Source organism: Bacillus sp. FSL W7-1034, assembly GCF_038593365.1.
GTDB lineage: Bacteria > Bacillota > Bacilli > Bacillales > Bacillaceae > Bacillus > Bacillus altitudinis.
Map to the genome: position 1 here is coordinate 1 of NZ_CP151989.1, position 57,671 is coordinate 57,671.

The following is a 57,671-nucleotide window of genomic DNA, read 5'->3' on the forward strand; positions in this document are numbered from 1 at the left end:
ATGGAAAATATTTTGGATCTGTGGAATAAAGCACTTCAAAAAATAGAGACAAAATTGAGCAAACCTAGTTTTGAAACATGGATGAAGTCCACTAAAGCCCATTCTCTTCAAGGAGATACGCTGACTATTACTGCACCTAATGAATTTGCGAGGGACTGGCTCGAGTCAAGATACCTTCACTTAATTGCAGATACCATCTATGAACTGACAGGCGAAGAGCTCAGCATCAAATTTATCATTCCTCAAAATCAGGACGAAGAGGAAGCCATGCCAAAATCTCCAATCAAAAAAATGTCGAAAGAAGAACCCGTTGAAATTCCACAAAATATGCTGAATCCAAAATATACATTTGATACTTTTGTTATTGGTTCAGGCAACCGTTTTGCTCATGCAGCTTCACTTGCAGTCGCAGAAGCACCAGCAAAAGCATATAACCCGCTTTTTATTTATGGGGGCGTTGGTTTAGGAAAGACTCACTTAATGCATGCGATCGGTCATTACGTCATCGACCATAATCCATCAGCCAAAGTGGTCTATCTATCATCTGAAAAATTTACAAATGAATTTATCAACTCAATCCGGGACAACAAAGCAGTCGATTTCCGTAATCGCTATCGGAATGTAGATGTGCTTTTGATAGATGATATTCAATTTTTAGCAGGAAAAGAACAAACACAAGAAGAGTTTTTCCATACATTCAACACACTTCACGAAGAAAGTAAGCAAATCGTCATTTCTAGTGACCGGCCGCCAAAGGAAATTCCGACACTTGAAGACAGATTACGCTCTCGATTCGAATGGGGCTTAATTACAGACATTACCCCGCCAGATCTAGAAACGCGTATTGCGATCTTACGTAAAAAAGCAAAAGCAGAAGGTTTAGACATTCCGAATGAAGTCATGCTTTATATTGCCAATCAAATCGACAGCAACATTCGGGAACTGGAAGGTGCTTTGATTCGTGTTGTTGCTTACTCTTCTTTAATCAATAAAGACATCAATGCTGATCTAGCAGCTGAAGCCCTAAAGGACATCATTCCTTCATCAAAACCTAAGGTGATTACAATTAAAGATATTCAAAGAATTGTAGGGCAGCAATTTAATATTCGATTAGAAGATTTCAAAGCGAAGAAACGTACGAAATCAGTTGCTTATCCAAGACAAATTGCGATGTATCTCTCTAGAGAAATGACCGATTCCTCTCTACCTAAAATCGGAGAAGAATTTGGTGGACGAGATCATACGACCGTCATTCATGCTCATGAGAAAATTTCAAAATTAATCGTTGAAGATGAACAGCTTCAGCAGCATGTCAAAGAGATCAAAGAACAACTAAAATAATCAAGCTGATAAGATAAGTACGGGAAAATGTGAATAACTAGAGCATAGTCATACACAGTCTGTCCACATGTGGATAGGCTGTCTTTCCTTTCTTTCTACTGACTTATCCACATATTCACAAGCCCTACTAGTACTTCTACGATTTTTATTAAATAAATATATATACATGTCATTAAGAAAAATTAGGAGGACCACTATGAAATTCACGATTCAAAAAGATCGTCTTGTTGAAAGTGTCCAAGATGTATTAAAGGCCGTATCCTCTAGAACAACGATTCCTATTTTGACAGGGATTAAAATTGTTGCATCTGATGAAGGGGTTTCTCTCACAGGGAGCGATTCTGATATCTCAATCGAATCTTTTATTCCTCAAAGAGATGGAGACTTAGAAGTCATTACAATTGATCGACCAGGAAGTATTGTGCTGCAAGCCCGCTTCTTTAGCGAAATCGTTAAGAAACTGCCTATGTCTACAGTCGAAATTGAGGTAGAACAAAATCATCTGACCATCATCCGCTCTGGTTCAGCAGAATTTAATTTAAACGGCTTAGATGCTGAAGAATATCCGCATCTGCCACAAATTGAAGAGCATCATGCTTTTCAAATTCCAACAGATTTGCTTAAAAACCTTATCCGTCAAACGGTTTTCGCAGTGTCCACCTCAGAAACACGACCTATCTTGACAGGTGTAAACTGGAAGGTTGAAAAAGGTGAATTAATATGCACAGCAACGGATAGCCATCGTCTTGCTTTAAGAAAAGCGAAGTTGGATATTAACGAGGAAAGCTCGTACAATGTGGTCATTCCAGGAAAGAGTTTAACAGAGCTAAGTAAAATTCTTGATGATGGACAAGATCTTGTGAGCATCGTCATTACGGAGACACAGGTTCTCTTTAAAGCACAGAACGTGCTATTCTTCTCAAGATTGCTGGATGGTAATTACCCAGATACAGCTCGCCTCATTCCGCAAGAAAGTAAAACGGATGTAGTGGTGAATACGAAAGAATTCCTTCAAGCGATTGATCGCGCGTCACTTTTAGCAAGAGAAGGGCGTAACAACGTTGTGAAACTTTCTGCTGATCCTGCGCAAAGCCTTGAAATCTCTTCTAACTCGCCTGAAATCGGTAAAGTAGTTGAAACGGTGCAAGCAGATGACATTAAAGGGGAGGATCTCAAAATCTCTTTCAGTCCGAAATATATGCTTGATGCTTTAAAAGTATTAGAGGGAACAGAGATTCATGTCAGTTTCACTGGCGCAATGAGACCATTCCTATTACGCACGCCAAATGATGATTCCATTTTGCAATTGATTCTTCCAGTTAGAACGTATTAATTTGGTCTAAAATGGCTGCTGTGTGAGCGCACAGCAGCTTTTTTCCTCGTTTCCTCAGCTTTCTTTCATCCCAGTTCGCTTTCCCCCTTTCCTTCTTGTCTTGTTTTTTAGTACAATTAGATATTAGTGATATTGAAAGAGGTCGATACAATGCCTAATCTGATAACGATTGAAACAGAAATGATTACATTAGGGCAGTTTTTGAAATTAGCCGAAGTCATTCAATCTGGTGGAATGGCCAAGTGGTTTTTAAGTGAACATGAGGTGTTCATCAATCAAGAGCCAGATAATAGACGGGGACGCAAATTATACCCAGGAGATGTTGTCGAGATAGAAGGTCACGGCACATTTCAAGTTGTGAATTAGAAACGGGTGACAATACATGTACATTCAAAGTCTGGCGTTAACTTCATACCGAAACTATGAACACACCGAGCTTCAATTCGACAATAAGGTGAATGTGATGATTGGTGAGAACGCCCAAGGTAAAACGAACCTGATGGAAGCGATTTATGTATTGTCGATGGCAAAGTCTCATCGTACGTCAAATGATAAAGAACTTATCCGATGGGACGAAGACTATGCTAAAATAGAAGGTAGAGTCATCAAAAAAAATGGTCCACTCCCCATGCAGCTCGTGATCTCAAAAAAAGGAAAAAAGGGCAAGGTCAATCACATTGAACAACAGAAACTCAGTCATTATGTTGGTGCCTTGAACACCATCATGTTTGCACCAGAGGATCTCAGCCTTGTGAAAGGTAGCCCGCAAATCCGCAGAAGATTCCTCGACATGGAGATTGGACAAGTGTCTGCTGTCTACTTGCATGATTTATCGCTCTATCAAAAAATCCTCACTCAGCGAAATCATTACTTGAAACAATTGCAAACAAGAAAGCAAACGGATCAAGCGATGCTGGAGATTTTAACAGAGCAGTTGATTGATGCGGCAGCGAAGGTTGTCAAAAGACGACTGACTTTTACGAAACAGCTCGAAAAATGGGCGCAGCCGCTGCATTTTGGGATTTCAAGAGAGCTGGAAACGCTCACGCTCCAATACCAGACGGCCATAGAGGTATCAGAAGCGTCAGACTTGTCGAAAATAAAAAATAGCTATGAAGAATCGTTTCAGAAACTAAGAGACAGAGAAATAGACCGAGGGGTGACGCTATGGGGGCCTCACAGAGATGATCTTCTTTTCTTTGTGAATGGTCGGGATGTTCAGACATATGGCTCTCAAGGGCAGCAAAGAACAACAGCTCTTTCACTAAAGCTGGCAGAAATTGATCTGATTCATGAAGAAATCGGTGAATATCCTATTCTTCTGCTCGATGATGTTTTATCTGAACTTGATGATTACAGACAGTCTCATTTGCTCCATACCATTCAGGGACGTGTACAGACCTTCGTCACCACAACAAGTGTTGAAGGCATCGATCACGCCACCTTGAAAGAAGCGGAAATTTTCAGAGTAGCCAGTGGAAAAGTAATTGACTGATAAATGAGGTGTGGGTCTTGTATATTCATTTAGGTGATGATTGTGTTGTTTCTACACGAGAGATTGTCGCAATTGTTGATTACAAAATGAGGTCATCTTCTGTTGTAGAGGAATTTCTTCAAAAACAAGAAGAACAAATCATTTCGTTGTCACAAGGGACACCCAAATCCATCGTCGTCACAACTAAATCCGTGTATTACTCTCCTCTTTCCTCAAGCACGCTCAAAAAACGTGCTTCATTTGTGATTGAAATTGAAGTCTAAAAGCTCAATTCATATAAATATATCGTTTAAGAAAAGTGTAGGTGAATGTACGTGGCAATGGAACAGCAACATAATAGTTATGATGAAAATCAGATACAGGTGCTCGAAGGACTAGAAGCGGTTAGAAAACGTCCAGGAATGTACATTGGGTCAACCAGTGCAAAAGGACTTCACCATCTTGTATGGGAAATTGTCGACAACAGTATTGATGAGGCTTTAGCTGGTTATTGTACAGACATTACAGTGCAAATTGAAAAAGATAATAGCATCACAGTGAAAGATAACGGCCGCGGAATTCCTGTTGGGATTCATGAGAAAATGGGACGTCCTGCTGTAGAAGTGATTATGACGGTTCTTCACGCTGGTGGTAAATTTGACGGCAGCGGTTATAAAGTATCTGGCGGTCTGCATGGTGTAGGGGCATCTGTTGTTAATGCGTTATCTACGACCTTAGACGTGACCGTATACCGTGATGGGAAAATTCATTATCAACAATTCAAACGCGGTGTTCCAGTTGGAGATTTAGAGATCATTGGTGAAACAGATGTAACAGGGACAACCACTCATTTTGTGCCAGATCCAGAAATTTTCACTGAAACCATTGAATTTGATTACGACACACTTGCTAACCGTGTACGTGAGTTAGCTTTCTTAACAAAAGGCGTCAACATCATCATTGAAGACTTACGTGAAGGCAAAGAGCGAAGAAACGAATACTGCTATGAAGGCGGTATTAAGAGCTATGTAGAACATTTGAATCGCTCGAAGGAAGTCGTTCATGAAGAACCTGTTTACATCGAGGGTGAAAAAGACGGAATCACCGTTGAAGTTGCACTGCAATACAACGATTCCTATACAAGCAACATCTATTCCTTCGCCAACAACATCAACACATATGAAGGCGGAACACATGAAGCAGGCTTTAAAACAGGTTTGACGCGTGTGATCAATGATTATGCTCGTAAAAATGGCGTATTCAAAGATGGTGACTCGAATTTGAGCGGTGAAGATGTACGAGAAGGCTTAACAGCCATTATCTCTATCAAACATCCAGACCCTCAATTCGAAGGACAAACGAAGACAAAGCTCGGTAACTCAGAAGCAAGAACCATTACCGACTCCCTCTTCTCCGAAGCACTTGAGAAATTCCTCTTAGAGAACCCTGATGCTGCAAAGAAAATTGTGGAGAAAGGTGTGATGGCAGCTCGTGCAAGAATGGCTGCCAAAAAGGCACGTGAGCTGACAAGACGTAAAAGTGCACTGGAAGTCTCTAGCTTGCCTGGGAAACTGGCAGACTGTTCTTCTAAAGATCCTTCCATCTCTGAGCTTTATATCGTAGAGGGAGATTCTGCGGGCGGATCTGCTAAGCAAGGTCGTGATCGACATTTCCAAGCGATCTTACCGTTAAGAGGGAAGATCCTAAACGTTGAAAAAGCACGACTAGATAAAATTTTATCTAACAACGAGGTTCGTTCAATGATTACAGCGCTAGGGACTGGAATCGGAGAAGACTTCACTTTAGAGAAAGCACGTTATCACAAAATTGTAATCATGACTGATGCTGATGTTGATGGAGCGCATATTCGGACGCTACTCCTAACATTCTTCTATCGCTACATGCGTGAAATCATTGAAAACGGTTATGTGTATATTGCACAGCCGCCTTTATATAAAGTGCAACAAGGAAAGCGTGTTGAATACGTGTATAACGATAAACAGCTTGATGAACTGTTAAAAACACTGCCTCAAACACCGAAACCTGGACTTCAGCGTTATAAAGGTCTTGGAGAGATGAATGCTACTCAGCTTTGGGAAACAACAATGGATCCTGATGCGAGAACACTTCTTCAAGTTACACTTGAGGATGCAATCGATGCTGATGAGACTTTTGAAATGCTAATGGGAGATAAAGTAGAGCCGAGACGTAACTTTATCGAAGAAAATGCACAATACGTAAAAAATCTTGATATTTAGATAGGTATCCCCCCTTGAGAGCAACCTTATTTCTTGTTTGGAATAAGGTTGTTTTTCAAGAAACAGGGGCGTGAAACGAATGTCCTGGTTTTCTGCGTTTCGTTGATTTTCTAGTAAATAAATGTGTATAAAGGCAAGATTATTGATATAATGGAGAATAGTCTTGTGAAGATAAATACATATTTTACTCCCACATAATTTATTTCATGTGATACGTAAAGGGAGGTTCTTATAGTGAGTGAACAACATACACCAAATGTACGCGAAGTGAATATTAGCCATGAAATGCGTACGTCCTTTTTAGATTATGCAATGAGTGTTATTGTTTCGCGTGCATTACCAGATGTGCGAGACGGATTGAAGCCCGTGCATCGAAGAATTTTGTATGCGATGAATGACCTAGGTATGACAAGTGATAAACCATTTAAGAAATCTGCACGTATCGTTGGGGAAGTTATCGGTAAGTACCACCCTCACGGTGATAGCGCTGTATATGAAGCGATGGTTCGGATGGCGCAAGATTTCAACTATCGTAATATGCTAGTTGAAGGGCACGGGAACTTTGGGTCTGTCGATGGAGACGGTGCAGCAGCCATGCGATATACCGAGGCACGTCTTTCTAAAATTTCGATGGAGATCCTGCGTGATATCACAAAGGACACCATTGATTATCAAGATAACTATGATGGCAGTGAAAGAGAGCCAGTCGTTATGCCTGCTAGGTTCCCGAACTTATTAGTGAACGGGGCAACTGGAATCGCTGTAGGGATGGCAACGAATATCCCGCCTCACCAACTAGGTGAAGTGATTGATGGGGTATTGGCAATTAGTCAAAATCCTGAAATGACGACACAGGAACTAATGGACATCATTCCAGGTCCAGACTTCCCAACTGCGGGACAAATCATTGGCCGAAGCGGTATTCGTAAAGCGTATGAAACAGGACGCGGCTCTATTACATTACGTGCAAAGTCAAATATCGAAGAAACATCTAGTGGTAAGCAGCGCATTATCATCAATGAGATTCCTTACCAGGTTAACAAAGCTCGTTTGATCGAAAAAATCGCTGATCTTGTCCGTGATAAAAAGATTGATGGCATTACAGATCTTCGTGATGAATCTGACCGTAATGGAATGAGAATTGTCATTGAACTACGAAGAGACGCAAACGTCCATGTTCTATTAAACAATCTTTATAAACAAACGACACTTCAAACGTCCTTCGGTATTAACTTGCTTGCACTTGTTGATGGACAGCCGAAAGTGTTGTCTCTCAAACAATGTCTTGAATATTACCTTGAGCATCAGAAAGTGATCATTCGTCGAAGAACGGCGTATGAATTGCGTAAAGCGGAAGCAAGAGCTCATATTTTAGAAGGCTTAAGAATTGCGCTTGATCACTTAGATGAGGTCATTGCCTTAATTAGAGGCTCTCAAACTGCTGAAATTGCAAGAAATGGTTTGATGGAAAACTATAGCTTGTCTGAAAAACAAGCACAGGCCATTCTCGATATGCGACTCCAGCGTTTGACTGGTTTAGAAAGAGAGAAAATAGAAGATGAATACAAAGGGCTTGTTGAATTGATTGCTGAATTGAAAGCCATTCTAGCAGACAATGAGAAAGTTCTAGAAATCATTAGAGAAGAATTAACAGAAATCAAAGAACGCTTCAATGATACGCGCCGCACAGAAATTGTGACAGCGGGTATAGAAACAATCGAAGACGAAGATTTGATTCCTGTTGAAAATATTGTGATCACACTGACTCATAATGGTTATATTAAGCGCCTGCCTGCATCAACATACCGCAGTCAAAAAAGAGGCGGTAAAGGTGTACAAGGAATGGGAACCAACGAAGATGATTTCGTTGAACAGCTGATCTCAACATCTACGCACGATACGATTCTCTTCTTCTCTAATAAAGGGAAGGTCTATCGAGCGAAGGGCTATGAGATCCCTGAATTCGGACGAACAGCGAAAGGGATTCCGATTATTAACCTTCTTGAAGTAGAAAAGGGAGAGTGGATAAACGCCATTATTCCAGTCAGCGAATTTGATGAAGATTCGTATCTCTTCTTTACAACAAGACACGGTGTATCGAAACGAACGTCATTGTCTCAATTTGCAAACATCCGTAACAACGGTTTGATTGCACTCAGCCTGCGTGATGAAGATGAATTGATGGCTGTTCGTTTAACCAATGGTGAAAAACAAATCATCATCGGAACGAAAAAAGGAATGCTCATTCGTTTCGACGAGACAGATGTTCGTGAAATGGGACGTACAGCAGCTGGAGTTAAAGGGATCACACTTTCTGAGGATGACATCGTCGTTGGAATGGAAATCCTTGAGCCAGATGCAAACGTATTGATCGTAACTGAAAAAGGTTATGGTAAATTAACGCCTGAAAAAGAATATCGTGTCCAAAGCCGTGGTGGTAAAGGTCTGAAAACTTGCAAGATCACTGACAACAACGGTCCGCTTGTTGCAGTGAAGGCGACTAACGCTGAAGCTGAAGAAGACTTGATGATTATCACAGGCAGTGGTGTCATCATCCGTATGGCCGTTTCAGATATCTCCACAACAGGCCGAGTCACTCAAGGTGTCCGCCTGATCCGTCTAGGTGATGATGAACATGTCGCTACAGTGGCATTAGTAGAACAATCACCAGGAGACGATGAAGAGAATAGTGAAGAAAACGTAGAAAATGTAGAGTCAGATCAAGAGCAATCTGAGTAAAGATAAAGCCGGTTTTTCACCGGCTTTATTTTTTTTTGAAAAAACATGATTTTTTTTGAAGTTTATAATGCTTTTTTCATAGATATGTGTTAATCTTTCAAAGGAGCAAAAAGAGGCTCTATTTTTTATCTCTTTCATAACAAAAACTTCTTAAAAAAATAAAATGTTTTTCAAGAAAAATGTTGACTCTTGATAGAGATATATGATATATTTAAGTGGTCGCTTTGAGAGAGTGACAAACAAGTTCTTTGAAAACTAAACAAGACAAAACGTACCTGTTAATTCGAGTTTTTATAAAAAAATCCTATGATACATCATAGGTAGTCAGTCAAACTGGCGAAAAGCAAAACTTCGGTTTTGTACTTTTTCGGAGAGTTTGATCCTGGCTCAGGACGAACGCTGGCGGCGTGCCTAATACATGCAAGTCGAGCGGACAGAAGGGAGCTTGCTCCCGGATGTTAGCGGCGGACGGGTGAGTAACACGTGGGTAACCTGCCTGTAAGACTGGGATAACTCCGGGAAACCGGAGCTAATACCGGATAGTTCCTTGAACCGCATGGTTCAAGGATGAAAGACGGTTTCGGCTGTCACTTACAGATGGACCCGCGGCGCATTAGCTAGTTGGTGAGGTAACGGCTCACCAAGGCGACGATGCGTAGCCGACCTGAGAGGGTGATCGGCCACACTGGGACTGAGACACGGCCCAGACTCCTACGGGAGGCAGCAGTAGGGAATCTTCCGCAATGGACGAAAGTCTGACGGAGCAACGCCGCGTGAGTGATGAAGGTTTTCGGATCGTAAAGCTCTGTTGTTAGGGAAGAACAAGTGCAAGAGTAACTGCTTGCACCTTGACGGTACCTAACCAGAAAGCCACGGCTAACTACGTGCCAGCAGCCGCGGTAATACGTAGGTGGCAAGCGTTGTCCGGAATTATTGGGCGTAAAGGGCTCGCAGGCGGTTTCTTAAGTCTGATGTGAAAGCCCCCGGCTCAACCGGGGAGGGTCATTGGAAACTGGGAAACTTGAGTGCAGAAGAGGAGAGTGGAATTCCACGTGTAGCGGTGAAATGCGTAGAGATGTGGAGGAACACCAGTGGCGAAGGCGACTCTCTGGTCTGTAACTGACGCTGAGGAGCGAAAGCGTGGGGAGCGAACAGGATTAGATACCCTGGTAGTCCACGCCGTAAACGATGAGTGCTAAGTGTTAGGGGGTTTCCGCCCCTTAGTGCTGCAGCTAACGCATTAAGCACTCCGCCTGGGGAGTACGGTCGCAAGACTGAAACTCAAAGGAATTGACGGGGGCCCGCACAAGCGGTGGAGCATGTGGTTTAATTCGAAGCAACGCGAAGAACCTTACCAGGTCTTGACATCCTCTGACAACCCTAGAGATAGGGCTTTCCCTTCGGGGACAGAGTGACAGGTGGTGCATGGTTGTCGTCAGCTCGTGTCGTGAGATGTTGGGTTAAGTCCCGCAACGAGCGCAACCCTTGATCTTAGTTGCCAGCATTTAGTTGGGCACTCTAAGGTGACTGCCGGTGACAAACCGGAGGAAGGTGGGGATGACGTCAAATCATCATGCCCCTTATGACCTGGGCTACACACGTGCTACAATGGACAGAACAAAGGGCTGCGAGACCGCAAGGTTTAGCCAATCCCACAAATCTGTTCTCAGTTCGGATCGCAGTCTGCAACTCGACTGCGTGAAGCTGGAATCGCTAGTAATCGCGGATCAGCATGCCGCGGTGAATACGTTCCCGGGCCTTGTACACACCGCCCGTCACACCACGAGAGTTTGCAACACCCGAAGTCGGTGAGGTAACCTTTATGGAGCCAGCCGCCGAAGGTGGGGCAGATGATTGGGGTGAAGTCGTAACAAGGTAGCCGTATCGGAAGGTGCGGCTGGATCACCTCCTTTCTAAGGATATATGGAGCAGCGTACGTTTTTCGTCTTGTTTAGTTTTGAAGGAACTTGCAAAAGATCCTACAACATCATATCTTCGATATGAAAGATGGGCCTGTAGCTCAGCTGGTTAGAGCGCACGCCTGATAAGCGTGAGGTCGGTGGTTCGAGTCCACTCAGGCCCACCATCTTCTATTAAATCGGGGCCTTAGCTCAGCTGGGAGAGCGCCTGCCTTGCACGCAGGAGGTCAGCGGTTCGATCCCGCTAGGCTCCACCAACGTGTTCTTTGAAAACTAGATAACAATAAGTAATACATTCACATTGAATGCAATGCAAAGTTCATCACACATAGTGATTCTTTCTAAAGTAAGAAATGGTTAAGTTAGAAAGGGCGCACGGTGGATGCCTTGGCACTAGGAGCCGATGAAGGACGGGACGAACACCGATATGCTTCGGGGAGCTGTAAGCAAGCTTTGATCCGGAGATTTCCGAATGGGGAAACCCACTGCTCGTAATGGAGTAGTATCCATACTTGAATACATAGAGTATGAGAAGGCATACCCGGGGAACTGAAACATCTAAGTACCCGGAGGAAGAGAAAGCAAATGCGATTCCCTGAGTAGCGGCGAGCGAAACGGGAACAGCCCAAACCAAGAGGCTTGCCTCTTGGGGTTGTAGGACACTCTATACGGAGTTACAAAGGAACGATATAAGCGAAGAGGTCTGGAAAGGCCCGCCAAAGAAGGTAACAGCCCTGTAACTGAAATGTTGTTCTCTCCAGAGTGGATCCTGAGTACGGCGGAACACGTGAAATTCCGTCGGAATCCGGGAGGACCATCTCCCAAGGCTAAATACTCCCTAGTGACCGATAGTGAACCAGTACCGTGAGGGAAAGGTGAAAAGCACCCCGGAAGGGGAGTGAAATAGATCCTGAAACCGTGTGCCTACAAGTAGTCAGAGCCCGTTAACGGGTGATGGCGTGCCTTTTGTAGAATGAACCGGCGAGTTACGATCCCGTGCAAGGTTAAGCAGAAGATGCGGAGCCGCAGCGAAAGCGAGTCTGAATAGGGCGCATGAGTACGTGGTCGTAGACCCGAAACCAGGTGATCTACCCATGTCCAGGGTGAAGTTCAGGTAACACTGAATGGAGGCCCGAACCCACGCACGTTGAAAAGTGCGGGGATGAGGTGTGGGTAGGGGTGAAATGCCAATCGAACCTGGAGATAGCTGGTTCTCTCCGAAATAGCTTTAGGGCTAGCCTCAAGGTAAGAGTCTCGGAGGTAGAGCACTGATTGGACTAGGGGCCCCTACCGGGTTACCGAATTCAGTCAAACTCCGAATGCCGATGACTTATCCTTGGGAGTCAGACTGCGAGTGATAAGATCCGTAGTCGAAAGGGAAACAGCCCAGACCGCCAGCTAAGGTCCCAAAGTATACGTTAAGTGGAAAAGGATGTGGAGTTGCTTAGACAACCAGGATGTTGGCTTAGAAGCAGCCACCATTTAAAGAGTGCGTAATAGCTCACTGGTCGAGTGACTCTGCGCCGAAAATGTACCGGGGCTAAACGTATCACCGAAGCTGCGGACTGTTCTTACGAACAGTGGTAGGAGAGCGTTCTAAGTGCAGTGAAGTCAGACCGGAAGGACTGGTGGAGCGCTTAGAAGTGAGAATGCCGGTATGAGTAGCGAAAGACGGGTGAGAATCCCGTCCACCGAATGCCTAAGGTTTCCTGAGGAAGGCTCGTCCGCTCAGGGTTAGTCGGGACCTAAGCCGAGGCCGAAAGGCGTAGGCGATGGACAACAGGTTGATATTCCTGTACCACCTCCTCACCATTTGAGCAATGGGGGGACGCAGGAGGATAGGGTAAGCGCGGTATTGGATATCCGCGTCCAAGCAGTTAGGCTGGGAAATAGGCAAATCCGTTTCCCGTGAAGGCTGAGCTGTGATGGCGAGCGAAATTTAGTAGCGAAGTTCCTGATTCCACACTGCCAAGAAAAGCCTCTAGCGAGGTGAGAGGTGCCCGTACCGCAAACCGACACAGGTAGGCGAGGAGAGAATCCTAAGGTGATCGAGAGAACTCTCGTTAAGGAACTCGGCAAAATGACCCCGTAACTTCGGGAGAAGGGGTGCTTCTTAGGGTGTTAAAGCCCCGAGAAGCCGCAGTGAATAGGCCCAGGCGACTGTTTAGCAAAAACACAGGTCTCTGCGAAGCCGTAAGGCGAAGTATAGGGGCTGACGCCTGCCCGGTGCTGGAAGGTTAAGAGGAGCGCTTAGCGTAAGCGAAGGTGCGAATTGAAGCCCCAGTAAACGGCGGCCGTAACTATAACGGTCCTAAGGTAGCGAAATTCCTTGTCGGGTAAGTTCCGACCCGCACGAAAGGCGCAACGATCTGGGCACTGTCTCAACGAGAGACTCGGTGAAATTATAGTACCTGTGAAGATGCAGGTTACCCGCGACAGGACGGAAAGACCCCGTGGAGCTTTACTGCAGCCTGATATTGAATGTTGGTACAGCTTGTACAGGATAGGTAGGAGCCTTGGAAACCGGAGCGCTAGCTTCGGTGGAGGCATCGGTGGGATACTACCCTGGCTGTATTGACCTTCTAACCCGCTGCCCTTATCGGGCAGGGAGACAGTGTCAGGTGGGCAGTTTGACTGGGGCGGTCGCCTCCTAAAATGTAACGGAGGCGCCCAAAGGTTCCCTCAGAATGGTTGGAAATCATTCGCAGAGTGTAAAGGCACAAGGGAGCTTGACTGCGAGACCTACAAGTCGAGCAGGGACGAAAGTCGGGCTTAGTGATCCGGTGGTTCCGCATGGAAGGGCCATCGCTCAACGGATAAAAGCTACCCCGGGGATAACAGGCTTATCTCCCCCAAGAGTCCACATCGACGGGGAGGTTTGGCACCTCGATGTCGGCTCATCGCATCCTGGGGCTGTAGTCGGTCCCAAGGGTTGGGCTGTTCGCCCATTAAAGCGGTACGCGAGCTGGGTTCAGAACGTCGTGAGACAGTTCGGTCCCTATCCGTCGCGGGCGCAGGAAATTTGAGAGGAGCTGTCCTTAGTACGAGAGGACCGGGATGGACGCACCGCTGGTGTACCAGTTGTTCTGCCAAGGGCATCGCTGGGTAGCTATGTGCGGACGGGATAAGTGCTGAAAGCATCTAAGCATGAAGCCCCCCTCAAGATGAGATTTCCCATTCCGCAAGGAAGTAAGATCCCTGAAAGATGATCAGGTTGATAGGTCTGAGGTGGAAGCGTGGTGACACGTGGAGCTGACAGATACTAATAGATCGAGGACTTAACCTATATTCTAATGTGAAAAATGAACATTGTTATCTAGTTTTGAGAGAACATTCTCTCCATCAGGTTTGGTGGCGATAGCGAAGAGGTCACACCCGTTCCCATACCGAACACGGAAGTTAAGCTCTTCAGCGCCGATGGTAGTTGGGGGTTTCCCCCTGTGAGAGTAGGACGCCGCCAAGCTTTTCAAAGGATCAGTTCCAATCGGAACTGGTCTTTTTTGTGTTTTCTTCTAGCAGCATCATGATATAAGCCGGAAACTTGTCCTCGGCAATCTCCATATAACGTTCAATCATGACATAATCATCACTAATGTATTGAGATAAAAGCTCGTACCACCATTCTGTTTCGTAGCGGGCAATCATACTGAGATTATACATTAACAAGTAATGGCTGATGATCTCAGGAATCCCTAAAAAGGCATCTCGCGTTGATGGAATGAACCATTGATTCATTTCTAAATCATAATGAAGATGAGTAGCAAGAGCAGGGTTTTCTTCTGAAAATACATCAAATGTTAGTTTTTTAGCTTCTCGTTGCTTAAGCTTCCAAGTTGTATGGAACTCAAAATATTCAATAAAACGTTCGGCAGACATGTTATAGAGCAAGGGAATATGATCTTGAATCAACATGCCATTTGCTTGTTCTATTTTCACTAAAGTAGAGGGTTGTTTTTGAAACTCCAGAATATGACCCATTTCAGGTATTTTTGAAAGGAGATTGATCATCGTAAATCGTTCATCTTCAAGACCATTTAAATGAAATAAGTGCTTTAATACATGCATACATAATCCGTTTCGCTGAATCTTGACTTCATCCTCACTAAAACGATAATGTTGCTTCTTTCTTTTTCTTGAGGTGACACCATGAGCTAAGACAGAGGTTTGAGAAGGATAGTCGGGATCCACTGTCAGCAAACATGCCTTTAACAGCTGTGCCATTCCATAAAACAATAAAATCGGTTTTAGTTCAAGCGGAGCTGATGCGGCTTGGTCATAAAATGTATGACCGTGCTTTAAAAAGTAAATAAATCGTTCACAGTTTTTATAGGCCTGCTGGTTTGCCTCCTGAATGTTCCGTTTCTCGTACTGTTGAAATAGAAACTTTTGGGAAGTTTCAAGTGAGTAAAAACGTTTTAAATCCTTCCATCCTGAACTTTTCATCTTCTTCCTCAACTCTCTTTATATTTTCTAAAAATTGCAACTGTTTGTTGCTTCCTTGACATGCTGTTTCCTAGTTGATAATCTACATATAATATTTTGCCGAAAAGAGGGGGATTTACTAATGTGGGAAAGTAAATTTTCAAAAGAAGGTTTGACGTTTGACGATGTGTTGCTTGTTCCAGCAAAGTCTGAGGTGCTTCCGCGTGATGTCAATTTATCAGTTGAGTTAACAAGCACTTTAAAGCTGAACATTCCAATTATTAGTGCAGGAATGGATACTGTGACGGAATCGCAAATGGCGATTGCAATGGCACGTCAAGGTGGTCTTGGAATCATCCATAAGAACATGTCTATTGAGCAGCAAGCTGAACAAGTGGACAAAGTAAAACGTTCAGAGCGTGGTGTTATTACAAATCCATTTTTCTTAACACCGGATCATCAAGTATTCGATGCAGAACATTTAATGGGTAAATATCGTATTTCTGGTGTACCGATTGTCAATAACGAACAAGATCAAAAGCTTGTTGGGATTATTACGAACCGTGACCTTCGTTTTATTTCGGATTATTCAATGAAGATTAGCGACGTGATGACAAAAGAGGAACTTGTGACAGCTTCTGTTGGAACAACATTAGAAGAAGCTGAAAAAATCCTTCAGCAATATAAAATTGAAAAATTACCTCTTTTAGATGACGAAGGAACATTAAAAGGTCTCATCACCATCAAAGATATTGAAAAAGTGATTGAATTCCCTAACTCCTCTAAAGATGCACATGGCCGTTTAATTGTTGGTGCCGCTGTAGGTGTCACTGGCGATACAATGACTCGTGTGAAAAAATTAGTAGAAGCCAATGTTGATGTGATCGTCATTGATACAGCACACGGTCATTCTCAAGGTGTTCTAGACACTGTATCGAAAATCCGTGAAACGTATCCTTCTCTTAACATCATTGCTGGTAACGTTGCAACAGCTGAAGCAACAAAAGCATTGTTTGAAGCTGGAGCAGATATTGTAAAAGTGGGTATTGGACCAGGATCGATTTGTACAACACGTGTTGTTGCAGGGGTCGGTGTACCACAAATCACAGCGATTTATGACTGTGCAACAGAAGCAAGAAAGCATGGTAAATCTATTATTGCAGATGGTGGAATTAAATATTCAGGTGATATCGTGAAAGCATTAGCTTCTGGTGGACATGCTGTTATGCTGGGAAGCCTTCTTGCTGGTACATCTGAAAGCCCAGGAGAAACAGAAATTTTCCAAGGCAGACGTTTCAAAGTATATCGTGGTATGGGTTCTGTTGCTGCAATGGAAAAAGGAAGTAAAGATCGTTACTTCCAAGAAGATAATAAAAAATTCGTTCCAGAAGGTATCGAAGGACGTACACCGTATAAAGGACCAGTTGTTGACACTGTTTACCAACTTGTTGGCGGTATTCGCTCTGGTATGGGCTACTGTGGAACACAGGACTTACGTACTCTTAGAGAAGAAGCACAATTCATTCGCATGACAGGTGCAGGTCTTCGTGAGAGCCATCCACATGATGTACAAATTACAAAAGAATCACCAAACTACACAATTTCTTGATAAATTGTGACAATCAAATTACATTTGACAGGGTCTATGACTCTGTCTATTTTTTTTGTCTTTATTGTGATAAAATTTATACTGTTGTGTCGAAATAAGCCCTTGTGGATTAAATATATATGAAAAACGTCGAAAAAAGATGAATACGGAGGTATGACGATTGAACAGCAAGATGTTGAAACAGCTTATGGTCTCTATCCTTGCATTGGCATTGATTGTTACTGCATTTACCCCAATGTCCAAAGCAAAAGCGGCTGAAGATCCATTCAATGTGAATGCGAAAGCAGCCATCCTTATTGAAGCTTCTACAGGTAAAATTCTTTATAGTAAAAACGCAGAACAAAGACTGCCTATTGCAAGTATGGCAAAGATGATGACAGAGTATCTATTACTAGAGGCGATTGCTGAAGGCAAAGTGAAATGGGATCAAACATATACGCCAGATGATTACGTGTACGAAATTTCTCAGGACCGCAGTTTATCCAATGTTCCATTGAGAAAAGATGGTTCGTATACTGTCAAAGAACTTTATCAAGCAACGGCTATTTATTCAGCAAATGCAGCAGCAATTGGTCTAGCAGAGGTAATCGCTGGATCAGAATCAAAGTTTGTTGAAAAAATGAATGCAAAAGCAAAAGAACTTGGCTTAACCAATTACAAATTCGTGAATGCAACTGGATTAGAAAATAAAGACTTACATGGCAAACAGCCAAAAGGTACGGGACCTGATGAAGAAAGCGAAGTTTCCGCAAAGGATATGGCTTTGCTTGCACAGCATCTCATCAAAGATCATCCAGAAATTCTTGAAACAGCAAGCATCGCGAAAACAAAGTTCAGAGAAGGCACAGATGACGAAATGGACATGCCAAACTGGAACTTTATGCTTAAAGGGCTTGTGAAAGAATATGAAGGCGTAGACGGTCTGAAAACGGGATCTACTGATTCAGCTGGTTCTAGCTTCACAGGTACAGCAAAACGTGGTGACATGCGTGTGATCGCAGTTGTCCTTAATGCTAAAGGAAATCTTCATACAGCTCGTTTTGATGTGGCGAAAAAATTGTTCGATTATGCCTTTAAAAACTTCACGATGAAAGAAATGTACAAAAAAGGCCAACAAATCAAGGGACATGAAAACATCGAAGTCGATAAAGGGAAAGATAAAGAAGTACCCGTCGTGACGAAAGAAGCTTTCTCTGTACCGGTTAAAAATGGTGACGAGAAGAGCTATAAAGCGAAAGTAAATATTGATAAAAAGAACCTAGAAGCTCCTATTAAAAAAGGAACGAAGGTTGGCATGCTAACGACTTCTTATTCTGGTGATGAGAAGGACTACGGCTATTTGAGTAAAGACCAATCAGGTGTTGAGCTTGTGACGAAAACAGGTGATGAAAAAGCAAACTGGTTCATCCTTGCAATGCGTGGTGTAGGTGGATTCTTCGCTGGCATTTGGGGCGGAATCGTCGACACAGTAAAAGGTTGGTTCTAATAAAAAAACTGCTCTCTATATATGAGAGCAGTTTTTTTATCATTAAAAGAAAAGAGATTGTTTGTGGTTTTGAGGTGAAGACAAGGCCTGCTGAAAAATACCACATAACTTTTCCATACCTTCCGTCAGTGCCTTTTCATTCACATAAGAAAAACTGAGACGTATATAATTCTGCTTCGGCTCCCCAGGATAGCAGACAGAGCCAGGCAGGAAGGTGATTTGTTGCTTCCGCGCCTCATGTAATAGGGCACGTGTATCGACCCAGGAAGGAAAGCTAAGCCACAAATTGAGCCCGCCCTGTGGGATTTGCCAGGTGACGTCCTTTGGCGCATGCTTTGTCAACACATCCATCATCAAATCGCGTCTCACCTTCAAGGCAGTTCTTAATTTTTTCGTATGATCGATCATTTTCTTGGAAGTGAGAAACGGTAAGATCGCCTTTTGGGTGAGAAGCGGGCTCCCTAAATCATTATTGGCTTTTGCAGCTAATAAACGGTTAAATATAGAGCCTGACGCTGTAATAATTCCAATTCTGCATCCTGGAGCCAGTGTCTTGCTTAATCCTCGTAAATAAATGACGTGTCCATCGTGATCTAGGCTTTTAATGGGTGCCGGCGGTTTCTTTTCAAAATAAAGCTCACGATAAGGATCATCCTCTACAATGAGACAATCAATGCTTTGTGCCAGTAAAAGCAGCTGTTTTCTTCGTTTCATCGACATACTGGCGCCTGTAGGACTGTGAAAAGTAGGAATGGTATAGATGAGCTTTGGTTTATATTTATCACAAATGCTTTGAAGCTGTTTCATGTTCATTCCTTCATGATCGACAGGAACCGTAATAATTCGTGCCCCTCTCCCCATAAAGACATCAATTGCGCCTGGATAAGTGGGCGCCTCCATGACAACTACATCATCCGGCCCGATAAATGTACGTGCCACTAAATCAAGTCCTTGCTGAGAACCGCTTGTGACAAGGATATTTTCAGGAGTAGAAGGGACATCTAATTTTTCTAGAAATGATTGAATGACCTGACGAAGCTGAAGGTCACCTTGTATTTCTCCGTATTTTGACATGATTTGAGGATGCCGGGCTAGGACATGCTGCATTTCTTTTTCTAAATACCGGTTAGGTAAAAGACCAGGATCAATCATAGAGGAAGAAAGATTAATGGCTTCTTCGACATAGTGATACTGAGCAAATTGAGACCTTGGTAAATAATCTGGGATCGATAACTGCCAATCGAAAGAAGTAGATGATTGAACCGGGATGTCAGTTTGCTCATGCTGCTCATTCACAAACGTACCTTTCCCTTGTACAGTCGTTAAAAATCCGTCGTCCTTAAGCCGTGTATAGGCTTTTGCTGCTGTGACAAGACTCACATTCAGCTGTTTCGCTAGATCACGTACAGTCGGCAGCTTATCGCCTTGCTGAAGCAGACCTGATTGGATGTGATCAACGATGGAAAAATAAATCTGATTTGAAAGAGATGTATCTGAATGTCGATGGATATCAATATGCATGAAAATCCTCCAATGGGTGTGGAATTGTTATAGATGGTTTCGAATTGTTATAGATGCATTATAACATGTTAATAACACTTAAAAGAGGGAATGATGCCTTTTTAACTATAAAACCTTGATATATAAGGGTTTTTTCTTTTTTATGAGCTAATTGAATTGTTATACTATTCTCTTTATTGTTATACTCTATCGCTTGTATGATAAAGGTGTTGAATCAATCGAATAGACAAATGGGAGGAAACAATTGTGAGCAATAAGGGAACTGAACGAGTAAAACGTGGAATGGCAGAAATGCAAAAAGGTGGCGTCATTATGGATGTCGTCAATGCTGAGCAGGCAAAAATCGCAGAAGAAGCAGGCGCAGTGGCAGTAATGGCACTAGAACGAGTACCAGCTGATATCCGTGCAGCAGGCGGTGTTGCCCGTATGGCAGATCCAAGAATCGTAGAAGAAGTACAAAATGCAGTAACGATTCCAGTCATGGCAAAAGCACGTATCGGCCACATCGTGGAAGCTCGTGTTCTTGAAGCACTTGGTGTTGATTATATTGATGAGAGTGAAGTGCTGACGCCCGCAGATGAGGAATTCCATTTAAATAAAAATGAATACACAGTACCTTTCGTATGTGGCTGCCGTGATCTAGGTGAAGCGACTCGTCGTATTGCAGAAGGTGCATCTATGTTGCGTACAAAAGGTGAGCCTGGTACAGGAAATATTGTAGAAGCTGTTCGTCATATGAGAAAGGTCAATGCTCAAATTCGTAAAGTTGTTGCAATGAGCGAAGATGAATTGATGACAGAAGCCAAGAATCTAGGCGCACCTTATGAATTATTGGTTCAAATTAAAAAAGACGGCAAATTGCCGGTTGTAAACTTTGCTGCTGGAGGTGTTGCAACACCAGCAGATGCAGCATTAATGATGCAGCTTGGAGCAGATGGTGTATTTGTCGGCTCTGGTATCTTCAAATCAGACAATCCAGCTAAGTTTGCAAAAGCGATTGTAGAAGCAACGACTCATTTCACAGATTACCGTCTAATTGCAGAGCTTTCTAAAGAGCTTGGAACAGCGATGAAAGGAATTGAAATTTCAAATCTATTGCCAGAAGAGCGTATGCAAGAGCGTGGCTGGTAATTAAGGGAGCGCAAACGAACATGCTAACAATTGGTGTACTAGGGCTTCAAGGAGCGGTGAGAGAGCATATTCAATCGATTGAAGCTTGTGGCGCAGCGGGAAAGATCATCAAGCGGGTAGAGGAGTTAGAAATTGTTGACGGTCTCATTATCCCTGGTGGTGAAAGTACGACGATGAGAAGACTCATGGATACGTACCAATTCATTGAACCGATTAAAGCGTTCGCTGCTCAAGGTAAACCGATATTTGGGACTTGTGCCGGTTTGATTATGCTGGCAAAGCATATAGAAGATCGAGAAGATGCTCATCTTGGACTGTTAAATGTATCTGTTGCACGTAATTCGTTTGGCAGACAGGTAGATAGCTTTGAAGCAGATGTAGAAGTGAAAGGACTGGATGCGCCGTTTACAGGAGTGTTCATCCGTGCGCCTCATATCATCAGCGCAGATGAGAGCGTAGAGGTCATGGCTGAGTATGACGGCAGGATTGTGATGGCGAAAGAAAACAATATCTTAGGTTGTTCTTTTCATCCAGAGCTGACAGACGACCATCGGTTAACACAGCTGTTTGTTGAGATGGTGGAGTCCTATAAAACGAAGCTTGCTGTATAAAACGGTTGAAAAGAGATAAAACTTATAGTACATTAAAATCACAATCAAAGATCGAAAAAGCGTTGACGGGAAATAGTAAGAAGCCCCTCTTTCTCAGAGAGCCGATGGTTGGTGAGAATCGGTGAAAGATGCATTCTGAATCCATCCTTGAGCGAAATGCTGAAACACGAAGTAAGCATTTACGGTGATGCCGTTACAGAGGAAAGAGGAAAGCATGCTTTTGGCGTGTTTTCAATCAGGGTGGCAACGCGAGAGCTCTCGTCCCTTTCATGGGATGAGGGCTCTTTTTATTTTTCGATAAAAAAGGAGTGTTACACATGCTGGATATTAAACAACTGCGCACGGATTTTGATCAAATCAAAGAAAAATTAGCCCATCGAGGCGAAGATTTAGCGGATTTTGATAAGTTTGGTGAGCTGGATCAAAAAAGAAGAGAATTAATCGGCAAAACAGAAGTATTAAAGAGCCGAAGAAATGAAGTATCACAGCAAGTGGCTGTTCTAAAAAGAGAAAAGAAAGAAGCCGATCACATTATTCAAGAAATGCGTGAGGTAGGCGATGAGATTAAGAAGTTAGATGATGAATTAAGAACAGTAGAGGAAAGCCTGCAAACCATCCTATTCTCAATTCCAAACATCCCTCATGACTCTGTACCAGTCGGTGAAACAGAAGATGACAACATTGAAGTGAGAAAATGGGGCGAACAGCCAGCCTTCTCATTTGAACCAAAGCCGCATTGGGATGTAGCGGATGAACTGAAAATTTTGGATTTTGAACGTGCAGGAAAAGTGACAGGAAGCCGTTTCGTTTTTTATAAAGGGCTAGGAGCACGGCTAGAGCGTGCACTTTATAACTTTATGCTGGATTTACACGTAGATGAATTTGGTTTTACTGAAGTACTACCACCTTATATGGTCAACAGAGCAAGCATGACAGGAACTGGACAGCTTCCAAAGTTTGAAGAGGATGCTTTTAAAATTCGAGAAGAAGATTATTTCCTCATTCCAACGGCTGAAGTGCCAATTACGAATATGCACCGTGACGAAATTCTTGAAGGAGAGCAGCTGCCAATCAATTATGCAGCGTTTAGTGCTTGCTTTAGATCAGAAGCTGGTTCTGCTGGCAGAGATACGCGCGGACTCATCCGTCAGCACCAATTTAACAAAGTAGAGCTTGTGAAATTTGTCAGACCAGAAGATTCTTATGAAGAATTAGAAAAACTAACAAACCAAGCAGAAAAAGTTCTTCAATTATTGAACCTGCCATACCGTGTCATGAGCATGTGTACAGGAGATTTAGGCTTTACGGCTGCGAAGAAATACGATATCGAAGTATGGATTCCAAGCCAAAATACGTATCGTGAAATTTCTTCTTGCAGTAACTTTGAAGCGTTCCAAGCGAGACGAGCAAACATTCGTTTCCGCCCTGAGCCTAAAGCCAAGCCAGAACATGTGCACACATTAAATGGATCTGGTTTAGCAGTAGGAAGAACTGTTGCAGCCATTTTAGAAAACTATCAACAAGAGGATGGAACAGTGATCATCCCTGAGGTGTTACGTCCTTATATGGGAAATAAAGAAGTGATAAAATAAGATGCCGTCATGGCATCTTATTCTTTTTACCTAAACTTCTACAGCTTTTCTAAAATAAGCCGATAAAAGAACTAAAAGCATCTAGGAAAGAAGGAATAACCTTGAATAGGCTTGACTATTATGTTGAAATGGCTCAATTACTCAGAAAAGTTCTAGATGAAAGTGTTCTTTTCGGCATCACTGATACAGAAAAGGTACTTTGCTATTATCCATCGACCACAGTAGATTTTGGCATTAAAGTAGGGGACGCTTTAAACCCAGAGGACCAAAACGTGGCGACGACATTAAGAGGACAAGAATATGATGGGCATTTGCCAGAGTCTTTATATGGTTATGAAATTGCTGTAAAAGGTTATCCGATTTTTGATGAAGATAGAAAAGTGATTGGCTCTTTTTTAGTGGCTTTTTCACATCATCGTGAGAAGAAATTAAGCGGCTATATGGAACATATCAATAAAGTAGCGAAAGAATTACAAGGTGGAATCGAGCAAATTGCTGCTCATTCTCAAGAACTGGCTGCGACAAGCTTAGAAATTAGTGAGCAGGCCGGAAGAGCAGAAGAGAAATCCGCAAACATTGAAGAAGTCGTCAAAACCATTGGCGGTATTGCGAGACAAACAAACCTGTTAGGACTCAATGCTGCAATTGAAGCGGCAAGAGCAGGTGAAAATGGAAAAGGCTTTGCTGTTGTTGCAGACGAGGTACGTAAGTTATCAGATGGATCAAAGGAAGCAGCTGAAACCATTAATGCATTTTTAAAAGAAATCCAAGACAGCATTGGCACTTTATCTGAAAATATCTCACAAATCAGCAGTTCAACAAACGAACAAGCTAAACAAGTGACAGACTTTACAAAGATTATTGAGTCATTAAATGATTTTAAAGAAGAGATGAATCTTTTTATAGAAGAAATTAGACAGGATACGTAATAGATGAAGAGCAGCCGATAATCGGCTGCTTTTTATAGGCTAAACATCATACCAAAATCAAATGTTGAAATTTTTTTCGAAAAGATGTTGACTTAAAATAAGATGATATGATATATTAATTCTTGTCGATACGGAGGAATACCCAAGTCCGGCTGAAGGGATCGGTCTTGAAAACCGACAGGGGTGTCAAAGCCCGCGGGGGTTCGAATCCCTCTTCCTCCGCCATATTGATTTTACCTTAGTTGAATTGAAACGCATAAAAATTGGAAATTGTCAAACCGCTGCATTCGAGAAATGCAGCGGTTTTTTTTTATTATTTTGTGTTAGAGCGATTTTTTTGAATAACAGAAGCAATTTCATGAAGAATTGGATCAAGTGAGCTTTCATCATGAAGTAGGTCATAATCTTCAATATTAATTTTAATCACAGGGCACAGATCAAATTGTTCAATCCATTCTGTATATCGAGTGTACATTTCTTCCCAATATGCTCGATCGGTTTGAGTTTCCATCTCTCTCCCGCGCTCTTCAATACGATGTAATATATGATCTAAATCCCCATGCAAGTAAATGAGGACATCTGGGTGAGGGAAGTAAGGTGTCATCACCATTGCCTCAAATAGACTCGTATACGTTTCATAGTCTACCTCTGACATGGTACCTTTGTCTGCGTGCATTTTAGCAAAAATACCAGTGTCCTCATAAATGGACCGGTCTTGTACATAACCTCCACCAGACTCGAAGATTCGTTTCTGCTCCTTAAAACGTTCAGCTAGAAAATAGACCTGTAAATGAAAGCTCCATCTTTGGAAATCTGAATAAAAAGGCTCTAAGTATGGATTATCATCTACTTTTTCGAGAGAAGTTTGAAACCCTAGCTTGTCCGCTATTGTTTTCGTCATGGTCGATTTTCCGACACCAACTGTCCCTGCAATTGTAATGACAGCATCCTTTGGTATTTCAATATTTTTCATAGTACTTGCTCCTTTATGTTCTGTACAATTTGCTGGTAATCTTGCTGTGAGGAAACGAAGTCTGTATGATCGCCTTCAATTGTAATGATAGGAAGACCTGGGTCAGTTTGTTTTAAATGCTCGATGGCCAACTCATAATCTTCAATCAGGGTTTTTAAATAAGCTGGATCAATGTCTTCTTCAAAAGATCGGCCTCTCATCTTTATTCTATCAAGTAAGGTGGGAAGGCTGGCTTTTATATAGATCATGGCATTTGGTTTAGGAAGATCATCTGTCAGCAAGTGATAGATCTTTCTGTATTTATCCATGTGCTTTTTGGATAAGGTTCTCTCTGCAAATATCATATTTTTATAGACATGATAATCAGTGACAATCGGCTGCTGTTTTTTGACATAGTTCTCTTCAATAGATTCTAACTGTTTAAACCGATTGCATAGAAAGAACATCTCAAGCTGAAAGCTCCATTGTTCCATATCTTCATAAAATTTATCTAAGAATGGATTTTCTTCTACAATTTCTTTTACTAAAGGAAATTGAAATTCCTTTGAAAGCATTGTAGCCAAGGTTGTTTTTCCGGCTCCAATTGGGCCTTCCACTGCAATAAAAGGGGCAGGATACATAGGCGTTCTCCTCTATCTATAAAGTTGTCAAACCAATGTATATTGTACCATACCCCTTCTGAGAGATAGAGCGTATGAATTACGATGTCGTTCTTTTTTCAATATTAAATTGATCTGATAACAACAACCAGTTTTGTGGGAAGGATAGACCTAATTTCCAGTAAGCAATTCCATTTAGGTTTAACTCTTTAATGAGATTAAATTTGGCTTGAATGGATCTTGCATCTTCAAACCAAACCTCGTGTTCTTTGTTATTAGCATCTGTATAACGGAAATAAGGTGCTTGTGCTGTTTCGTCATATAAAATGGATACATTATTCTCTCTAGCAATGGCGATCGCTTGTTGAGGGCTGACGGCTTTGGCGATAGGGCCTCCTTGAACATAAGGGAGTGTCCAATCATATCCATATAAATTCTGCCCCATCACAATTTTATTGGCAGGTATGACAGTCAGTGCATATTCAATGACTTGGCGGACAGGGCCGATCGGAGAGACGGCTTGTGCAGGCCCGCCGCTGTAGCCCCACTCATAAGTCATTAGCACAACATGATCAACAATCTTTCCAATTGCTTCATAGTCATGTGCCTCATACCATTTTCCTTTCTGTTCACTGCTTGTTTTAGGAGCGAGTGCCACAGAAATAGTCCAACCCTGTTGATGAAAACGAGTTGTTGCTTCTCTTAAAAATTGAAGGTAGGCTTCTTTATCAACTGGGCGTAAATATTCAAAGTCAAAATGGATTTCTTTTAATTGATACTTTTGAGCAACGCGGACGATTTCATTTAATAATGTCGTTTTGACAGATTGATTTGTTAAAAGGATTCGCCCGAGTTCATCACTAAATTTATCATTCTCTAGATTTGTGACTACCATGGATAAAACCGTTCTGCTTTGAGCGGCAATCTGAGGCAATTGATCTAATGGTGGCTCGCGAAGTGTTCCGTCTCTTTGCGCTTGAAAACTAAAAGCGCCGAGATGTGTTAAGTATGGAGATGCCTCTCTGGCTGCTTGCTTTAAATTTTCGCTGACTTGGTTTCCGCGTGGTTCTATATAGGCATTAGAATTAATATTTCTTTTCGGTCTTTGTGGAATATAAAGCAAGAAGCGAATAGGCAATATAGCTTCAGGTCGAATCCGATTCACACGTGCCAATTCTTCTACCGAAATTTGAAATCTTCTTCCAATTTGATAAAGTGTATCATTTTGTTTGACCTCATAAAATTGACCTCTAATTGGGATGACAATTGTTTGTCCAACCACTAGTTGATTTGGTGTTTCGATGTCGTTGGTCCGAATGATTTCATTTACCGTTGTTTTAAAACGCATGGCAATCTCATTTAACGTATCTCCTCTTTTGACAACATAAATTTGAATGGTCAACGCCCCCTTTGTTATTGCTAACAATTTATGAGGGTGATGGATAAATCATGTTTGATTTTCATCCGTGATCTCTTTAGTGGTTGTGATTTTGGCGAGAAGAACGTTCTCCATCATCGTTAAAGCGTACTCGTTGTCCCTATCATCATTTGAAGCAATACAATCTTTAGGTACAGTGAGGTTGTACTCTCGCATGTAAGCGTCATTTGCAGTGAACAGGACACAGATGTTTCCGGCAATTCCAGTTAAAATAAGTTCTTGCACACCTAATTCATTTAGGAGTGTCTCTAGTGCTGTTCCGTAAAAAGCAGAGTGCTTAGGTTTAATTAAGAAATAATCATCTTTAGATGGTGCCATTTGCTCTAAAATAGGGGCACTTCTTTCGTTTTTACATGTTTCCATAACAGCTTTGATATCAGCCTTCCAGAGTCCATAGTGGTCGTTGATATAGATAATTGGCCAATTTTTCTTGAAAGCGTGTTGTTTAAGGGCTAAAATTTTATTAGTCATTTGCTCTGTTTTTTCAGCGAGCACATGTCCCATTTCGAAATCAAAATTATTGATCATGTCAATAATAAGCAGTGCCTTTTGTTGTTTTGGCAAATCAAGACCCCCTTTAAAAGATTGTGATAATATGTTAACCTCAATATCCTTTAAAAAAACATGAAAAGAGAGCCGTGCTATGACGAAAGATGAACAGTTTATGCAAGAAGCTATTTCTGAAGCTTTGAAAGCAAAACAAATAGGAGAAGTTCCAATCGGTGCCGTCATCGTTGTTGATGATCAAATTGTAAGCCGTGCTCACAATTTAAGGGAAAGTGAACAGCGATCAATTGCTCATGCGGAATTACTTGCTATTGATGAAGCGTGTAAAATGACTGGTAGCTGGCGTTTAGAAGATGCTGTACTTTATGTTACACTCGAACCGTGCCCAATGTGTGCAGGCGCTATTGTACTTTCAAGAGTGAAAAAGGTCGTTTTTGGTGCCTATGATCCTAAAGGTGGATGTGCTGGTACTTTAATGAATTTATTGGACGATGAGCGGTTCAATCATCAGTCTGAAGTCATTGGCGGTGTGCTTGAAAATGAGTGTGGTGAGCTGTTAAGTCAGTTCTTTCGAGACCTCCGTCAGCGTAAGAAGCAGGCGAAAAGTAAATGAATGGATGTCGTTTGCAATTTTATCACTTAGAAGGTATACTTATGTCTGCGTCACCAACAATTTAATATTCATTTTGCCGTGCTAAGCGGGGAGGTAGCGGTGCCCTGTACTCGCAATCCGCTCTAGCGAGGCCGAATCCCTTCTCAAGGTTCGTTTACTTCAAGGTCTGCCTTAAATAAGTGGTGTTGACGTCTGGGTCCTGCGCAATGGGAATTCATGAACCATGTCAGGTCCGGAAGGAAGCAGCATTAAGTGAAACCTCTCATGTGCCGCAGGGTTGCCTGGGCCGAGCTAACTGTTTAAGTAACGCTTGGGGTAGCGAATCGACAGAAGGTGCACGGTAAATCAATATTAAATGTAACTCATCTAGTTTATCTAGGTGAGTTTTTTGTTGCTATTGAAAGAATATATCAGTTGTTTTGTTTATACAAATAGTAAAAAAGCCATTTTCGGGTGAGGTATTTTTGAAGCAATTCATAAAGGGAACGAATGTTCTTGTTGATCTGACAGACATTTTCAGAAAGCAGGAAAACACGTTTTTTAATCAAGAAAAGTAAAAAGTCTTTAAAGGAAATGCTCTTTTTCATTTATTAGAAAATAAAGGTGTACTTTTGAATTGATCGTTGCATCATGTATAATGAACATGATGATAAATGGAGGAGGGCGTATTTGTGAGTTATCAAGCTTTATACCGAGTGTTCAGACCTCAAGTTTTTGAGGATGTTGTTGGACAAGAACACATCACAAAAACGTTGCAAAATGCCCTTTTGCAGAAAAAGTTTTCTCATGCTTACTTATTTTCAGGTCCTAGAGGAACAGGTAAAACAAGTGCTGCCAAGATTTTTGCGAAAGCAGTGAACTGTGAAAAGTCACCTGTTAGTGAGCCGTGTAATGAGTGTGATGCCTGTAGAGGGATTACGACCGGTTCGATTTCAGACGTGATTGAAATAGATGCTGCCTCAAATAACGGGGTAGATGAAATTCGGGATATACGTGATAAAGTGAAATTTGCTCCTTCAGCGGTTACATATAAGGTTTATATTATAGATGAGGTACATATGCTCTCTATCGGGGCATTTAATGCACTTCTTAAAACGCTAGAGGAACCACCTGCTCATTGTATCTTTATTTTGGCTACCACAGAGCCTCATAAGATTCCTCTTACCATCATATCAAGATGTCAGAGATTTGATTTTAAACGGATCACGACAAAAGATATTGTTGGACGAATGGAGAAAATTGTAGATGCAGAAAGCCTAAATATACAAGAGGGTTCACTCGAGATTATTGCTAGTGCGGCAGATGGAGGCATGCGTGACGCACTCAGTCTCCTTGACCAAGCGATCTCATTTAGTGGTGAACAGCTCACAATTGATGATGCACTGCTCATTACAGGTGCTGTATCTCAGCATTTCATTAGTCAGCTTGCTGAAGCCATTTTTGAGCAAAATATTGCGATAGCGCTGGATACGTTAAATGAATTGCTTCAACAGGGGAAAGATGCCGCGAAATTAATAGAGGATATGATCTTCTACTTTAGAGATATGCTTCTTTACAAAACAGCACCGGATCTTGAAGGTGTCCTTGAAAAAGTCAAAGTCGACGATAAGTTTGTGGCTCTTTCTGAACGTGTGGCACCTCAGTTTCTTTATGAAACGATTGAAGTGCTGAATAAAAGCCATCAGGAAATGAAATGGACAAACCATCCTAGAATTTTCTTTGAAGTAGCTGTGGTTAAGCTCTGTCAGTCAACGGCTGGTGCTGTATCATCTCCGGCTGATTCCGACCTAACAGCGTTAACGAATAAAATAGACAGGCTGGAACAGGAGCTATCTAGGCTAAAAGCTGAGGGTGTTCCAATGACTCAGTCTCAGAGTCCTCAAGCAAAAACGGAAGCACCTCGACCTCAAACGAGTAATAAAAATGGTTATCGTGCACCTGTCGGTCGAATTCATGAGATTTTAAAAGAAGCGAAGCGGCCGGAGCTAGAAAAAATAAAAGGCAAATGGGGAGAGCTTCTTGCCCAATTAAAACAGCAAAATAAGGTATCTCACGCTGCGCTATTAACAGATAGTGAACCAGTTGCGGCGGCAACTCATGCCTTTGTTTTAAAATTCAAATTTGAAATACATTGTAAGATGGTGGCCGAAGATAAAAGTGGTGTTCGAACCAATCTTGAGCAACTGCTAGAATCTATGCTAGGAAAAAGAGTGGAATTAGTTGGCGTTCCTGACGCTCAATGGGGTAAAATAAGAGAAGAATTTTTAAGAGATCATCAGCCTGAAGAACAAGCAGATGGTCAGGCAGCTTCTGCTGAAGAAGATCCATTAATTGCAGAAGCAAAGAAGTTAGTAGGAACCGATTTAATTGAAATTAAAGATTAACAATTTGAAAGAGAGTGGTGTTCATATGCGCGGTGGAATGGGAAATATGCAAAAAATGATGAAACAAATGCAAAAAATGCAGAAGGATATGGCTAAGGCTCAAGAAGAGCTTGCAGAAAAAGTCCTTGAAGGTACGGCAGGTGGCGGCATGGTCACTGTAAAAGTAAATGGACAAAAAGAAGTCGTTGATGTGGCGATTAATGAAGAAGTTGTTGATCCTGAAGACATCGATATGCTTCAAGACCTTGTACTTGCAGCAACAAATGATGCATTGAAAAAAGTTGATGAACTAACGAATGAAACAATGGGTCAATTCACAAAAGGAATGAACATGCCAGGTTTATTCTAGGAGGAATAACTGAAGATGCAATATCCTGAACCAATATCAAAGCTGATTGATAGCTTTATGAAATTGCCAGGAATCGGACCTAAAACTGCGGTCCGTCTGGCTTTTTTTGTTCTTAGTATGCAAGAAGATGTCGTGCTGGATTTTGCGAAGGCACTTGTTAATGCAAAGCGTAATTTAACTTATTGTTCTGTTTGCGGACATATCACCGACCAGGATCCTTGCTATATTTGTGAAGATACAAGAAGAGATCAATCTGTGATCTGTGTCGTGCAGGATCCAAAAGATGTGATCGCAATGGAAAAAATGAAAGAATACAACGGCTTATATCATGTGCTTCATGGTGCTATTTCACCAATGGACGGAATTGGACCGGAGGATATTAAAATTCCTGACCTATTAAAAAGATTGCAAGACGATCAAGTCACAGAGGTCATTCTTGCAACCAACCCAAACATTGAGGGAGAAGCGACAGCCATGTATATCTCTAGATTGTTGAAACCATCAGGAATTAAACTCTCTCGCATTGCTCACGGACTCCCAGTAGGTGGAGATTTAGAGTATGCGGATGAAGTCACACTTTCTAAGGCTCTAGAAGGCAGACGTGAGATGTAGGAAGGAGAAGTACGGTACATGGGTTTTCTTCGCAGAAAATCAATTCGAAAAGAATTCGATGAGATATTAATTCAACAGCTTTTTAAGCAAAAGGAAGAATGGAACAGACAAAAAAAGCTTGTCGCAAATAGCGTTGAGCCTTCACCGGACATTCTATTCGAATTAAAGCTTGCTCAAGCTAAGTACTTTTTCTATCTGAGAGAAGCGAAAAAGAGAAATTTACGTTTAAACAACTGGAGATAGCAGGTCTATTTTCCATAATCCTCTCATATGCTTGTACTATTCATATGAAGAGGAGATGAGAGGATTATGGAACCTGTTATTGTGATTGGTTCAATTTTGTTAGCTGTTTTATTGTTGTTTATGTCGGGTGTTCAAGCAAATCCATTCAAATGGTTAGGGCTTATCGGAATAAAATTTGTCGCAGGCGCTCTTTTTTTATTTTGTCTCAATTTATTCGGCGAGAGTTTAGGGCTTCATGTTTCCATTAACCCTGTAACGAGCGGAATTAGTGGTTTGTTGGGCATTCCAGGTGTAGCAGCTTTAGTCGTAATTGAAAAGTTTATTATTTAATGCAAAATATTGTTGACTTTGATTATATATGGTGGTAAATTAATATACGTCGCTGATGACGAAGAAACGAAAAAACATAATAGCAAAAAAGTTGTTGACACTAACAACTTGGATGTGATAAGATGTTCTAGTCGCTTCTGAAGCGGTAAACAAGTTCTTTGAAAACTAAACAAGACAAAACGTACCTGTTAATTCGAGTTTTTATAAAAAAATCCTATGATACATCATAGGTAGTCAGTCAAACACTGACGAAAAACAAAACTTCGGTTTTGTACTTTTTCGGAGAGTTTGATCCTGGCTCAGGACGAACGCTGGCGGCGTGCCTAATACATGCAAGTCGAGCGGACAGAAGGGAGCTTGCTCCCGGATGTTAGCGGCGGACGGGTGAGTAACACGTGGGTAACCTGCCTGTAAGACTGGGATAACTCCGGGAAACCGGAGCTAATACCGGATAGTTCCTTGAACCGCATGGTTCAAGGATGAAAGACGGTTTCGGCTGTCACTTACAGATGGACCCGCGGCGCATTAGCTAGTTGGTGAGGTAACGGCTCACCAAGGCGACGATGCGTAGCCGACCTGAGAGGGTGATCGGCCACACTGGGACTGAGACACGGCCCAGACTCCTACGGGAGGCAGCAGTAGGGAATCTTCCGCAATGGACGAAAGTCTGACGGAGCAACGCCGCGTGAGTGATGAAGGTTTTCGGATCGTAAAGCTCTGTTGTTAGGGAAGAACAAGTGCAAGAGTAACTGCTTGCACCTTGACGGTACCTAACCAGAAAGCCACGGCTAACTACGTGCCAGCAGCCGCGGTAATACGTAGGTGGCAAGCGTTGTCCGGAATTATTGGGCGTAAAGGGCTCGCAGGCGGTTTCTTAAGTCTGATGTGAAAGCCCCCGGCTCAACCGGGGAGGGTCATTGGAAACTGGGAAACTTGAGTGCAGAAGAGGAGAGTGGAATTCCACGTGTAGCGGTGAAATGCGTAGAGATGTGGAGGAACACCAGTGGCGAAGGCGACTCTCTGGTCTGTAACTGACGCTGAGGAGCGAAAGCGTGGGGAGCGAACAGGATTAGATACCCTGGTAGTCCACGCCGTAAACGATGAGTGCTAAGTGTTAGGGGGTTTCCGCCCCTTAGTGCTGCAGCTAACGCATTAAGCACTCCGCCTGGGGAGTACGGTCGCAAGACTGAAACTCAAAGGAATTGACGGGGGCCCGCACAAGCGGTGGAGCATGTGGTTTAATTCGAAGCAACGCGAAGAACCTTACCAGGTCTTGACATCCTCTGACAACCCTAGAGATAGGGCTTTCCCTTCGGGGACAGAGTGACAGGTGGTGCATGGTTGTCGTCAGCTCGTGTCGTGAGATGTTGGGTTAAGTCCCGCAACGAGCGCAACCCTTGATCTTAGTTGCCAGCATTTAGTTGGGCACTCTAAGGTGACTGCCGGTGACAAACCGGAGGAAGGTGGGGATGACGTCAAATCATCATGCCCCTTATGACCTGGGCTACACACGTGCTACAATGGACAGAACAAAGGGCTGCGAGACCGCAAGGTTTAGCCAATCCCACAAATCTGTTCTCAGTTCGGATCGCAGTCTGCAACTCGACTGCGTGAAGCTGGAATCGCTAGTAATCGCGGATCAGCATGCCGCGGTGAATACGTTCCCGGGCCTTGTACACACCGCCCGTCACACCACGAGAGTTTGCAACACCCGAAGTCGGTGAGGTAACCTTTATGGAGCCAGCCGCCGAAGGTGGGGCAGATGATTGGGGTGAAGTCGTAACAAGGTAGCCGTATCGGAAGGTGCGGCTGGATCACCTCCTTTCTAAGGATATATGGAGCAGCGTACGTTTTTCGTCTTGTTTAGTTTTGAAGGAACTTGCAAAAGATCCTACAACATCATATCTTCGATATGAAAGATGGGCCTGTAGCTCAGCTGGTTAGAGCGCACGCCTGATAAGCGTGAGGTCGGTGGTTCGAGTCCACTCAGGCCCACCATCTTCTATTAAATCGGGGCCTTAGCTCAGCTGGGAGAGCGCCTGCCTTGCACGCAGGAGGTCAGCGGTTCGATCCCGCTAGGCTCCACCAACGTGTTCTTTGAAAACTAGATAACAATAAGTAATACATTCACATTGAATGCAATGCAAAGTTCATCACACATAGTGATTCTTTCTAAAGTAAGAAATGGTTAAGTTAGAAAGGGCGCACGGTGGATGCCTTGGCACTAGGAGCCGATGAAGGACGGGACGAACACCGATATGCTTCGGGGAGCTGTAAGCAAGCTTTGATCCGGAGATTTCCGAATGGGGAAACCCACTGCTCGTAATGGAGTAGTATCCATACTTGAATACATAGAGTATGAGAAGGCATACCCGGGGAACTGAAACATCTAAGTACCCGGAGGAAGAGAAAGCAAATGCGATTCCCTGAGTAGCGGCGAGCGAAACGGGAACAGCCCAAACCAAGAGGCTTGCCTCTTGGGGTTGTAGGACACTCTATACGGAGTTACAAAGGAACGATATAAGCGAAGAGGTCTGGAAAGGCCCGCCAAAGAAGGTAACAGCCCTGTAACTGAAATGTTGTTCTCTCCAGAGTGGATCCTGAGTACGGCGGAACACGTGAAATTCCGTCGGAATCCGGGAGGACCATCTCCCAAGGCTAAATACTCCCTAGTGACCGATAGTGAACCAGTACCGTGAGGGAAAGGTGAAAAGCACCCCGGAAGGGGAGTGAAATAGATCCTGAAACCGTGTGCCTACAAGTAGTCAGAGCCCGTTAACGGGTGATGGCGTGCCTTTTGTAGAATGAACCGGCGAGTTACGATCCCGTGCAAGGTTAAGCAGAAGATGCGGAGCCGCAGCGAAAGCGAGTCTGAATAGGGCGCATGAGTACGTGGTCGTAGACCCGAAACCAGGTGATCTACCCATGTCCAGGGTGAAGTTCAGGTAACACTGAATGGAGGCCCGAACCCACGCACGTTGAAAAGTGCGGGGATGAGGTGTGGGTAGGGGTGAAATGCCAATCGAACCTGGAGATAGCTGGTTCTCTCCGAAATAGCTTTAGGGCTAGCCTCAAGGTAAGAGTCTCGGAGGTAGAGCACTGATTGGACTAGGGGCCCCTACCGGGTTACCGAATTCAGTCAAACTCCGAATGCCGATGACTTATCCTTGGGAGTCAGACTGCGAGTGATAAGATCCGTAGTCGAAAGGGAAACAGCCCAGACCGCCAGCTAAGGTCCCAAAGTATACGTTAAGTGGAAAAGGATGTGGAGTTGCTTAGACAACCAGGATGTTGGCTTAGAAGCAGCCACCATTTAAAGAGTGCGTAATAGCTCACTGGTCGAGTGACTCTGCGCCGAAAATGTACCGGGGCTAAACGTATCACCGAAGCTGCGGACTGTTCTTACGAACAGTGGTAGGAGAGCGTTCTAAGTGCAGTGAAGTCAGACCGGAAGGACTGGTGGAGCGCTTAGAAGTGAGAATGCCGGTATGAGTAGCGAAAGACGGGTGAGAATCCCGTCCACCGAATGCCTAAGGTTTCCTGAGGAAGGCTCGTCCGCTCAGGGTTAGTCGGGACCTAAGCCGAGGCCGAAAGGCGTAGGCGATGGACAACAGGTTGATATTCCTGTACCACCTCCTCACCATTTGAGCAATGGGGGGACGCAGGAGGATAGGGTAAGCGCGGTATTGGATATCCGCGTCCAAGCAGTTAGGCTGGGAAATAGGCAAATCCGTTTCCCGTGAAGGCTGAGCTGTGATGGCGAGCGAAATTTAGTAGCGAAGTTCCTGATTCCACACTGCCAAGAAAAGCCTCTAGCGAGGTGAGAGGTGCCCGTACCGCAAACCGACACAGGTAGGCGAGGAGAGAATCCTAAGGTGATCGAGAGAACTCTCGTTAAGGAACTCGGCAAAATGACCCCGTAACTTCGGGAGAAGGGGTGCTTCTTAGGGTGTTAAAGCCCCGAGAAGCCGCAGTGAATAGGCCCAGGCGACTGTTTAGCAAAAACACAGGTCTCTGCGAAGCCGTAAGGCGAAGTATAGGGGCTGACGCCTGCCCGGTGCTGGAAGGTTAAGAGGAGCGCTTAGCGTAAGCGAAGGTGCGAATTGAAGCCCCAGTAAACGGCGGCCGTAACTATAACGGTCCTAAGGTAGCGAAATTCCTTGTCGGGTAAGTTCCGACCCGCACGAAAGGCGCAACGATCTGGGCACTGTCTCAACGAGAGACTCGGTGAAATTATAGTACCTGTGAAGATGCAGGTTACCCGCGACAGGACGGAAAGACCCCGTGGAGCTTTACTGCAGCCTGATATTGAATGTTGGTACAGCTTGTACAGGATAGGTAGGAGCCTTGGAAACCGGAGCGCTAGCTTCGGTGGAGGCATCGGTGGGATACTACCCTGGCTGTATTGACCTTCTAACCCGCTGCCCTTATCGGGCAGGGAGACAGTGTCAGGTGGGCAGTTTGACTGGGGCGGTCGCCTCCTAAAATGTAACGGAGGCGCCCAAAGGTTCCCTCAGAATGGTTGGAAATCATTCGCAGAGTGTAAAGGCACAAGGGAGCTTGACTGCGAGACCTACAAGTCGAGCAGGGACGAAAGTCGGGCTTAGTGATCCGGTGGTTCCGCATGGAAGGGCCATCGCTCAACGGATAAAAGCTACCCCGGGGATAACAGGCTTATCTCCCCCAAGAGTCCACATCGACGGGGAGGTTTGGCACCTCGATGTCGGCTCATCGCATCCTGGGGCTGTAGTCGGTCCCAAGGGTTGGGCTGTTCGCCCATTAAAGCGGTACGCGAGCTGGGTTCAGAACGTCGTGAGACAGTTCGGTCCCTATCCGTCGCGGGCGCAGGAAATTTGAGAGGAGCTGTCCTTAGTACGAGAGGACCGGGATGGACGCACCGCTGGTGTACCAGTTGTTCTGCCAAGGGCATCGCTGGGTAGCTATGTGCGGACGGGATAAGTGCTGAAAGCATCTAAGCATGAAGCCCCCCTCAAGATGAGATTTCCCATTCCGCAAGGAAGTAAGATCCCTGAAAGATGATCAGGTTGATAGGTCTGAGGTGGAAGCGTGGTGACACGTGGAGCTGACAGATACTAATAGATCGAGGACTTAACCTATATTCTAATGTGAAAAATGAACATTGTTATCTAGTTTTGAGAGAACATTCTCTCCATCAGGTTTGGTGGCGATAGCGAAGAGGTCACACCCGTTCCCATACCGAACACGGAAGTTAAGCTCTTCAGCGCCGATGGTAGTTGGGGGTTTCCCCCTGTGAGAGTAGGACGCCGCCAAGCTTTTCAAAGGATCAGTTCCAATCGGAACTGGTCTTTTTTGTATTTTAAAAAAGGAACAAACACTCGATCTGGCATGGATACATATACTAAACTATCATCTAAAACATTCTTAATTTTGTATACAATTGAAAGCGCTAGGGCATACTGAAGCTATAAGTGGAGGTGTCACAATGAGCAAAAAAGAGCGAGAAGCAATTTGTTTGATTTGTGAAGAGAAAAAAACAAAGGGAATTTATTTATATCATCAGTTTTTATGCCGAGATTGTGAACGGAAGTTAATTTCTACATCAACCTCGGATCCTAGTTATGCTGATTATGTAAGAAAGCTTAAAAATCTTCATACGCCGCCTTTGTATTCATAGACCATTAGATGGTCTTTTTTTATGGGCGATCGGGGATTGGGCCTGTTTTTTGGAACTTAGTTTGGACATCAACCGTAATAAATAATAAGATAAACAGAGAGCCTGATTATTCATAGGAGTCGATGAACATGAAATCAATTTTTTACACATTTGTATGGGCCGTTCTCTCTACTCTTTTTTCGCTGGTGATTTTAACTGTCAGTATTGGTGTTTTCCATCATCATGTTGGATTATCGATACTGTATGCGATGATTGGGTGGGGTGTGATGTTTGCAGGAAGCCGATGGGCTGCCTTCCAGTTGTTTTTGAAGAAACACGGACTGTCTCGCAGTGATTATGTATATATTAAACAGCACTTAAAAGAAGCTGGGCAAAAGCTGGTTCGTTTGAAGAAAGCTTTATTTGGTGTGAAGAACGTACAGACGATCAAGCATAATTATGAAATTCTTCGGCTTGCACGACGCATCTATACGATAACAAAAAAGGAACCGAACCGGTTTTATGATGCACAGCGGTTTTATTTTGAGAGTTTGGATTCTGTTGTTGAATTAACTGAGAAATATGCACTGCTGTATAATCAGCCGAATCGTAGCCATGAGCTTGAAATGACATTAAGCCAAACTCGAGTCACGCTGACTGAACTGCAAAAGCAATTAACGAATGATTTACAGCAAGTTTTAGGAAGAGATATAGAAGCACTTCATATTGAACTTGAAGTGGCCGATAAAATGATTAAAAAATAGACATGAAAGGAGTCAAACTCGATGAAACCAGAAGATCCAGTCATACCACCAGCCCCATCTACTACAGATCTTCCGTTTCGGGTGTTTGATACCTTATCTGATGAGGAAAAGCAGGAGGCGCTACAACGAGCTGAGAAGATCCCTGACCATCCACAAAAACTGCTTTTCTATGGCACACGTGTGCAGGAACGATTGTTAGAACAATCAAAACAAATGATGCAATATGTGGAGAAAAAAGATATTGACCAAATCGGAGACGTTCTAGAAGCTTTTTTACAGCAACTGCATTTAGTGGAGCCAGAGGATTTATTGCCAAAGAAGCGAGGCTTTTTTTTAAGGTTATTTCAGCGAGAAAAGCGTTCTACTCAGGAGATCATATCTCGTTTTAAACAAGCAGAAGCACAGATAGAGAGATTGTCAGCAAGGCTTCGTTACGCCAGAGGTGTGTTAATTTCGGATCATAAGTTATTAGAGCGTTTATTTGAGGAAAATCAATCATACTTTCAAGAGATGACATTGCAGGTTGCAGCAGTTGAAGCAAAGTTGACGCTGTTAGAGAAACATGCCCTAACAGAATCACAGTCACATGATCGGACATTAGAGGAACAATTGATGAGTCGGGAAGTCGATGAAGAAGAATATATGGAGAGATTAAAAGAACGGAAGTATGATTTGCTGTTGAGCCGTCAAATCGCACTGCAATGTAATGCCCAAATTCGAATGATTCAGCATACAAACCATACATTAGCCAATCATATTCAATCAACTGTTTCCGCATCAATTCCTTTATGGATTAACCAAATGTCGATTGCGTTCAATCATATTCAGCAGCGAGCCAATTCAGCGCTTGAGCAGCGTATCCAGCAAACATATGAACAGGTATCGAAGCAGCAAGGACAGTTGCTCGAAGATGCATCCTTAACGCCTATAGATACGTTGAAAAAGGTTCAGCGCCAATTGGCCGAAACATTGCAGGAAACGTTGCAGGTAAAAGAACATGGGAGCCAAGAACGAGCTCAATTAAAAAGTAGCATGCATGAGGCAGAGCAGAAGCTGGTGAATCATAAACCAATAAAGGAATGAGAATCCATCTTTCAGTTCACTTGTTTGAACGTTATAATAGATATAAGATATCGTTTAAGTGAAAAGGGTCGATTTGTTTGAAAACACCTTTATATACAGCATTATCACAACATGCGGAAAAGAAGCCCTATTCTTTTCACGTTCCGGGACATCACAATGGAGATGTCTTTTTTGATGAGGCACGGTCCTATTATGCATCCATTCTTCAGCTGGATGTGACAGAACTTGAAGGTCTAGATGATCTTCACCATCCGACTGGGGTGATTCAAGAGGCAGAGGATTTATTGGCAAAGCTATATGGAGCTAAACAAAGTTTTTTCCTTGTGAATGGCACAACCGTTGGCAATTTGGCGATGGTGATGTCTGCGTGTCAGGCTGGGGAGGGCATTTTCGTTCAGCGAAATTGTCATAAGTCTGTGTTCCATGCGATTGAGCTTGCGGGAGCGACGCCTATTATGTTAGAAACTGAGAGTGATCCGCAATTGCACGTCCCAACTCATGTGACGGAGGAAACAGTCAAACAAGCTATGGCGACACATCCTAACTGCCGGGCAATCGTTTTGACATATCCTAACTATTACGGACATGCAGCTGATTTATCAGGGCTCATTCAAATGTGTCATGAAGCTGGCATCATTGTATTAGTTGATGAGGCACATGGTGCTCATTTTGTATTAGGCGGTGCCTTTCCTCCATCTGCCCTTTCCTATGGAGCAGACGTGGTGGTACAATCAGCACATAAAACCCTTCCGGCAATGACGATGGGGTCTTATCTCCATCTTCAAGGAGACCGAATTGATGTGAAGCGGATAAAGACGTTATTAACGATGCTTCAAAGCAGTTCACCTTCCTATCCAATTATGGCTTCGTTAGATGTGGCGAGAGCTTATGTGGAGGAGTTGAAGGGAAAAGGGTTAATGGACGAAATCATGAGAGACTTGGCAAAGCTGAAAGCACAGTTCAATATGATCTCCAATCTCGAAGTGGTTGAGTCTGACTCTTTACCTATGGATCCATTAAAATGTGTCATTCGTTCAACAAAAGGGCTGACAGGCTATGAACTCAAAAAGGTGCTTGAGTCGGTGGAGGTTCACCCAGAACTTGCGGATGAACATCAAGTCTTACTCGTTTTTGGTCTAAGGCAGATAAAGGACGTTCCTTTTACAGCTATAGAGCAGGCTCTTCAGCAAAGTGATTCATTGCTTGTAAAAAAAGAGCCTCGAACGAGATCGCTCTTCTTAGAGGACGATCAGCAAAAGCGAGATGTAGAGGCTGTTCCATTCGAAAAAGCAGCTGGTCGGATTAGTGCAGAATCGGTCATTCCCTATCCGCCTGGTATTCCTTTGATGATTAAAGGAGAACCGATTGAATCAGATCAAATTGCGACGTTAAGCCGTTTGCTTGGGCATCAAGTTCATGTGCAAGCAAGTCAGGTGATTCACCAGAGAAAATTATATGTTTATATAGAAGAGGAGACACTATGAGCGGTATGTTTATTACGTTTGAAGGGCCTGAGGGTGCTGGAAAAACGACAGTGATTCGAAAAGTGTACGAAGAAATGGAACGTCAAGGCTATGCAGTGATGGCGACACGTGAGCCAGGAGGCATTGACATTGCAGAGCAAATTCGTGAAGTCATTTTAAATGAAAAAAATACAAAAATGGACGCAAAAACAGAGGCATTGCTTTATGCAGCAGCTAGAAGGCAGCATTTGGCTGAAAAAGTAGAACCGGCATTGAAGCGGGGGGAAACTGTTTTATGTGATCGTTTTGTCGACAGCTCCCTTGCTTATCAGGGCTATGCGAGAGGGCTTGGGATTGAAGAAGTCAAATCCATTAATGATTTTGCCATTGATGGCACGATGCCGCAAATGACCATTTACTTTTCCATTACACCAGAGGAAGGTCTAAAGCGAATTGATGCCAATCAAGGAAGAGAAAAAAATCGATTAGACATGGAAACACTGAATTTTCATCAAATGGTCAGAGAAGGATATGAGCTGCTGATTGCGCAATCACCAGAACGATTCCGTGTAGTAGATGCGTCTCAGCCTGTTCAGGATGTCTTTAATGAAGTGTTTCAGCTGATTCAGGACACATTAAAGAAAAATCAAATATGACCTCATTCCCAATCGTTGTTATAATATAGAGGAAGACATCGGCATGTCACCTGTGCCTAAAATGAAGGAGGCCAATCAAATGAAATTAATTGTTGCCGTTGTACAGGATCAAGATAGCAGCAAGTTATTGAAAATATTGACCGAACATCAATTCGGCGTGACAAAATTAGCTTCGACTGGTGGATTTCTAAAGTCTGGGAATACGACTTTTATCATTGGTTGCGATGATGTCCGAGTGGATAAAGCGTTACAGCTAATCAAGGAAAATTGCCGTAAACGTGATCAAATGATCGCGCCTGTATCACCAATGGGTGGAAATGCAGATTCATATGTACCATACCCTGTTGAGGTTGAAGTTGGTGGAGCTACCGTCTTTATTCTGCCAGTTGAACAATTTCATCAATTTTAAGGATGGGTTGCTGTGAAAATTAATCAAGATATGCGGCTGCTTTTAGAAAAGCGTGAACTTCAAGCGATGAAAGGAAGCCAAACTTCAGCATCGTTTAAATCATCGATGGAGACACAAAGCGGTAAAATGCGTTTAGAGCAGCTGACAGTCATGCTGAGCGATATCGAAGTCTTCGGCAAGAAACTGACAAAGTCACGAAACCTTAAAGATTTGGCTAGGTTTAAAGGACTTGTGAAACGCTTTGTAAAAGAAACAGTCGATAATGGATTAAATATAGAGACATCAAGGAGCTTTGACATTTATGGCAACACGCGAACACTCGCTTTAGTCAAAGCATTAGATGAAAAGCTGATTGAGTTAACAGAGGATATGATGAATCAAGAGAAACCCTCGATTGATTTGCTTGAACGTATTGGAGAAATAAAAGGTTTATTGATTAACCTTTACACATAGAGAGTGATAACATGGCAATTAGCTGGGATGACATGAATGATCTACAGCCGCGCGTCATGCGGCTGATTTTTAATAGTATTGATAAAGACCGACTGGCTCATGCTTACTTATTTGAAGGAAAAAAAGGGACAGGAAAGCTAGATGCTGCGATGCTTTTAGCGAAGAGCTTTTTTTGTTTGGAAGCAGGAGTGAAACCATGCGAGTCCTGTCAAAACTGCAAAAGAATTCAGTCTGGCAACCATCCAGATTTACATCTAGTGCAGCCTGACGGTCAATCAATTAAGAAGGCGCAAGTGCAGGCTTTGCAGGAGGAATTTACAAAAGCAGGCGTAGAATCGCATCGGAAAATGTATATCATTCTCCATGCGGACAAAATGACGGTCAATGCTGCGAACAGTTTATTAAAGTTCCTAGAGGAGCCCAACCGGGAAACGATGGCAATTTTAATCACTGAACAATCGCATAAAATGCTGGATACGATTATTTCAAGATGTCAGATGCTTAGCTTTCAGCCGCTGCAGCCGCAATCTTTGGAGCAGCAGCTTTTACAAGAAGGCGTGTCTCAGGATCTCGCAAGGCTTTTGTCGAATTTAACCAATAATTTAGCAGAAGCACTCGAATTAAGTCGAAATGATCAGTTTGCAGAGTCTAGAGCGAAAGTGATAAAATTGTATGAAGTCTTACACCAGCGAAAAGAACATGCATTTTTTTATATACAAGATCAATGGATGCCTTTTTTTAAAGAGAAAGACCTTCAAGAAACTGGTCTTGATATGCTTTTATTTATATATCGTGATGTATTGTCGATTCAAATAGGAAATGAAGATAAAGTCATTTATCAAGACTTATTCCAGACAATGAAGCAGCACGCGCTGCATTCCACACAGCAAATGGTGACGAATCAGATCCTTGCTGTATTAGAAGCGAAAAAGAGACTTCAATCCAACGTGAATGCCCAAGGGCTAATGGAGCAATTGGTGTTGATGTTGCAGGAGGGATAAGCTTGTACAACGTAATTGGTGTTCGCTTTAAAAAAGCGGGCAAAATCTATTATTTCGATCCTAATGGATTTCATATAGAAAATGATAGTTGTGTCATTGTAGAAACGGTTAGAGGTGTTGAGTACGGGCAAGTGGTCATCGCCAATAAAAAAGTAGATGAACACGATGTGGTTCTCCCTTTGCGTAAGGTGATTCGCGTCGCAGACGAACGAGACCGGCTCATCGTTGAGGAGAACAAAGAAGCAGCGATGGCAGCCTTTGACACATGTCTTCAGAAAGTAAGTGAACACGGCCTGGAAATGAAACTGGTCGATGTCGAATTTACATTCGACCGCAACAAGGTCATCTTCTATTTTACAGCGGATGGCAGAGTAGATTTCCGTGAGCTGGTTAAGGATCTTGCATCTATCTTCAAGACGAGAATTGAACTTCGTCAAATCGGTGTAAGAGACGAGGCAAAAATGCTAGGCGGCATTGGTCCGTGTGGCCGTATGCTTTGCTGTTCAACTTTCTTAGGAGATTTTGAACCTGTGTCCATTAAAATGGCAAAAGATCAAAACCTCTCGTTAAACCCTACCAAAATTTCAGGGCTTTGCGGTCGTTTGATGTGCTGCTTGAAATATGAGAATGATGAGTACGAAACAGCAAAAGAACAATTACCGGACATCGGTGAAACGATTCAGACGTCTAATGGCTCTGCAAAGGTAGTAGGGCTTAATATTTTAGAACGAATTTTGCAAGTTGAATTAACCGGGCAAGAAAAAGTGATAGAATATACTTGGGAAGAATTAATACAAGAAGGCGTTGTATCTGCACAAACAACTGAGTAACGAGGTGTGCCACCTTGGATAAAAAGGAACTATTTGATACGGTGATTAATTTAGAAGAACAAATCGGTTCTCTTTATCGCCAGCTAGGTGATTTGAAAAATCATATTGGTGAAGTGATTGAAGAAAATCACCAGCTGCAGATGGAGAATCAGCACTTGCGTGAACGTCTGGATCAATCCGATCGAGATAAATCGTCTGAGGCAGAGCATGATTCTGCCCAGAAGCCAAGTCATTCTGATATAGGAGAAGGTCATGATAACCTAGCTCGTTTATATCAGGAGGGCTTCCATATTTGTAATGTACATTATGGGAGCATTCGGAAAGAGGGAGACTGTTTGTTCTGTCTGTCATTTTTAAATAAAAAATGAGAAAAGGCTTCCGCTGAATCGGGAGCCTTTTTCACAGGAAAAGAAAGGATACATCATGGTTTCGTTAAGAGAAGATGAACGTTTAGACTACTTGCTTGCAGAAGATATGAATATTATTCAAAGTAAAACGGTGTTCGCCTTTTCATTGGATGCAGTGTTATTAGCAAAATTTGCGTATGTGCCGATTCAAAAAGGGGAGATTATTGATCTTTGTACGGGAAATGGCATCGTTCCATTGCTGCTTTCGACGAGATCTAAAGCCTCTATTACAGGGGTTGAAATTCAAGAACGTCTGTTTGATATGGCAAAGAGAAGTGTGGCGCATAATCAACTGGAGCAGCAGATTGAGTTGATCCATGGTGATTTAAATGATATGCCTAAACGGTACGGAAACCACAAAGTAGACGTGATTACTTGTAATCCGCCATATTTTAAGACTCCTTCTAAGGATGAAATCAATGAAAATGAGTATTTGGCGATTGCACGTCATGAGATTCATTGTACATTAGAAGATGTCATTCGTGTTTCTTCCACTTTGCTAAAGCAAGGAGGCAAACTGGCAATGGTTCATCGCCCTGGACGGCTGCTTGAGATTGTTGAAATGATGAAGAAATATCGAATTGAGCCAAAACGAATTCAATTTGTATATCCGAAACAGGGAAAAGAAGCGAATACCATTTTAGTGGAAGGGATGAAAGATGGAAAACCGGATTTGAAAATCCTCCCGCCGCTTTTTGTTTATGGAGAAGACCAAGAGTATACAAAAGAAATCAGGACGATACTGTATGGAGAAGCATAGTCATTATTTCTATGTATTGAAATGTGCAGATGGCAGTTTGTACGCTGGGTATACAAATAACTTACAAAAAAGGCTGACTGCCCATAATAGCGGGAAGGGTGCAAAGTATACGAGAGCTAGACGGCCGGTGGAACTCTATTACCACGAATGCTTTTTCACCAAAAGAGAAGCCATGCAACAGGAATATCGTTTCAAAACGTGGACACGTCGAAAAAAGGACATGTATATAGAAGAAAAGCGAATCAAAAAGGAGGCGGCACATGAAAAAGACACAGAGAAGCTTTGATGGTCAATCAGAAATGGGTATTCTTTATCTCGTACCAACCCCGATTGGAAACTTAGAAGATATGACGTTTCGAGCGATACAAACGTTAAAAGATGTAGACTATATTGCCGCAGAAGATACGAGACAAACGAAAAAGCTTTGTCATGTCTATGAAATTGATACCCCATTAACGAGTTATCATGAACATAACAAAGATAGCAGTGGTCATAAGTTAATCGAATGGTTAAAAGAAGGAAAGAACATTGCACTCGTGAGCGATGCCGGTTTACCGACGATCTCTGATCCAGGAGCCGAAGTGGTTCGCGACTTTACGAACATCGGAGGCTATGTCATTCCGTTACCTGGTGCAAATGCAGCACTTACGGCGCTCATTGCGTCAGGAATCGCACCTCAGCCATTTTTCTTTTACGGTTTTCTTGATCGTCAAAAAAAGGAAAAGAAAAAACAGCTGGAAGCATTGAAGAAACGCCAAGAAACAATTGTTTTCTATGAAGCGCCCCATCGGTTAAAAGAAACGCTGACTGTGATGAAAGAAGTGTGGGGGAACCGGAATATTGCCATTACGAGAGAACTGACAAAGAAATTTGAAGAGTTTATTCGTGGAGATTTAGAATACGCGCTGACCTGGGTGACAGAACAACAAATCCGTGGTGAGTTCTGTCTCGTTGTACAAGGAAATGATCAGGATGAAGAAGAACTGAATGAAGAAGCTTGGTGGAATTCTTTATCTGAAAAAGAGCATGTGATCCATTACATAGAGGAAGGGTTAACGTCAAAAGAGGCTATTAAACGTACTGCGGTCGAACGTGGTGTGCCAAAGCGAACGATCTATGATGCGTATCATATTGAACAATAAAGAAAGGTTCTTGCAAACGGTGCAAGAACCTTTTTATATAAAACTTATTTTTGTGATTGAAGTTGGTTTTGGATTTCGTTAATGATTTGCTCTGCACCTTCACGGCTAAGAACTAATTTACCATTAGCAAGTTTAAGGTTATCGTCTGATACTTCACCTGTTACTTGGCAAGTCATGTTTGGTTTATATTTTTTTAGGATAATTTTTTCATCATCAACATAAATTTCCAAAGCGTCTTTTTCTGCGATTCCTAACGTACGGCGAAGCTCGATTGGAATCACCACGCGTCCTAATTCGTCAACTTTACGTACAATACCTGTAGATTTCATCTTCATTCTCCTCCCAAAAAGTTCTTATTCTTAATATAATATTATCTTCGTCATTATTCGACAAATTCCTTACATTCCTAGCATAACAAGGTTTCCATAAATCGTCAATCATTTTGTTTACTATTGTTTGTAAAATATGACTCTTAAAGTCAAAGGACCTTGAAACTACCGGTGTATAAGGATTTTTCAGAATTTATCTATAAAAATATGAAAAATGACGATAACAGATTAACAAGACTTTTGCCCTAATTTAGCCAATTGTAAATCTGGAAATAGATTTCATACGACAATATTCGACAAAATGTCGAGCGGTTTGTCGTTTTTTTCGAAAAACTCGTCTTTTTCGTTCATTTCAATCTGTTCTATGTATATATGCTTGATCTTAAAGGCTAAGATGGTATCATAGAGAAAGCACAAGTGCAAAACATAATGAAATGATCTGACACATTTTAATGAAGTATGATGACCGCTCTCGTCCATTGGGCGGGAGTTTTTGACATTTACACACAAGCAGGAGGTTCCGACATGCCGGAAAAGAAAAAAACGTTTTATCTGACTACACCAATTTACTATCCGAGCGGAAAATTACATATTGGACATGCTTATACGACAGTGGCAGGGGATGCCATGGCTCGATATAAACGTCTGCAAGGCTATGATGTGATGTATTTAACGGGTACAGATGAGCACGGACAAAAAATTCAGCAAAAAGCTGAAGAACAAAATATTACACCGATTGAGTATTTAGATCCGGTCGTTGCTGACATTAAATCATTATGGAAGAAACTCGACATTTCCAACGATGATTTCATTCGTACAACGGAAAAAAGACATACGAAAATCATTGAACAAGTCTTCCAAAAGCTGCTTGATCAAGGAGATATTTATTTAGATCAATATGAGGGCTGGTACAGTATTCCTGATGAAACATTCTATACGGAAACACAGCTTGTTGATGTTGAGCGAAATGAGAAAGGGGAAGTCATTGGAGGGAAAAGCCCAGACAGTGGACACCCTGTTGAATTGATTAAAGAGGAATCATATTTCTTCCGTATGAGTAAGTATGCAGATCGCTTACTAGATTATTACGAAAAGAACCCGTCGTTCATTCAGCCTGAATCAAGAAAGAATGAAATGATTAATAACTTCATTAAACCGGGGTTAGAGGATTTAGCTGTATCAAGAACAACCTTTGATTGGGGCATTAAAGTACCTAATAATCCGAAGCACGTCATCTATGTATGGATTGATGCGTTATTCAACTACTTAACAGCGATTGGCTACGGAACCGATCAAGATGAAAAATATAAAAAATATTGGCCTGCCAACGTACACCTAGTTGGGAAAGAAATTGTACGATTCCATACAATTTACTGGCCAATTATGCTGATGGCACTTGATCTGCCGCTGCCAAAACAAATTTTCGCACATGGCTGGCTGCTCATGAAAGATGGCAAAATGTCTAAATCAAAAGGGAACGTAGTAGATCCTGTTACGTTAATTGATCGCTATGGTCTTGATGCTCTTCGTTATTACCTGCTACGCGAAGTACCATTTGGTGCAGACGGTGTGTTTACACCAGAAGGATTCGTGGAACGTGTAAACTATGACCTTGCCAATGATTTAGGGAACTTACTTAACCGTACAGTGGCGATGGTGCAAAAATACTTCGACGGTACATTAAGCAGCTATAAGGGTCCAGTCAATGAGTTTGATGAGGAACTAAAAGCTGTAGCTGAACAAACGGTGAAAGCTTATGAAGAAGCGATGGAGAACCTCGAATTCTCGGTGGCTCTTTCAAATGTTTGGACATTAATCAGCAGAACGAATAAATATATTGATCAAACAGCGCCTTGGGTATTAGCGAAGGATGAAACAAAACGAAAAGAATTGCATTCTGTAATGTACCATTTAGCAGAATCACTCCGAATCACAGCTGTATTGTTAACGCCATTCTTAACAAAAACACCTGAGAAAATCTTCTTCCAGCTTGGAATTGAAGAAGAAAAACTCAAAAGCTGGGAAAGCATTCTTTCTTTCGGTGCGATTCAAAAAGCGACGGTACAAAAAGGTGAGCCGTTGTTCCCTCGTTTAGAGGTTGAAGAAGAAGTGGCATACATTAAAGAGAAGATGCAAGGAAGTGCGCCTAAGGTAGAAGAAGAGTCAGTTGAAATAGAAGAAACTGAATTGCCTGAACTGGGTGCCGAAATTGCCTTCGATGATTTTTCGAAAGTTGACCTTCGTGTAGCACAAGTATTGGAAGCAGCACCAGTGAAAAAAGCTGACCGTCTCTTAAAGCTTCAGCTTGATTTTGGATTTGAAAAGAGACAAATTGTCTCAGGGATTGCCAAGCATTATCAACCAGAAGAATTGGTAGGGAAGAAGCTCGTCTGCGTAGCGAATCTCACACCAGTTAAACTAAGAGGGGAAATTTCCCAGGGAATGATTTTAACTGGAGAAACTACTGGTAAATTGCAGGTTCTTGAAGTAGATCAATCTCTAGCAAATGGAACGAAAATTTTATAATTTAACAAAGGTGTTCCACGTGTAACATTTCGTCGAACACCTTTTGTTTTTCAGAAGAATTGTCGAAAGGAGCAATCAACCATGTTATTTGACACACATGCCCACTTAAATGCTGAACAATATAATGAAGACTTAGAGCAGGTGATTGAAAGAGCCAAAAGTGAAAAGGTAGAGAAGATTGTGGTGGTCGGGTTTGATCGTCCAACCATTACGAGAGCGATGGAGCTAATTGAAGCATATGATTTTATGTATGCAGCCATCGGCTGGCATCCTGTTGATGCCATTGATATGACAGATGAAGATTTGGCTTGGATCAAAGAATTATCTCAGCATGAAAAGGTTGTTGCCATTGGAGAAATGGGTCTAGATTACTATTGGGACAAGTCGCCAAAAGATGTGCAAAAAGAAGTCTTTAGACGTCAAATTGCTCTTGCAAAAGAAGTGAATCTGCCAATTATCATTCATAACCGTGACGCTACGGAAGATGTAGTGACGATCTTAAAAGAAGAAGGAGCGGCAGAAGTCGGAGGAATTATGCACTGCTTTACTGGGAGCCTCGAAATTGCAAAAGCATGTATGGAAATGAACTTTTATATCTCATTCGGTGGACCTGTGACATTTAAAAATGCGAAAAAACCGAAAGAAGTTGTAAAGGATATTCCAAGTGATCGTCTTCTGATTGAGACAGACTGCCCGTATTTAACTCCAGCGCCATTTAGAGGGAAACGAAATGAGCCGAGCTATGTGAAATATATCGCAGAACAAATTGCTGAATTGCGAGAAATAAGCTTTGAAGAGCTTGCTGCATTGACAACAGAAAATGCGAAAAAAGTTTTCCGTATAAACTGACAGTATATGATGTCAATCCTTGTTTAAGCTTGTCCAATTGTGAAACATAACGAAAAAGTTCTACACGTTTGCGCCTCCTCATAGGATAAGTTGTCGATAAGTCTTTCTTCCCTTCCTTCCAAAAATCTCCCATAATAGGTTTACAATCGAGCATTTTTGTACAGTGGGTGGAAGGGTTGACAGGTTTTGAGATACTCTATATAATCTCTCCGAGGAGAAGGAGGCGTTTTTCATCGTACAAAAAATGAAAAATCTGTTTTCTGTCAAGCTAGGAAAAGGCAAGGTTTTATTTCTAGTCGCTTGCTTGCTTTTAGCTGGAACTGGGACGGCTTACGGTGCGCATGAGCTCACTAAGCAGTCTATTACCATTTCAATCAATGGCAAAGAGAAGACAATTCGTACACATGAAGAGACAGTAGCACAGCTGCTTTCAGACCTTGGAATAAGGACCAGGGCGGAGGATCATATCTCTCCAAGTCTAAATACAAAGATTCAAGACAACATGAACATTGTGTATGATGCGGCTATACCGGTTCATCTCACCCTAGATGGGAAAGAGAAAACGATATGGACAACAGATCAGACGGTTGGAGCATTATTGAAGAATGAGAAGATAGATATTGGGAAGCACGATCAAGTAACTCCAGGAAAGAATGACAAGATTAAAAAGAATATGGATCTTGTGGTTCAGCAGGCCTTCCAGGTCAGCTTAAACGATGGAGGAAAGGATAAGAAAGTGTGGACCACTTCGACTACGGTCGCTGACTTTTTAAAGCAACAAGAGCTGAAGCTCAAGAAGCACGATAAGATCAAACCTGCGTTACATAGTCACCTTTCTAAAAAAAGCGCAGATGTGAAGATCACTCGGGTGGAAAAAGTCACCGATGTAGTGGAAGAGAAAATTGCTTTTGATACCAAACATAAAAAGGATCGATCTCTTGAAAAAGGAAAAGAGAAGGTGCTTGAAAAAGGTGAAGAAGGTAAATTGAAGAAGCACTATGCCATTGTGAAAGAAAACGGCAAAGTGGTGTCTAAAGAATTAATTAAAGAGGTTACTGCAAAAGACAGTAAGGATCGTTTAGTGGCCGTTGGTACACAAGTGTCCAAGAAAGAACCTAAAGCGTCACCTGCGGTTTCAAGAAGTAATGAATCGTCAGGAAAAGAGTTCTATGTGACGTCCACAGCCTATACAGCGGGCTGTGCTGGATGTACGGGCAGAACGTCTACAGGCTTTAATTTAAAAGCAAATCCAGGTGCAAAGGTCATAGCAGTTGATCCGAGTGTCATTCCGCTGGGCTCTAAAGTGTATGTGGAAGGCTATGGGTACGCCGTTGCATCAGACACTGGATCTGCTATAAAAGGGAATAAAATTGATGTGTTCGTCCCAAGTAAGTCGGCAGCTTATCAATGGGGGAATAAACGAGTGAAAATTAGAGTGCTCAAATAAACACATCAAATCATTTATATGAACAGAGGGCTTTGCGCACCCTCTGTTTTTTTGGTTATAATAGAAGCACTGTTTTCTAATTAATTAGACGCAAAAACAGCAAGGAAGGTTTCATTTTTTGACAAAAAAATGTAGATTGTTTTTGCAAGCGGAGGAATACATGAAAATCAAAGAAATCATTGTGGTGGAGGGTCGTGACGACACTGCTAGAGTAAAAATGGCAGTTGATGCAGATACGATTGAAACGAATGGATCTGCCATTGGCGATACAGTCATTCAACAAGTGCGTCTTGCTCAGGAGACGAGGGGGGTTATCATTTTAACTGATCCTGATTTCCCTGGGGAAAAGATCCGTAAAACCATCGCAGAGGCTGTCCCTGGCTGTAAGCACGCCTTTTTACCAAAACACCTTGCGAAAGCGAAGCGGGACAAAGGAATTGGTGTCGAGCATGCTTCCTTGGATAGTATTCGAGAATGCCTTGCACATGTCCATGAGGAAATGGAAGAATCAGAAAGCGAGATTACGTTAGACGATTTATTTGACGCAGGCCTTATCGGAGGCGAAGCATCAAAACGCCGCCGCGAACGATTAGGTGTGCTTTTAAATATAGGATATACAAATGCGAAGCAGCTGCAAAAGCGTCTTCACATGTTCCAAATAACGAAAGAGGATTTTATTGCGGCCTTAAAGACCGTCATGCAGGAGGAAGCCGATGAATAAAGATATTGCGACGCCCATCAGAACGAAGGAAATACTGAAGAAGTACGGTTTCTCTTTTAAAAAGAGCTTAGGGCAAAACTTTTTAATTGATACGAATATTTTAGATCGCATTGTCGATCATGCAGAGATTACGGATGAGACAGGTGTAATTGAAATTGGCCCTGGTATCGGTGCGTTGACTGAACAGCTCGCCAAACGGGCAAAGAAAGTCACGGCTTTTGAAATCGACCAGCGCCTATTGCCGATTTTAAACGATACGCTTTCTCCATATGATAATGTCACCATTATTCATCAAGACGTATTGAAGGCAGATGTAAGAAAGGTGATTGAAGAACAATTTGCTGACTGTAAAGAAGTAATGGTCGTAGCAAACCTTCCTTATTATGTGACGACACCAATTATTATGAAATTGCTTGAAGAAAACCTTCCATTGAAAGGCATCGTTGTCATGCTGCAAAAAGAAGTAGCAGATCGCATGGCCGCTGCTCCTTCATCAAAAGAATACAACTCTTTGTCGATTGCAGTGCAATTTTATACAGAAGCGAAGACGGTCATGGTTGTGCCGAAAACGGTTTTCGTCCCACAACCGAATGTGGATTCAGCGGTGATCAAACTAACTGTTCGTGAAACACCTGCAGTCTCAGTAGACAATGATACGTTTTTCTTTCAACTGATTCGTGCGAGTTTTGGCCAGCGCCGGAAGACATTGATGAATAACTTGATGAACAATCTGCCAGATGGCAAGAAACATAAAGCCATCATTGAAGAAGCCCTTGTAACAGCTGAGGTTGATGGGAAACGCCGCGGTGAATCATTGTCAATCGATGAATTTGCCCGTTTGTCCAATGTTTTACACAAAGCCCTTTCATAAGGGCTTTTCAGCGTGTAGACAAACCCTCGCATTCGGTGTCAGTCCTGCGCGCTGGTGCTCACGAATGTCAAATTCGCTCCGCGCCAGTACTCGTCCTTCCTAGAGCTGCAAAGGTTTTCTATCACGCTGAAAAGAAGACAAAGCTCTTTTATAAGGGCTTTTTTCTTTTGGTTTTCACCACTTCACCTGTTCAGGCATAGGCTAGAAAGAACAACACACCTGAAAGAAGAACAAGTGTAGCGTAAGACGATACCAACAGGATAAGAGCCTGATTGTGGAGTGAAAAGCATGCAATTTCAAATAGGAGATATGGTGACGAGGGCATCCTATCAGATGGATATTATGTTTCGTATCATTCGAATTGATGAGACAGACCAGCACGAAGCCACCGCCATTTTGCATGGGAATGAAGTGAGGCTGATCGCCGATGCGAAGATGTCAGATTTGGTCTTGATTCAAAAAGAGGAGCAGCTGACAAGAGAGAAGGACGATGAACGGAAAATTAACGAATCGCTCGACTTACTCAGGCAAGATTATCAGTTGCTTCGTGAAAAACAAGAGTATTATACGTCTGGACAATATCAGCATCAGGAGCAGTATTTTCATATGCCCGGAAAGGTTCTGCATTTAGATGGAGATGCTTCATACTTAAAGAAATGCTTAGATGTATATGAAAGAATCGGTGTACCTGTGTATGGTGTGCATTGCCACGAGAAGAAAATGCCAAGCATGATTGATTCATTAATTGATCAATACCGGCCTGATATTTTGGTCATCACAGGACATGATGCGTATTCTAAACAAAAGGGCGGTGTACACGATATCGGTGCATATCGTCATTCTCGTCATTTCGTTGAAACGGTTCAAAAGGCAAGAAGGAAGGTTCCGCATTTAGATCAGCTCGTGATCTTTGCAGGTGCCTGCCAATCTCATTTTGAATCATTAATTCAAGCAGGTGCTAATTTTGCAAGCTCACCCTCACGTGTCAACATTCATGCACTTGACCCCGTCTATATTGTTGCCAAGATCAGCTTCACTCCATTTGTAGATCGAATCAACGTGTGGGATGTGCTCCGAAATACGCTGACGAGAGAAAAAGGTCTCGGAGGGATTGAAACAAGGGGCGTTTTAAGGGTAGGTATGCCATATAAAAGAGACCATGAATCGACATAACCCGACTGATTTCAGTCTGGTTTTTTTTATGCTCAAAAAGAAATTTCATATGAATACATAATTCACCGGAATTTGAGAAAAATAGGGAGGAGAAAAGGTAGAAGTTTGTCAAAAATATTTTGTTGACAATGGCTCGTGTTGGTTGATATAATTTAATTTTTATTTGACAAAAATGGGCCGTTGTTGTATAATTATCTCAGTGAGGTGGATGCAATGGCGAAGACTTTGTCCGACATCAAAAGATCGCTTGATGGTAACTTAGGTAAACGTTTGACGTTAAAGGCTAACGGAGGCCGCCGAAAAACAATTGAGCGTTCGGGCATTTTAGCTGAAACGTACCCTTCTGTTTTTGTGATTCAATTAGATCAAGATGAGAATTCGTTTGAAAGAGTTTCTTACAGTTATGCAGATATACTGACTGAGACGGTCGAATTAACGTTCGATGATACCGCTAGCTCAGTCGCCTATTAATGGGCAGTGAACTTTTTGTTTACTGCTTTTTGTTTTGCCTTTTTTCTGTATGGGAGGCTGTCCATTATTTGAAAGGGGTAAAAGGCAGGAATCGATGCAAAATAAGAAAGCCACAAATGAGTGGCGATGATTCGAATTCTCGACCAAAGGGGCTGTTTCGTTTGGGTAGACGCCGAGGCATTATGTCAGATGAGTTCAAATACGAGCTGGCGAAGGATCTTGGATTTTATGATACCGTCAAAAATGGAGGCTGGGGAGAGATTCGTGCGCGTGACGCAGGAAATATGGTCAAACGTGCCATTGAATTAGCTCAACAGCACATGGCTCAAGAAGAGAATCAATGATAAAGAAATGATCAGGGATACCTCGGGTGTCTCTGGTCTTTTTTGCTTGAAAAAGTGAGTGTGCTGGGGGCAAAAGCCAATATTCATCAGATCCATCAAATGTGATACAATATTGATACTTATGTTTAGATGGAGAAGTAGGTGAAATGTTTGCGTATTTTAGAAAAAGCACCGGCAAAAATTAATCTCTCACTTGATGTTCATGGAAAAAGACCGGATGGATATCACGAAGTGGAGATGGTGATGACAACAATAGATCTTGCAGATCGACTAGAGCTGACGGAGCTGGACAAAGACGAAATCCGTGTATCATCTCATAATCGTTTTGTGCCAGATGATCAACGGAATTTGGCTTATCAGGCAGCTAAATTATTAAAAACAAGATTCGGTATTCAAAAAGGCGTATCGATTGTCATCACAAAAGCAATTCCCGTCGCAGCAGGTTTAGCTGGAGGTAGCAGTGATGCCGCAGCAGCGCTTCGCGGCTTAAACCGTTTGTGGAAGTTAAATCTCACGTTAGATGAACTAGCTGAGCTTGGAGCGGAGATCGGCTCAGATGTCTCTTTTTGTGTACACGGAGGGACAGCACTAGCGACAGGACGTGGAGAGAAACTAAAGCATATTGCGACACCGCCGCATTGCTGGGTGATTTTAGCGAAGCCGGTGATTGGGGTATCTACAGCTGAGGTCTACAGACAATATGACGCAAGCAAAGTAGAACACCCAAATGTACAGCGTATGATTGAAGCAATTGAAGCGAAAGATTATAAAGAGATGTGCGGCTCACTCGGTAACGTGTTGGAATCTGTGACATTAAAAATGTATCCGGAAGTCGATATGATTAAGAGACAGATGAAGCGTTTCGGAGCAGATGCTGTATTAATGAGCGGCAGCGGGCCAACTGTATTTGGCTTGATTCAATATGAATCGAAGGTACAAAGAATATATAACGGACTGAGAGGATTTTGTGATCAGGTTTACGCTGTCCGCATGATCGGCGAACAAAATACCCTTGATTAAATCCGTATATTAAGTTATATTATTCATAAATTATTCGGGTTCTGGGGGTAAGTTCATGAAGTTTCGTCGAAGCGGCAGATTGGTGGACTTAACAAATTATTTGTTAACCCACCCGCACGTACTAGTACCTTTAACTTTTTTTGCAGAGCGATATCAATCTGCGAAGTCCTCTATTAGTGAAGACTTAACGATTATCAAACAGACCTTCGAACAGCAGGGAATAGGGACTTTACTTACTGTACCTGGCGCTGCTGGCGGAGTGAAATATATTCCAAAGATTCATCTAAAAGAAGCAGACGAAGTCGTCAACGATATCGGAGAGGCATTATCAACTCCTGAACGTGTGCTTCCTGGCGGTTATTTATATTTAACTGATGTTTTAGGCAATCCATCGATTCTTGCGAAAATCGGTAAGCTTTTTGCGACCATTTTTTCGGATCGACCGATTGATGTTGTCATGACTGTTGCGACGAAAGGTATTCCGATTGCCTATTCTGTTGCAGGTTATTTAAATGTGCCTGTTGTGATCGTTAGAAAAGATAATAAGGTAACTGAAGGATCAACTGTTAGTATTAATTATGCATCAGGTTCTTCTAACCGAATTCAAACCATGTCACTTGCAAAGCGGAGCTTAGATAAAGGATCCAATGTGTTGATTATTGATGACTTTATGAAAGCAGGCGGAACCATTAATGGCATGATGAATCTTCTAGAGGAATTTAATGCAAATGTTGCAGGGATCGGTGTTTTATTAGAAGATGAAGGCGTAGATGAACGTCTTGTCGATGAATATGTATCACTTTTAAAGCTTTCAACCATTGATATGAAGCAGAAAATCATTGAGATTAATGAAGGCAATTTCCACGAGTTTTTTCATTCGAAAGCTTAAGCTTTGATCAAACAT

The 57,671-nt window shown here is 42.5% G+C and carries 49 protein-coding genes, 5 tRNA genes, 6 rRNA genes, 1 other RNA gene and 1 other annotated feature; of the genes, 54 read left to right on the forward strand and 7 right to left on the reverse strand.

All coding sequences use genetic code 11. The annotated features are described in order from the left end of the window. The 12 genes from dnaA (at nt 1) to rrf (NST73_RS00060) (ending at nt 14,527) form a co-directional block, all read left to right on the forward strand. Nucleotides 1–1,341, forward strand: a complete 1,341-nt coding sequence (gene dnaA, locus NST73_RS00005; protein WP_008347594.1) for a chromosomal replication initiator protein DnaA — start codon at nt 1–3, stop codon at nt 1,339–1,341. Between the two features lie 196 nt (nt 1,342–1,537). Next, complete coding sequence (dnaN, locus tag NST73_RS00010) at nt 1,538–2,674, forward strand: DNA polymerase III subunit beta (RefSeq protein WP_008347596.1); 1,137 nt, start codon at nt 1,538–1,540, stop codon at nt 2,672–2,674. 150 nt (nt 2,675–2,824) lie between these two features. Further along, a complete protein-coding gene (gene yaaA, locus NST73_RS00015; RefSeq protein ID WP_008347598.1) occupies nt 2,825–3,040 on the forward strand; it encodes a S4 domain-containing protein YaaA in 216 nt (71 codons plus the stop codon). 16 nt (nt 3,041–3,056) lie between these two features. Then, nucleotides 3,057–4,169: a DNA replication/repair protein RecF gene (gene recF / locus NST73_RS00020; protein WP_007497487.1), complete on the forward strand. Its 1,113-nt coding sequence runs from the start codon at nt 3,057–3,059 to the stop codon at nt 4,167–4,169. Between the two features lie 17 nt (nt 4,170–4,186). Further along, nucleotides 4,187–4,432 (forward strand): extracellular matrix/biofilm biosynthesis regulator RemA family protein, encoded by a 246-nt coding sequence (locus NST73_RS00025; RefSeq protein WP_024718423.1) that lies wholly within the window; start codon nt 4,187–4,189, stop codon nt 4,430–4,432. Nucleotides 4,433–4,489: 57 nt separating this feature from the next. Next, entirely contained in the window at nt 4,490–6,406 is a 1,917-nt protein-coding gene (gyrB, locus tag NST73_RS00030) for a DNA topoisomerase (ATP-hydrolyzing) subunit B (RefSeq protein WP_024718422.1), read from the forward strand. A gap of 234 nt (nt 6,407–6,640) precedes the next feature. Continuing rightward, nucleotides 6,641–9,145: a DNA gyrase subunit A gene (gene gyrA, locus NST73_RS00035; RefSeq protein ID WP_277519146.1), complete on the forward strand. Its 2,505-nt coding sequence runs from the start codon at nt 6,641–6,643 to the stop codon at nt 9,143–9,145. 364 nt (nt 9,146–9,509) lie between these two features. Continuing rightward, nucleotides 9,510–11,058: ribosomal RNA gene (locus NST73_RS00040) — 16S ribosomal RNA — on the forward strand. 96 nt (nt 11,059–11,154) lie between these two features. Further along, a tRNA-Ile gene (locus tag NST73_RS00045) sits at nt 11,155–11,231 on the forward strand. A gap of 14 nt (nt 11,232–11,245) precedes the next feature. After that, a tRNA-Ala gene (locus NST73_RS00050) sits at nt 11,246–11,321 on the forward strand. Between the two features lie 98 nt (nt 11,322–11,419). Next, nucleotides 11,420–14,350: ribosomal RNA gene (locus NST73_RS00055) — 23S ribosomal RNA — on the forward strand. Between the two features lie 61 nt (nt 14,351–14,411). Further along, nucleotides 14,412–14,527 (forward strand): 5S ribosomal RNA (gene rrf, locus NST73_RS00060). Together the 16S, 23S and 5S rRNA genes with 2 tRNA genes alongside form the textbook arrangement of a ribosomal RNA operon. Before the next feature lie 11 nt (nt 14,528–14,538). Here the strand turns inward: rrf (NST73_RS00060) and NST73_RS00065 are convergent. Beyond that, nucleotides 14,539–15,507, reverse strand: a complete 969-nt coding sequence (locus NST73_RS00065; RefSeq protein WP_144668620.1) for a YaaC family protein — start codon at nt 15,505–15,507, stop codon at nt 14,539–14,541. 121 nt (nt 15,508–15,628) lie between these two features. Between NST73_RS00065 and guaB the strand changes: the two genes are divergently transcribed. Both guaB and NST73_RS00075 read left to right on the forward strand, forming a co-directional pair. Next, complete coding sequence (gene guaB, locus NST73_RS00070) at nt 15,629–17,095, forward strand: IMP dehydrogenase (RefSeq protein ID WP_008342039.1); 1,467 nt, start codon at nt 15,629–15,631, stop codon at nt 17,093–17,095. Nucleotides 17,096–17,255: 160 nt separating this feature from the next. Next, the gene (locus NST73_RS00075; protein ID WP_008342036.1) at nt 17,256–18,581 is read left to right on the forward strand and encodes a D-alanyl-D-alanine carboxypeptidase family protein; all 1,326 of its coding nucleotides are present in this window, start codon (nt 17,256–17,258) and stop codon (nt 18,579–18,581) included. A 42-nt stretch (nt 18,582–18,623) separates the two neighbouring features. On the opposite strand, the gene NST73_RS00080 is transcribed toward NST73_RS00075, so the two are convergent. Next, nucleotides 18,624–20,102, reverse strand: coding sequence for a PLP-dependent aminotransferase family protein (locus tag NST73_RS00080; protein WP_058214427.1), 1,479 nt, complete (start codon nt 20,100–20,102; stop codon nt 18,624–18,626). A gap of 246 nt (nt 20,103–20,348) precedes the next feature. Here NST73_RS00080 and pdxS point away from each other — a divergent pair, with 246 nt between their 5' ends. The 5 genes from pdxS to NST73_RS00105 all read left to right on the forward strand — a co-directional run bounded on the left by pdxS (nt 20,349) and on the right by NST73_RS00105 (nt 24,590). Beyond that, complete coding sequence (pdxS, locus tag NST73_RS00085) at nt 20,349–21,233, forward strand: pyridoxal 5'-phosphate synthase lyase subunit PdxS (protein ID WP_039170343.1); 885 nt, start codon at nt 20,349–20,351, stop codon at nt 21,231–21,233. A gap of 20 nt (nt 21,234–21,253) precedes the next feature. After that, on the forward strand, nt 21,254–21,844 hold the full coding sequence (pdxT, locus tag NST73_RS00090) for a pyridoxal 5'-phosphate synthase glutaminase subunit PdxT (RefSeq protein ID WP_008342030.1): 591 nt from the start codon (nt 21,254–21,256) through the stop codon (nt 21,842–21,844). A 53-nt stretch (nt 21,845–21,897) separates the two neighbouring features. Next, nucleotides 21,898–22,113, forward strand: a binding site (T-box leader). A gap of 48 nt (nt 22,114–22,161) precedes the next feature. After that, nucleotides 22,162–23,436, forward strand: coding sequence for a serine--tRNA ligase (serS, locus tag NST73_RS00095; protein ID WP_096880875.1), 1,275 nt, complete (start codon nt 22,162–22,164; stop codon nt 23,434–23,436). Nucleotides 23,437–23,537: 101 nt separating this feature from the next. Beyond that, a complete protein-coding gene (locus NST73_RS00100) occupies nt 23,538–24,365 on the forward strand; it encodes a methyl-accepting chemotaxis protein (RefSeq protein WP_008342025.1) in 828 nt (275 codons plus the stop codon). Nucleotides 24,366–24,497: 132 nt separating this feature from the next. Continuing rightward, a tRNA-Ser gene (locus NST73_RS00105) sits at nt 24,498–24,590 on the forward strand. A gap of 88 nt (nt 24,591–24,678) precedes the next feature. Here NST73_RS00105 and NST73_RS00110 read toward each other — a convergent pair. The 4 genes from NST73_RS00110 to NST73_RS00125 all read right to left on the reverse strand — a co-directional run bounded on the left by NST73_RS00110 (nt 24,679) and on the right by NST73_RS00125 (nt 27,939). Then, on the reverse strand, nt 24,679–25,338 hold the full coding sequence (locus tag NST73_RS00110) for a deoxynucleoside kinase (RefSeq protein WP_024719578.1): 660 nt from the start codon (nt 25,336–25,338) through the stop codon (nt 24,679–24,681). Beyond that, the gene (locus NST73_RS00115; protein WP_017366700.1) at nt 25,335–25,958 is read right to left on the reverse strand and encodes a deoxynucleoside kinase; all 624 of its coding nucleotides are present in this window, start codon (nt 25,956–25,958) and stop codon (nt 25,335–25,337) included. Before NST73_RS00115 ends, NST73_RS00110 begins: the two co-directional genes overlap by 4 nt. 79 nt (nt 25,959–26,037) lie before the next feature. Continuing rightward, on the reverse strand, nt 26,038–27,339 hold the full coding sequence (locus NST73_RS00120) for a glycoside hydrolase family 18 protein (RefSeq protein ID WP_035391604.1): 1,302 nt from the start codon (nt 27,337–27,339) through the stop codon (nt 26,038–26,040). A gap of 45 nt (nt 27,340–27,384) precedes the next feature. Next, complete coding sequence (locus tag NST73_RS00125) at nt 27,385–27,939, reverse strand: isochorismatase family cysteine hydrolase (protein WP_041091587.1); 555 nt, start codon at nt 27,937–27,939, stop codon at nt 27,385–27,387. A 79-nt stretch (nt 27,940–28,018) separates the two neighbouring features. Between NST73_RS00125 and tadA the strand changes: the two genes are divergently transcribed. From tadA to rsmI, 25 genes are all read left to right on the forward strand, one after another. Continuing rightward, nucleotides 28,019–28,495 (forward strand): tRNA adenosine(34) deaminase TadA, encoded by a 477-nt coding sequence (gene tadA, locus NST73_RS00130; RefSeq protein WP_008342015.1) that lies wholly within the window; start codon nt 28,019–28,021, stop codon nt 28,493–28,495. 76 nt (nt 28,496–28,571) lie between these two features. Continuing rightward, nucleotides 28,572–28,836, forward strand: an RNA gene (ffs, locus tag NST73_RS00135) — signal recognition particle sRNA large type. Between the two features lie 330 nt (nt 28,837–29,166). Further along, nucleotides 29,167–30,879, forward strand: a complete 1,713-nt coding sequence (gene dnaX / locus NST73_RS00140) for a DNA polymerase III subunit gamma/tau (protein WP_008342013.1) — start codon at nt 29,167–29,169, stop codon at nt 30,877–30,879. Nucleotides 30,880–30,904: 25 nt separating this feature from the next. Then, nucleotides 30,905–31,228, forward strand: a complete 324-nt coding sequence (locus tag NST73_RS00145; protein ID WP_008342011.1) for a YbaB/EbfC family nucleoid-associated protein — start codon at nt 30,905–30,907, stop codon at nt 31,226–31,228. A gap of 15 nt (nt 31,229–31,243) precedes the next feature. Further along, a complete protein-coding gene (gene recR / locus NST73_RS00150) occupies nt 31,244–31,840 on the forward strand; it encodes a recombination protein RecR (protein ID WP_003218094.1) in 597 nt (198 codons plus the stop codon). A gap of 18 nt (nt 31,841–31,858) precedes the next feature. Continuing rightward, nucleotides 31,859–32,083 carry a YaaL family protein gene (locus NST73_RS00155; RefSeq protein ID WP_008342008.1) on the forward strand — a complete coding sequence of 75 codons (225 nt, stop codon included), beginning with the start codon at nt 31,859–31,861 and terminating at the stop codon, nt 32,081–32,083. 66 nt (nt 32,084–32,149) lie between these two features. Further along, on the forward strand, nt 32,150–32,413 hold the full coding sequence (locus NST73_RS00160; RefSeq protein ID WP_012009068.1) for a pro-sigmaK processing inhibitor BofA family protein: 264 nt from the start codon (nt 32,150–32,152) through the stop codon (nt 32,411–32,413). A 276-nt stretch (nt 32,414–32,689) separates the two neighbouring features. After that, nucleotides 32,690–34,238, forward strand: a 16S ribosomal RNA gene (locus NST73_RS00165). Nucleotides 34,239–34,334: 96 nt separating this feature from the next. Further along, nucleotides 34,335–34,411: transfer RNA gene (locus tag NST73_RS00170), tRNA-Ile, on the forward strand. 14 nt (nt 34,412–34,425) lie between these two features. Further along, nucleotides 34,426–34,501: transfer RNA gene (locus NST73_RS00175), tRNA-Ala, on the forward strand. Nucleotides 34,502–34,599: 98 nt separating this feature from the next. After that, a 23S ribosomal RNA gene (locus tag NST73_RS00180) occupies nt 34,600–37,530 on the forward strand. Nucleotides 37,531–37,591: 61 nt separating this feature from the next. Next, nucleotides 37,592–37,707: ribosomal RNA gene (gene rrf / locus NST73_RS00185) — 5S ribosomal RNA — on the forward strand. Between the two features lie 170 nt (nt 37,708–37,877). Further along, a complete protein-coding gene (locus tag NST73_RS00190) occupies nt 37,878–38,069 on the forward strand; it encodes a sigma factor G inhibitor Gin (protein ID WP_017359334.1) in 192 nt (63 codons plus the stop codon). A 128-nt stretch (nt 38,070–38,197) separates the two neighbouring features. Beyond that, the gene (locus NST73_RS00195; RefSeq protein WP_212361976.1) at nt 38,198–38,812 is read left to right on the forward strand and encodes a 5-bromo-4-chloroindolyl phosphate hydrolysis family protein; all 615 of its coding nucleotides are present in this window, start codon (nt 38,198–38,200) and stop codon (nt 38,810–38,812) included. 21 nt (nt 38,813–38,833) lie between these two features. Further along, nucleotides 38,834–39,895, forward strand: a complete 1,062-nt coding sequence (locus tag NST73_RS00200; protein ID WP_342499293.1) for a toxic anion resistance protein — start codon at nt 38,834–38,836, stop codon at nt 39,893–39,895. Between the two features lie 77 nt (nt 39,896–39,972). Further along, complete coding sequence (locus NST73_RS00205) at nt 39,973–41,379, forward strand: aminotransferase class I/II-fold pyridoxal phosphate-dependent enzyme (protein ID WP_342499294.1); 1,407 nt, start codon at nt 39,973–39,975, stop codon at nt 41,377–41,379. Then, the gene (tmk, locus tag NST73_RS00210) at nt 41,376–42,014 is read left to right on the forward strand and encodes a dTMP kinase (protein ID WP_007496237.1); all 639 of its coding nucleotides are present in this window, start codon (nt 41,376–41,378) and stop codon (nt 42,012–42,014) included. Before NST73_RS00205 ends, tmk begins: the two co-directional genes overlap by 4 nt. A gap of 79 nt (nt 42,015–42,093) precedes the next feature. After that, nucleotides 42,094–42,423 (forward strand): cyclic-di-AMP receptor, encoded by a 330-nt coding sequence (locus NST73_RS00215; RefSeq protein ID WP_012008640.1) that lies wholly within the window; start codon nt 42,094–42,096, stop codon nt 42,421–42,423. 12 nt (nt 42,424–42,435) lie between these two features. Then, nucleotides 42,436–42,876: a YaaR family protein gene (locus NST73_RS00220; RefSeq protein ID WP_008341898.1), complete on the forward strand. Its 441-nt coding sequence runs from the start codon at nt 42,436–42,438 to the stop codon at nt 42,874–42,876. Between the two features lie 11 nt (nt 42,877–42,887). Then, on the forward strand, nt 42,888–43,877 hold the full coding sequence (holB, locus tag NST73_RS00225) for a DNA polymerase III subunit delta' (RefSeq protein ID WP_041506542.1): 990 nt from the start codon (nt 42,888–42,890) through the stop codon (nt 43,875–43,877). A 2-nt stretch (nt 43,878–43,879) separates the two neighbouring features. Next, a complete protein-coding gene (locus NST73_RS00230; RefSeq protein ID WP_024719352.1) occupies nt 43,880–44,707 on the forward strand; it encodes a stage 0 sporulation family protein in 828 nt (275 codons plus the stop codon). Between the two features lie 14 nt (nt 44,708–44,721). Further along, entirely contained in the window at nt 44,722–45,075 is a 354-nt protein-coding gene (gene yabA, locus NST73_RS00235; protein WP_007496228.1) for a DNA replication initiation control protein YabA, read from the forward strand. Nucleotides 45,076–45,130: 55 nt separating this feature from the next. After that, nucleotides 45,131–45,874 (forward strand): tRNA1(Val) (adenine(37)-N6)-methyltransferase, encoded by a 744-nt coding sequence (locus NST73_RS00240; protein ID WP_342499295.1) that lies wholly within the window; start codon nt 45,131–45,133, stop codon nt 45,872–45,874. Beyond that, nucleotides 45,861–46,160 (forward strand): GIY-YIG nuclease family protein, encoded by a 300-nt coding sequence (locus NST73_RS00245; RefSeq protein WP_159145300.1) that lies wholly within the window; start codon nt 45,861–45,863, stop codon nt 46,158–46,160. Before NST73_RS00240 ends, NST73_RS00245 begins: the two co-directional genes overlap by 14 nt. Further along, nucleotides 46,135–47,016 carry a 16S rRNA (cytidine(1402)-2'-O)-methyltransferase gene (gene rsmI / locus NST73_RS00250; RefSeq protein WP_342499296.1) on the forward strand — a complete coding sequence of 294 codons (882 nt, stop codon included), beginning with the start codon at nt 46,135–46,137 and terminating at the stop codon, nt 47,014–47,016. The genes NST73_RS00245 and rsmI overlap by 26 nt, the downstream gene beginning before the upstream one ends. A 44-nt stretch (nt 47,017–47,060) precedes the next feature. Here rsmI and NST73_RS00255 read toward each other — a convergent pair whose 3' ends face one another. Then, nucleotides 47,061–47,351 (reverse strand): AbrB/MazE/SpoVT family DNA-binding domain-containing protein, encoded by a 291-nt coding sequence (locus tag NST73_RS00255; protein WP_087975202.1) that lies wholly within the window; start codon nt 47,349–47,351, stop codon nt 47,061–47,063. A 519-nt stretch (nt 47,352–47,870) separates the two neighbouring features. Here NST73_RS00255 and metG point away from each other — a divergent pair. From metG to purR, 10 genes are all read left to right on the forward strand, one after another. Continuing rightward, nucleotides 47,871–49,871 (forward strand): methionine--tRNA ligase, encoded by a 2,001-nt coding sequence (metG, locus tag NST73_RS00260; RefSeq protein WP_135009444.1) that lies wholly within the window; start codon nt 47,871–47,873, stop codon nt 49,869–49,871. A gap of 81 nt (nt 49,872–49,952) precedes the next feature. Next, complete coding sequence (locus tag NST73_RS00265) at nt 49,953–50,720, forward strand: TatD family hydrolase (RefSeq protein ID WP_017359325.1); 768 nt, start codon at nt 49,953–49,955, stop codon at nt 50,718–50,720. Nucleotides 50,721–50,964: 244 nt separating this feature from the next. Beyond that, on the forward strand, nt 50,965–52,167 hold the full coding sequence (locus tag NST73_RS00270; RefSeq protein ID WP_007496219.1) for a G5 and 3D domain-containing protein: 1,203 nt from the start codon (nt 50,965–50,967) through the stop codon (nt 52,165–52,167). Between the two features lie 160 nt (nt 52,168–52,327). Beyond that, nucleotides 52,328–52,888, forward strand: coding sequence for a ribonuclease M5 (rnmV, locus tag NST73_RS00275; RefSeq protein WP_008341876.1), 561 nt, complete (start codon nt 52,328–52,330; stop codon nt 52,886–52,888). Further along, entirely contained in the window at nt 52,881–53,759 is an 879-nt protein-coding gene (gene rsmA, locus NST73_RS00280; protein WP_024719357.1) for a 16S rRNA (adenine(1518)-N(6)/adenine(1519)-N(6))-dimethyltransferase RsmA, read from the forward strand. The genes rnmV and rsmA overlap by 8 nt, the downstream gene beginning before the upstream one ends. Nucleotides 53,760–54,047: 288 nt before the next feature. After that, a complete protein-coding gene (gene yabG / locus NST73_RS00285; protein WP_007496216.1) occupies nt 54,048–54,932 on the forward strand; it encodes a sporulation peptidase YabG in 885 nt (294 codons plus the stop codon). A gap of 213 nt (nt 54,933–55,145) precedes the next feature. Further along, nucleotides 55,146–55,403, forward strand: coding sequence for a Veg family protein (locus NST73_RS00290; RefSeq protein WP_003217979.1), 258 nt, complete (start codon nt 55,146–55,148; stop codon nt 55,401–55,403). Nucleotides 55,404–55,564: 161 nt separating this feature from the next. Beyond that, entirely contained in the window at nt 55,565–55,747 is a 183-nt protein-coding gene (locus tag NST73_RS00295) for a small, acid-soluble spore protein, alpha/beta type (RefSeq protein ID WP_103132751.1), read from the forward strand. Nucleotides 55,748–55,897: 150 nt separating this feature from the next. Continuing rightward, the gene (ispE, locus tag NST73_RS00300; protein ID WP_017359321.1) at nt 55,898–56,767 is read left to right on the forward strand and encodes a 4-(cytidine 5'-diphospho)-2-C-methyl-D-erythritol kinase; all 870 of its coding nucleotides are present in this window, start codon (nt 55,898–55,900) and stop codon (nt 56,765–56,767) included. Between the two features lie 55 nt (nt 56,768–56,822). Next, a complete protein-coding gene (gene purR, locus NST73_RS00305; RefSeq protein WP_007496210.1) occupies nt 56,823–57,656 on the forward strand; it encodes a pur operon repressor in 834 nt (277 codons plus the stop codon). Nucleotides 57,657–57,671: the final 15 nt, after the last annotated feature.

What these genes read in the sequence shown, in the direction of transcription:
- tadA (WP_008342015.1), top strand. Translation starts at nt 28,019, where the DNA reads ATGACGAAAGATGAACAGTTTATGCAAGAAGCTATTTCTGAAGCTTTG.
- rnmV (WP_008341876.1), top strand. Translation starts at nt 52,328, where the DNA reads ATGAAAATCAAAGAAATCATTGTGGTGGAGGGTCGTGACGACACTGCT.
- yabG (WP_007496216.1), top strand. Translation starts at nt 54,048, where the DNA reads ATGCAATTTCAAATAGGAGATATGGTGACGAGGGCATCCTATCAGATG.
- dnaN (WP_008347596.1), top strand. Translation starts at nt 1,538, where the DNA reads ATGAAATTCACGATTCAAAAAGATCGTCTTGTTGAAAGTGTCCAAGAT.
- serS (WP_096880875.1), top strand. Translation starts at nt 22,162, where the DNA reads ATGCTGGATATTAAACAACTGCGCACGGATTTTGATCAAATCAAAGAA.
- NST73_RS00155 (WP_008342008.1), top strand. Translation starts at nt 31,859, where the DNA reads ATGGGTTTTCTTCGCAGAAAATCAATTCGAAAAGAATTCGATGAGATA.
- NST73_RS00200 (WP_342499293.1), top strand. Translation starts at nt 38,834, where the DNA reads ATGAAACCAGAAGATCCAGTCATACCACCAGCCCCATCTACTACAGAT.
- NST73_RS00110 (WP_024719578.1), bottom strand. Translation starts at nt 25,338, where the DNA reads ATGAAAAATATTGAAATACCAAAGGATGCTGTCATTACAATTGCAGGG.
- NST73_RS00270 (WP_007496219.1), top strand. Translation starts at nt 50,965, where the DNA reads ATGAAAAATCTGTTTTCTGTCAAGCTAGGAAAAGGCAAGGTTTTATTT.
- NST73_RS00160 (WP_012009068.1), top strand. Translation starts at nt 32,150, where the DNA reads ATGGAACCTGTTATTGTGATTGGTTCAATTTTGTTAGCTGTTTTATTG.
- pdxT (WP_008342030.1), top strand. Translation starts at nt 21,254, where the DNA reads ATGCTAACAATTGGTGTACTAGGGCTTCAAGGAGCGGTGAGAGAGCAT.
- NST73_RS00255 (WP_087975202.1), bottom strand. Translation starts at nt 47,351, where the DNA reads ATGAAGATGAAATCTACAGGTATTGTACGTAAAGTTGACGAATTAGGA.
- recF (WP_007497487.1), top strand. Translation starts at nt 3,057, where the DNA reads ATGTACATTCAAAGTCTGGCGTTAACTTCATACCGAAACTATGAACAC.
- NST73_RS00245 (WP_159145300.1), top strand. Translation starts at nt 45,861, where the DNA reads ATGGAGAAGCATAGTCATTATTTCTATGTATTGAAATGTGCAGATGGC.
- NST73_RS00265 (WP_017359325.1), top strand. Translation starts at nt 49,953, where the DNA reads ATGTTATTTGACACACATGCCCACTTAAATGCTGAACAATATAATGAA.
- rsmA (WP_024719357.1), top strand. Translation starts at nt 52,881, where the DNA reads ATGAATAAAGATATTGCGACGCCCATCAGAACGAAGGAAATACTGAAG.
- NST73_RS00190 (WP_017359334.1), top strand. Translation starts at nt 37,878, where the DNA reads ATGAGCAAAAAAGAGCGAGAAGCAATTTGTTTGATTTGTGAAGAGAAA.
- NST73_RS00215 (WP_012008640.1), top strand. Translation starts at nt 42,094, where the DNA reads ATGAAATTAATTGTTGCCGTTGTACAGGATCAAGATAGCAGCAAGTTA.
- NST73_RS00065 (WP_144668620.1), bottom strand. Translation starts at nt 15,507, where the DNA reads ATGAAAAGTTCAGGATGGAAGGATTTAAAACGTTTTTACTCACTTGAA.
- tmk (WP_007496237.1), top strand. Translation starts at nt 41,376, where the DNA reads ATGAGCGGTATGTTTATTACGTTTGAAGGGCCTGAGGGTGCTGGAAAA.
- holB (WP_041506542.1), top strand. Translation starts at nt 42,888, where the DNA reads ATGGCAATTAGCTGGGATGACATGAATGATCTACAGCCGCGCGTCATG.
- purR (WP_007496210.1), top strand. Translation starts at nt 56,823, where the DNA reads ATGAAGTTTCGTCGAAGCGGCAGATTGGTGGACTTAACAAATTATTTG.
- NST73_RS00145 (WP_008342011.1), top strand. Translation starts at nt 30,905, where the DNA reads ATGCGCGGTGGAATGGGAAATATGCAAAAAATGATGAAACAAATGCAA.
- NST73_RS00080 (WP_058214427.1), bottom strand. Translation starts at nt 20,102, where the DNA reads ATGCATATTGATATCCATCGACATTCAGATACATCTCTTTCAAATCAG.
- NST73_RS00290 (WP_003217979.1), top strand. Translation starts at nt 55,146, where the DNA reads ATGGCGAAGACTTTGTCCGACATCAAAAGATCGCTTGATGGTAACTTA.
- NST73_RS00195 (WP_212361976.1), top strand. Translation starts at nt 38,198, where the DNA reads ATGAAATCAATTTTTTACACATTTGTATGGGCCGTTCTCTCTACTCTT.
- guaB (WP_008342039.1), top strand. Translation starts at nt 15,629, where the DNA reads ATGTGGGAAAGTAAATTTTCAAAAGAAGGTTTGACGTTTGACGATGTG.
- yaaA (WP_008347598.1), top strand. Translation starts at nt 2,825, where the DNA reads ATGCCTAATCTGATAACGATTGAAACAGAAATGATTACATTAGGGCAG.
- NST73_RS00115 (WP_017366700.1), bottom strand. Translation starts at nt 25,958, where the DNA reads ATGTATCCTGCCCCTTTTATTGCAGTGGAAGGCCCAATTGGAGCCGGA.
- NST73_RS00240 (WP_342499295.1), top strand. Translation starts at nt 45,131, where the DNA reads ATGGTTTCGTTAAGAGAAGATGAACGTTTAGACTACTTGCTTGCAGAA.
- recR (WP_003218094.1), top strand. Translation starts at nt 31,244, where the DNA reads ATGCAATATCCTGAACCAATATCAAAGCTGATTGATAGCTTTATGAAA.
- metG (WP_135009444.1), top strand. Translation starts at nt 47,871, where the DNA reads ATGCCGGAAAAGAAAAAAACGTTTTATCTGACTACACCAATTTACTAT.
- dnaA (WP_008347594.1), top strand. Translation starts at nt 1, where the DNA reads ATGGAAAATATTTTGGATCTGTGGAATAAAGCACTTCAAAAAATAGAG.
- rsmI (WP_342499296.1), top strand. Translation starts at nt 46,135, where the DNA reads ATGAAAAAGACACAGAGAAGCTTTGATGGTCAATCAGAAATGGGTATT.
- gyrB (WP_024718422.1), top strand. Translation starts at nt 4,490, where the DNA reads ATGGAACAGCAACATAATAGTTATGATGAAAATCAGATACAGGTGCTC.